Origin of the sequence: Alicyclobacillus acidocaldarius subsp. acidocaldarius Tc-4-1 (genome assembly GCF_000219875.1) — a bacterium.
GTDB classification, from domain to species: Bacteria; Bacillota; Bacilli; order Alicyclobacillales; family Alicyclobacillaceae; genus Alicyclobacillus; species Alicyclobacillus acidocaldarius_A.
On sequence record NC_017167.1, the window covers coordinates 632827 to 690497 of the forward strand.

The 57671-nt window shown below is 59.9% G+C and carries 54 protein-coding genes, 1 tRNA gene and 4 pseudogenes (2 of these 59 only partly in view); 41 read left to right on the top strand and 18 right to left on the bottom strand.

The genetic code is table 11. The features are described from left to right. On the top strand, positions 1-432 hold the 3' portion of the coding sequence (locus TC41_RS02900; protein WP_049784313.1) for a response regulator transcription factor. It extends 171 nt beyond the left edge of the window; only the last 432 of its 603 coding nucleotides appear in the window; its start codon lies beyond the left edge, outside the window; its stop codon occupies positions 430-432. A gap of 69 nt (positions 433-501) precedes the next feature. Continuing rightward, a complete protein-coding gene (locus tag TC41_RS02905; protein ID WP_041694954.1) occupies positions 502-1224 on the top strand; it encodes a metallophosphoesterase family protein in 723 nt (240 codons plus the stop codon). Here the strand turns inward: TC41_RS02905 and TC41_RS02910 are convergent. Next, a complete protein-coding gene (locus TC41_RS02910) occupies positions 1201-1899 on the bottom strand; it encodes a uracil-DNA glycosylase family protein (RefSeq protein WP_014463488.1) in 699 nt (232 codons plus the stop codon). The two genes, TC41_RS02905 and TC41_RS02910, sit on opposite strands and share 24 nt — an antisense overlap. Positions 1900-2317: 418 nt before the next feature. Here TC41_RS02910 and TC41_RS02915 point away from each other — a divergent pair, with 418 nt between their 5' ends. From TC41_RS02915 to TC41_RS02940, 6 genes are all read left to right on the top strand, one after another. Next, positions 2318-3157 carry a cytochrome c oxidase subunit II gene (locus TC41_RS02915; protein WP_081462230.1) on the top strand — a complete coding sequence of 280 codons (840 nt, stop codon included), beginning with the start codon at positions 2318-2320 and terminating at the stop codon, positions 3155-3157. Between the two features lie 44 nt (positions 3158-3201). Continuing rightward, positions 3202-5166, top strand: coding sequence for a cytochrome aa3 quinol oxidase subunit I (gene qoxB / locus TC41_RS02920; RefSeq protein WP_041694955.1), 1965 nt, complete (start codon positions 3202-3204; stop codon positions 5164-5166). Positions 5167-5169: 3 nt separating this feature from the next. Further along, positions 5170-5805, top strand: coding sequence for a cytochrome (ubi)quinol oxidase subunit III (locus tag TC41_RS02925; RefSeq protein ID WP_014463491.1), 636 nt, complete (start codon positions 5170-5172; stop codon positions 5803-5805). 1 nt (position 5806) lies between these two features. Beyond that, positions 5807-6127 (top strand): cytochrome aa3 quinol oxidase subunit IV, encoded by a 321-nt coding sequence (gene qoxD / locus TC41_RS02930; protein WP_008338599.1) that lies wholly within the window; start codon positions 5807-5809, stop codon positions 6125-6127. Positions 6128-6157: 30 nt separating this feature from the next. Next, entirely contained in the window at positions 6158-7165 is a 1008-nt protein-coding gene (locus TC41_RS02935; RefSeq protein ID WP_041694956.1) for a COX15/CtaA family protein, read from the top strand. 175 nt (positions 7166-7340) lie between these two features. After that, a complete protein-coding gene (locus TC41_RS02940; RefSeq protein WP_014463493.1) occupies positions 7341-8711 on the top strand; it encodes a D-alanyl-D-alanine carboxypeptidase family protein in 1371 nt (456 codons plus the stop codon). An 8-nt stretch (positions 8712-8719) separates the two neighbouring features. Here TC41_RS02940 and TC41_RS02945 read toward each other — a convergent pair whose 3' ends face one another. Beyond that, positions 8720-9355 (bottom strand): O-methyltransferase, encoded by a 636-nt coding sequence (locus tag TC41_RS02945; protein ID WP_041694957.1) that lies wholly within the window; start codon positions 9353-9355, stop codon positions 8720-8722. Between the two features lie 206 nt (positions 9356-9561). Here TC41_RS02945 and TC41_RS02950 point away from each other — a divergent pair, with 206 nt between their 5' ends. Together TC41_RS02950 and TC41_RS02955 are read left to right on the top strand one after the other, a co-directional pair. After that, positions 9562-10620 carry a phosphodiester glycosidase family protein gene (locus tag TC41_RS02950; protein WP_014463495.1) on the top strand — a complete coding sequence of 353 codons (1059 nt, stop codon included), beginning with the start codon at positions 9562-9564 and terminating at the stop codon, positions 10618-10620. Further along, positions 10613-11509, top strand: a complete 897-nt coding sequence (locus TC41_RS02955) for a hypothetical protein (protein WP_041694958.1) — start codon at positions 10613-10615, stop codon at positions 11507-11509. The genes TC41_RS02950 and TC41_RS02955 overlap by 8 nt, the downstream gene beginning before the upstream one ends. A 27-nt stretch (positions 11510-11536) precedes the next feature. On the opposite strand, the gene TC41_RS02960 is transcribed toward TC41_RS02955, so the two are convergent. From TC41_RS02960 to TC41_RS02975, 4 genes are all read right to left on the bottom strand, one after another. After that, entirely contained in the window at positions 11537-12445 is a 909-nt protein-coding gene (locus tag TC41_RS02960) for an aldo/keto reductase (protein ID WP_014463497.1), read from the bottom strand. 29 nt (positions 12446-12474) lie between these two features. Then, a complete protein-coding gene (locus tag TC41_RS02965; protein ID WP_014463498.1) occupies positions 12475-13653 on the bottom strand; it encodes an iron-containing alcohol dehydrogenase family protein in 1179 nt (392 codons plus the stop codon). Continuing rightward, entirely contained in the window at positions 13643-14410 is a 768-nt protein-coding gene (locus TC41_RS02970) for a glucose 1-dehydrogenase (RefSeq protein ID WP_041695660.1), read from the bottom strand. The genes TC41_RS02965 and TC41_RS02970 overlap by 11 nt, the downstream gene beginning before the upstream one ends. A gap of 162 nt (positions 14411-14572) precedes the next feature. Further along, a complete protein-coding gene (locus tag TC41_RS02975; RefSeq protein ID WP_041695661.1) occupies positions 14573-15034 on the bottom strand; it encodes a DUF420 domain-containing protein in 462 nt (153 codons plus the stop codon). A 217-nt stretch (positions 15035-15251) separates the two neighbouring features. Here TC41_RS02975 and TC41_RS16395 point away from each other — a divergent pair, with 217 nt between their 5' ends. The 5 genes from TC41_RS16395 to TC41_RS02995 are packed head-to-tail and all read left to right on the top strand — an operon-like array spanning position 15252 to position 18259. Beyond that, positions 15252-15419, top strand: coding sequence for a hypothetical protein (locus TC41_RS16395; RefSeq protein ID WP_158306712.1), 168 nt, complete (start codon positions 15252-15254; stop codon positions 15417-15419). Continuing rightward, the gene (locus tag TC41_RS15605) at positions 15383-15682 is read left to right on the top strand and encodes a GtrA family protein (protein WP_158306713.1); all 300 of its coding nucleotides are present in this window, start codon (positions 15383-15385) and stop codon (positions 15680-15682) included. Before TC41_RS16395 ends, TC41_RS15605 begins: the two co-directional genes overlap by 37 nt. After that, positions 15642-16349, top strand: coding sequence for a response regulator transcription factor (locus tag TC41_RS02985; RefSeq protein ID WP_049784402.1), 708 nt, complete (start codon positions 15642-15644; stop codon positions 16347-16349). Before TC41_RS15605 ends, TC41_RS02985 begins: the two co-directional genes overlap by 41 nt. Further along, positions 16346-17935 carry a sensor histidine kinase gene (locus tag TC41_RS02990; RefSeq protein WP_014463504.1) on the top strand — a complete coding sequence of 530 codons (1590 nt, stop codon included), beginning with the start codon at positions 16346-16348 and terminating at the stop codon, positions 17933-17935. The genes TC41_RS02985 and TC41_RS02990 overlap by 4 nt, the downstream gene beginning before the upstream one ends. Before the next feature lie 6 nt (positions 17936-17941). Beyond that, complete coding sequence (locus tag TC41_RS02995) at positions 17942-18259, top strand: iron-sulfur cluster biosynthesis family protein (RefSeq protein WP_014463505.1); 318 nt, start codon at positions 17942-17944, stop codon at positions 18257-18259. 34 nt (positions 18260-18293) lie between these two features. Here TC41_RS02995 and TC41_RS03000 read toward each other — a convergent pair. The 6 genes and pseudogenes from TC41_RS03000 to TC41_RS03020 all read right to left on the bottom strand — a co-directional run. Further along, positions 18294-18938: pseudogene (locus TC41_RS03000) on the bottom strand (SDR family oxidoreductase); the annotation flags it as partial. Positions 18939-18995: 57 nt separating this feature from the next. Then, positions 18996-20147, bottom strand: a complete 1152-nt coding sequence (locus tag TC41_RS03005) for an RNA-guided endonuclease InsQ/TnpB family protein (protein ID WP_014463507.1) — start codon at positions 20145-20147, stop codon at positions 18996-18998. Continuing rightward, positions 20119-20707: pseudogene (locus TC41_RS03010) on the bottom strand (IS607 family transposase). The gene TC41_RS03005 and the pseudogene TC41_RS03010 overlap by 29 nt, the downstream one beginning before the upstream one ends. A gap of 53 nt (positions 20708-20760) precedes the next feature. Further along, complete coding sequence (locus tag TC41_RS15610) at positions 20761-20886, bottom strand: SDR family NAD(P)-dependent oxidoreductase (protein ID WP_014463509.1); 126 nt, start codon at positions 20884-20886, stop codon at positions 20761-20763. A gap of 191 nt (positions 20887-21077) precedes the next feature. Further along, positions 21078-21153, bottom strand: a tRNA-Pro gene (locus TC41_RS03015). A gap of 99 nt (positions 21154-21252) precedes the next feature. After that, a complete protein-coding gene (locus tag TC41_RS03020; protein ID WP_081462231.1) occupies positions 21253-22053 on the bottom strand; it encodes a dioxygenase family protein in 801 nt (266 codons plus the stop codon). Positions 22054-22139: 86 nt separating this feature from the next. On the opposite strand from TC41_RS03020, the pseudogene TC41_RS03025 reads away from it, so the two are divergent. Beyond that, a pseudogene (locus TC41_RS03025) lies at positions 22140-22693 on the top strand (GNAT family N-acetyltransferase). Positions 22694-22703: 10 nt separating this feature from the next. On the opposite strand, the gene TC41_RS03030 reads toward TC41_RS03025, so the two are convergent. Then, on the bottom strand, positions 22704-23207 hold the full coding sequence (locus TC41_RS03030) for a GNAT family N-acetyltransferase (protein WP_049784314.1): 504 nt from the start codon (positions 23205-23207) through the stop codon (positions 22704-22706). Positions 23208-23316: 109 nt separating this feature from the next. Between TC41_RS03030 and pcrA the strand changes: the two genes are divergently transcribed. The 3 genes from pcrA (at position 23317) to TC41_RS03045 (ending at position 29653) form a co-directional block, all read left to right on the top strand. Beyond that, positions 23317-25587, top strand: coding sequence for a DNA helicase PcrA (gene pcrA / locus TC41_RS03035; RefSeq protein WP_014463513.1), 2271 nt, complete (start codon positions 23317-23319; stop codon positions 25585-25587). Positions 25588-25628: 41 nt separating this feature from the next. Then, a complete protein-coding gene (ligA, locus tag TC41_RS03040) occupies positions 25629-27683 on the top strand; it encodes an NAD-dependent DNA ligase LigA (RefSeq protein WP_014463514.1) in 2055 nt (684 codons plus the stop codon). 572 nt (positions 27684-28255) lie between these two features. Then, the gene (locus tag TC41_RS03045) at positions 28256-29653 is read left to right on the top strand and encodes a hypothetical protein (protein ID WP_237700014.1); all 1398 of its coding nucleotides are present in this window, start codon (positions 28256-28258) and stop codon (positions 29651-29653) included. A gap of 97 nt (positions 29654-29750) precedes the next feature. Here TC41_RS03045 and TC41_RS16475 read toward each other — a convergent pair whose 3' ends face one another. Then, positions 29751-29897: a hypothetical protein gene (locus tag TC41_RS16475; RefSeq protein ID WP_162470211.1), complete on the bottom strand. Its 147-nt coding sequence runs from the start codon at positions 29895-29897 to the stop codon at positions 29751-29753. Positions 29898-30102: 205 nt separating this feature from the next. Here TC41_RS16475 and gatC point away from each other — a divergent pair, with 205 nt between their 5' ends. From gatC to rlmD, 4 genes are read left to right on the top strand one after another with little or no spacing between them, the layout of a single operon-like run. Continuing rightward, the gene (gene gatC, locus TC41_RS03050) at positions 30103-30405 is read left to right on the top strand and encodes an Asp-tRNA(Asn)/Glu-tRNA(Gln) amidotransferase subunit GatC (RefSeq protein ID WP_014463517.1); all 303 of its coding nucleotides are present in this window, start codon (positions 30103-30105) and stop codon (positions 30403-30405) included. Then, positions 30402-31856: an Asp-tRNA(Asn)/Glu-tRNA(Gln) amidotransferase subunit GatA gene (gene gatA / locus TC41_RS03055; RefSeq protein WP_041694960.1), complete on the top strand. Its 1455-nt coding sequence runs from the start codon at positions 30402-30404 to the stop codon at positions 31854-31856. The genes gatC and gatA overlap by 4 nt, the downstream gene beginning before the upstream one ends. Further along, positions 31853-33286, top strand: a complete 1434-nt coding sequence (gene gatB / locus TC41_RS03060) for an Asp-tRNA(Asn)/Glu-tRNA(Gln) amidotransferase subunit GatB (RefSeq protein WP_014463519.1) — start codon at positions 31853-31855, stop codon at positions 33284-33286. The genes gatA and gatB overlap by 4 nt, the downstream gene beginning before the upstream one ends. A gap of 15 nt (positions 33287-33301) precedes the next feature. Then, positions 33302-34651, top strand: a complete 1350-nt coding sequence (rlmD, locus tag TC41_RS03065) for a 23S rRNA (uracil(1939)-C(5))-methyltransferase RlmD (protein ID WP_014463520.1) — start codon at positions 33302-33304, stop codon at positions 34649-34651. Positions 34652-34729: 78 nt separating this feature from the next. Here rlmD and TC41_RS03070 read toward each other — a convergent pair whose 3' ends face one another. Beyond that, positions 34730-35689, bottom strand: coding sequence for an alpha/beta hydrolase family protein (locus TC41_RS03070; RefSeq protein ID WP_041694961.1), 960 nt, complete (start codon positions 35687-35689; stop codon positions 34730-34732). A gap of 30 nt (positions 35690-35719) precedes the next feature. After that, positions 35720-36175 (bottom strand): hypothetical protein, encoded by a 456-nt coding sequence (locus TC41_RS03075; RefSeq protein WP_014463522.1) that lies wholly within the window; start codon positions 36173-36175, stop codon positions 35720-35722. Between the two features lie 238 nt (positions 36176-36413). Here TC41_RS03075 and TC41_RS03080 point away from each other — a divergent pair. The 3 genes and pseudogenes from TC41_RS03080 to TC41_RS03090 all read left to right on the top strand — a co-directional run bounded on the left by TC41_RS03080 (position 36414) and on the right by TC41_RS03090 (position 39088). Further along, a pseudogene (locus TC41_RS03080) lies at positions 36414-37001 on the top strand (IS607 family transposase). Continuing rightward, the gene (locus TC41_RS03085; RefSeq protein ID WP_014463525.1) at positions 36973-38124 is read left to right on the top strand and encodes an RNA-guided endonuclease InsQ/TnpB family protein; all 1152 of its coding nucleotides are present in this window, start codon (positions 36973-36975) and stop codon (positions 38122-38124) included. Before TC41_RS03080 ends, TC41_RS03085 begins: the two are co-directional and overlap by 29 nt. Before the next feature lie 211 nt (positions 38125-38335). Next, on the top strand, positions 38336-39088 hold the full coding sequence (locus TC41_RS03090; RefSeq protein WP_237700082.1) for a DUF6904 family protein: 753 nt from the start codon (positions 38336-38338) through the stop codon (positions 39086-39088). A 524-nt stretch (positions 39089-39612) separates the two neighbouring features. Here the strand turns inward: TC41_RS03090 and TC41_RS03095 are convergent. Both TC41_RS03095 and TC41_RS03100 read right to left on the bottom strand, forming a co-directional pair. Continuing rightward, positions 39613-40254 carry a winged helix-turn-helix domain-containing protein gene (locus TC41_RS03095; protein ID WP_237700015.1) on the bottom strand — a complete coding sequence of 214 codons (642 nt, stop codon included), beginning with the start codon at positions 40252-40254 and terminating at the stop codon, positions 39613-39615. 213 nt (positions 40255-40467) lie between these two features. After that, positions 40468-41472, bottom strand: a complete 1005-nt coding sequence (locus tag TC41_RS03100) for an AEC family transporter (protein ID WP_049784315.1) — start codon at positions 41470-41472, stop codon at positions 40468-40470. Between the two features lie 158 nt (positions 41473-41630). On the opposite strand from TC41_RS03100, the gene TC41_RS03105 reads away from it, so the two are divergent. The 15 genes from TC41_RS03105 to TC41_RS03155 all read left to right on the top strand — a co-directional run. Continuing rightward, a complete protein-coding gene (locus TC41_RS03105; protein WP_041694962.1) occupies positions 41631-42869 on the top strand; it encodes a cation:proton antiporter in 1239 nt (412 codons plus the stop codon). Positions 42870-42940: 71 nt separating this feature from the next. Next, the gene (gene dps, locus TC41_RS03110) at positions 42941-43435 is read left to right on the top strand and encodes a DNA starvation/stationary phase protection protein Dps (protein ID WP_014463532.1); all 495 of its coding nucleotides are present in this window, start codon (positions 42941-42943) and stop codon (positions 43433-43435) included. A gap of 234 nt (positions 43436-43669) precedes the next feature. Beyond that, complete coding sequence (locus TC41_RS03115) at positions 43670-45151, top strand: rhamnulokinase (protein WP_237700016.1); 1482 nt, start codon at positions 43670-43672, stop codon at positions 45149-45151. 17 nt (positions 45152-45168) lie between these two features. Beyond that, positions 45169-47211 (top strand): bifunctional rhamnulose-1-phosphate aldolase/short-chain dehydrogenase, encoded by a 2043-nt coding sequence (locus tag TC41_RS03120; RefSeq protein WP_041694963.1) that lies wholly within the window; start codon positions 45169-45171, stop codon positions 47209-47211. Positions 47212-47272: 61 nt separating this feature from the next. Next, positions 47273-47857, top strand: coding sequence for an aldo/keto reductase (locus TC41_RS17115; RefSeq protein WP_308727036.1), 585 nt, complete (start codon positions 47273-47275; stop codon positions 47855-47857). 26 nt (positions 47858-47883) lie between these two features. After that, positions 47884-48222: an aldo/keto reductase gene (locus TC41_RS17120; RefSeq protein WP_308727040.1), complete on the top strand. Its 339-nt coding sequence runs from the start codon at positions 47884-47886 to the stop codon at positions 48220-48222. After that, entirely contained in the window at positions 48215-49231 is a 1017-nt protein-coding gene (locus tag TC41_RS15620; RefSeq protein ID WP_041695669.1) for a zinc-binding alcohol dehydrogenase family protein, read from the top strand. The genes TC41_RS17120 and TC41_RS15620 overlap by 8 nt, the downstream gene beginning before the upstream one ends. A gap of 30 nt (positions 49232-49261) precedes the next feature. Then, the gene (locus TC41_RS15625; RefSeq protein ID WP_158306714.1) at positions 49262-50134 is read left to right on the top strand and encodes an amidohydrolase family protein; all 873 of its coding nucleotides are present in this window, start codon (positions 49262-49264) and stop codon (positions 50132-50134) included. Next, positions 50127-51812, top strand: coding sequence for a ribulokinase (araB, locus tag TC41_RS03130; RefSeq protein ID WP_193352816.1), 1686 nt, complete (start codon positions 50127-50129; stop codon positions 51810-51812). Before TC41_RS15625 ends, araB begins: the two co-directional genes overlap by 8 nt. A gap of 280 nt (positions 51813-52092) precedes the next feature. Then, positions 52093-52293: an ATP-binding cassette domain-containing protein gene (locus TC41_RS17200; RefSeq protein ID WP_049784317.1), complete on the top strand. Its 201-nt coding sequence runs from the start codon at positions 52093-52095 to the stop codon at positions 52291-52293. Positions 52294-52313: 20 nt separating this feature from the next. Then, positions 52314-53441, top strand: a complete 1128-nt coding sequence (locus tag TC41_RS15630; RefSeq protein ID WP_014463539.1) for a sugar ABC transporter ATP-binding protein — start codon at positions 52314-52316, stop codon at positions 53439-53441. Between the two features lie 129 nt (positions 53442-53570). Further along, positions 53571-54485, top strand: coding sequence for an ABC transporter permease (locus tag TC41_RS03140; RefSeq protein WP_049784319.1), 915 nt, complete (start codon positions 53571-53573; stop codon positions 54483-54485). 173 nt (positions 54486-54658) lie between these two features. Continuing rightward, positions 54659-55699 carry a sugar ABC transporter substrate-binding protein gene (locus TC41_RS03145; protein ID WP_148260108.1) on the top strand — a complete coding sequence of 347 codons (1041 nt, stop codon included), beginning with the start codon at positions 54659-54661 and terminating at the stop codon, positions 55697-55699. 53 nt (positions 55700-55752) lie between these two features. Continuing rightward, a complete protein-coding gene (locus tag TC41_RS03150) occupies positions 55753-57516 on the top strand; it encodes an L-fucose isomerase (RefSeq protein WP_041694964.1) in 1764 nt (587 codons plus the stop codon). A gap of 27 nt (positions 57517-57543) precedes the next feature. After that, positions 57544-57671 carry the beginning of a rhamnulokinase gene (locus TC41_RS03155; protein ID WP_014463543.1) on the top strand. Its footprint extends 1339 nt past the window's final position, so the window shows 128 of its 1467 coding nt (coding positions 1-128); its start codon is at positions 57544-57546; its stop codon lies beyond the right edge, outside the window.

Here is a 57671-nt window from a genome sequence, read left to right on the forward strand (position 1 = left end):
CCCAAACTGAGCGGGCTCGACGCCGCGGCGCGCATCCTGCGGGACGTGCCAGGCGTGCGCGTGGTTTTGCTCACCACCTTCGCGCGGCCTGGCTACCTCAGGCGCGCCTTGCAGGCCGGGGTGCATGGTTACCTGTTGAAAGACGGCAAAGTCGAGCAGCTCGCGGCTCACCTTCGTTCCATCATGGCAGGCCAGCGCGTGTTCGATCCCGCCCTGATGATGGCGGCCATCGAGACGGATAATCCGCTGTCTGCGCGCGAGATCGACGTGCTGCGGCTCGCCAAGCGCGGACTCACCACGCGGCAGATGGCCAAGGAACTGTTCCTCTCCGAGGGCACGGTCCGCAATTACTTGTCTGGCGCTTTGGCCAAGCTCGGCTGCGCCACACGCCAGGAGGCCATCCGCAAGGCGGACGACATGGGTTGGCTGTGATCGGCCGCCGTGATCGCCCGGATGGAAACGCGTACAATGGACATGACCACCATGGGGAGGGGAGTGTCGATGCGACTCGCGTTTTTCTCGGACGTGCACGGAAACGAGCTGGCCCTCGATGCGGTCATTGGCGATCTGCGGCAAGTGGGATGCGATGGCGTCTATGTACTCGGCGATCTCGCCTTTCGGGGCTATGCGCCGAAGGCGTGTGTGGAGAAGGTCGTCGAGGTGGCAGACAAGGTCATCCGCGGCAACGCCGACGAATGGGTGGTGCGCGGCGTGCGGCCCGGCGAGGTGCCGGAGGAGCGGCGCGCCGGCATGGACGAGGAGGCAGCCTTTGCACGGGGGTTGCTCAACCGAGCGGAACTCGAATACCTCGCCAACTTGCCGCTGCTGCTCCAGGAGGAGTCGCCGTTTGGGCGCTGGCTCGCCTTTCACGCCACGCCGCTCGATGCGTTTCCTGTGGTGGCGGCCGACGCGCCGGATGAGGACATCGAGTCGCGCATCTTCGCCGGCTGGGGCGCGCGTCTGTACCTATACGGCCACATTCATGTGCCGTATGTCCGCGATATCCGTGGGAGGACGGTCGTCAACCTCGGCAGCGTCGGCATGCCGTTCGACGGCGTGCCCCAGGCCTCGTACGTCATCCTGCACGTGGATGGGGACGCGTTCCGCGTGGAACATCGCAGGGTTCCCTACGACGTGGAGGCCGCGTGCAGGCGATACGACGAGATCGGCTATCCGGCGGCTGACGTGATGAAGCGGGTGTTACGCGCCGCGCGACCCGTCTGATTCGAGCTGGACGGCGAGCTCCGCGCCGGCCAGGCCCACGGCCTCGACCACGCGCTCCACGGCCTTGGCGTATTGCGCGCGATCCCAGCTGTTGTACGACGGGTGAGGCACGCCGTCGATCACGTCCCACTTCTCGTCTGCCACGTCGGCCAGCGCGAAGAACTTCTGCGCAAACCGCCCACAGGGAACGAGGGTGATGGCGCGGCCGCGGTAGGCCTCGAGCTTTTTGCGCAAGTCGTTTGCGAGATAGGACTGAATGTCCTGTTGGCGCGGGTCGGCGAATGACCACTTCTGGTTCTGCGTGCGGACGGCATTCATCGCCTCAAACCAGTCGGCGTACCGAACCTGAATGTCGCGCGGGTACGCGGCCGCCTGCAAGGGAATGTTGCACACGTTCATCAGACCAATCGCGGAGAGGCGCGGCCGTTTCGCGCCTGTCTCCGCATTTTTCTTCACCATGCGGCCGAGCGGCAGGTGGCCATATTCCGGGCCGAAGATGTGTCGCGACATGGTGGCCCCAGACGATCCCGCCACTGGCGCGCCGTGGCGAAGTTCCTGGATGTGCGGAGATTCCAGGATGAAAAGCACCGTGGACGTATCCAGCACGATGTCCGGCACTCGGTAATCCTTAGAAAGGGCATCCACGAGGTCTGCAAACGTCGTCACGAGCTCCATCGAACGTCCCGCCTTTGCAAGGGTTCAGGGATACGTGCGCGCCATGGAAGCGCAACCACGCGATACGTCCATTGTAACATGGTTTAAATTGCCTACCCACAAGCAATACTAGGTTGCGGGATTTGTGACGCCGCGGCAGGAGGCCCGGAGCGAAGAGGCCCGCGCCTTATCGTTTCAAGCATGCTTTGCTTATTGAACGTTTTTCAAAATCGTCATATTGTCAAGCGCGCCGCTCCGCGAAATATGTCGGGCCAAGTGGTATCATCAACTTGGCGATGGAGCGCGCCGCAATGGCCCGCAGACTGCGATGCGTGCAATCGTTCCGGTCGGATGGTTTCGTTGTCGATCGTCGTCTGCAAACGGGGGGGCGCCGCGGAAGTTTCGCAACAGATAGGACAGAAGGGAGACGAAAGCGACGATGAAGCCAAAAGGGCGTCGAGTGGGAGGACTGATTGGGCTCATTGGTTTTACGGTACTCGCACTCACGGGATGCGACAGCCCGAAGTATTGGCCGGTTCTGAGCCCGCAGGGGCCAGTGGCTCGGAGCGAGTATTATCTCATTATCTATTCGTTCATCTTGATGCTGCTTGTCGTCTTGGCCGTGTTCATCCTGTTTTTCTGGGTGATCATCAAGTACCGGGCGCGGCCTGACAACGCGGATTACGTGCCGCCGGAGATTGAGGGCAACGCCAAGCTCGAGACCCTGTGGACCGTGATTCCGATTCTGGTCGTGATTGCCCTTGCCATTCCGACGGTCGCCGTGACGTACAAGCTGGTCTACCCGCCGAAGGTCGAGGCGGCGACGGCCAAGGTCGTGGGCAAGTCCATCACAATCGACGTCATTTCGGAGCAGTGGAAATGGGTGTTCAAGTACCCGGCTCAGAACATCGAGACGGTCAACTATGTGGACATCCCGGCGGGCGTCCCTGTCAATTTCCAGCTCACCTCGAGCGGGCCGATGAACACGTTCTGGGTGCCTGCGCTCGGCGGCATGGAATTTACGATGCCGAATATGGATCTGAGGCTGTGGCTGGAAGCCGACCACCCAGGCAGCTATCTCGGGCGCGGCGCTCAGTACAATGGACGGGGATTTGCACACATGACGTTCACGGTCAACGCGCTCTCGCCGACGGACTTTGAAAGCTGGGTCAAGAGCGTTCAGCAGACCGCACCCAAATTGACGCAGCAGGCCGAAGCGCAGATCAACCAACCCGGTCTCGTCGGCAAGCTGACCTTCTCGTCGACGACGCCAGAGTAAGCTTGTTCGCAGACGCGAATTCAGGGATGAAAGGGGAAGCGAGCATGCACGGAGTGGTCAATTGGGCCGTACATTTCTTCATGCTCGACGAAGGTCCGCTCATTTGGCTGTCCGACTTCTTGATCATTTGTGCGTCGCTCGGCATCGTGGTGGTCCTCACCAAGTTCCGCTTGTGGAAGTGGCTCTGGGACGAGTGGCTGACGACGGTCGATCACAAGAAGATCGGCATCATGTACATGATCGCGGCCATCCTGATGCTGTTCCGCGGAGGTACCGACGGCCTCCTGATGCGCGCACAGCTCGCGTGGCCGAACATGCACTTCCTGAGTGCGGATCACTATGATCAGATTTTCACCACGCACGGCACCATCATGATCCTGTTCATGGCGATGCCGGCCATCATCGGTTTCTTCAACGTGGCGGTGCCGCTCCAGATTGGTTGCCGCGACGTCGCGTTCCCGTACCTAAACGCCATTTCGTTCTGGCTGTTCTTCTTCGCAGCGCTGTTGTTCAACCTGTCCTTCGTCGTCGGCGGTTCGCCGGATGGCGGTTGGACCAGCTATCCGCCTTACGTTGAGAACCAGTTCGATCCAGGTCCCGGCGAGAACTATTACCTCGTCGCGCTGTCCATCACCGGTATCGGTACCATCGCGACCGGTATCAACTTCCTTGTGACCATCCTGCGGATGCGCGCGCCGGGCATGACATTCATGCGCATGCCGATGTTCACCTGGTCCGTCTTCGTGACGTCTGTGATCATCCTGTTTGCGTTCCCGGTGCTCGCCGTGGCGCTGGCGCTGTTGCTGATCGATCGCGACTTCGGATCGCACTTCTTCACCGTGAATGGCGGCGGCGCGCCGATGCAGTACGTGAACCTGTTCTGGTTCTGGGGTCACCCGGAGGTGTACATCGTCATCTTGCCCATCTTCGGGCTCATGTCCGAGGTCATCAGCACCTTTTCGCACAAGCGGATTTTCGGGTATTCCGCCATGGTGGTGTCCATGGTGGCCATCGCCATCCTGAGCTTCGTGACCTGGGTGCACCACTTCTTCACGATGGGCGCCGGTCCGGGCGTCAACTCGTTCTTCGGCGTGTCGACGATGGCCATCGCTATTCCGACGGGCGTCAAGGTGTTCAACTGGATTTTCACCATGCACAAAGGGCGGCTGGAGTTTAAGACCGCGATGCTGTGGAGCCTGGGTGTCATTCCCAACTTCCTCATCGGCGGCCTGACGGGTGTCATGCTGGCCGTGCCGCCTGCAGACTATCAGTATCACAACTCGTACTTCCTGATTGCCCACTTCCACTACACGCTCATCGGCGGTACGGTGTTCGGCGTGTTCTCGGGCCTGTACTACTGGTGGCCGAAGATGTTTGGTGTGTTGCTCAACGAGAAGTTGGGACGTTGGCATTTCTGGACGTTCATGATTGGGTTCAACATCTGCTTCTTCCCGCAGTTCTTCCTCGGCTTCATGGGGATGACGCGGCGGATGTACACGTATCCGGCTGGCTATGGCTGGGGTGTCGTGAACCTGATCTCGACCATCGGCGCCTTCCTGATGGGCGTGGCGTTCATCATCTTCGTCTACAACATCCTGTGGAGCGCGCGCTATGGCGAGCGCGATACGACGGGCGATCCGTGGGATGGCCGCACGCTCGAGTGGGCGACCACTTCGCCTGCGCCGCACTATAACTTCGCCATCATTCCGACGGTCAAGGGCCGCGACGCTTGGTGGCTGATGAAGCAAAACGGCGAGTCCATCAACGGGCCGAAGGGCGTGCCGTTCCGGCCGATTCACATGCCGAACAACTCGGGCCGTCCGTTCATCATGAGCGCCCTGTTCTTCATCATGGGCGCGGGGTTTGTGTTCCAGTGGTGGATCTTGGCCATCGTTGGGTTTGTGGGCGTGCTCATCTGCATGGCGCAGCGCTCGTTCGAGTATGACGACTCGCACTACATCCCGGTCGAGGAGATCGAAAAGACCGAGGCCGCGGCGGGGAGGTTGTAAGGCATGTCGAATGCGAACACGGCGGTTCACGGGGATCACCACCCCGTGAACCCCAACGTTCCGCTCGAGTATCACGAGGAAGAAAACAGCCTGCGCATCACCGGCTTTTGGCTCTTCCTTGGCCAGGACATGATCCTGTTCTCGAGCCTGTTTGCGACGTACATCGTGATGCATGGCCGCGTCGCAGGCGGGCCCACTTCTCAGCAACTGTTTGACGTCACAGGATTCACGATTGAAACGATTGCCCTGTTGTTCTCGTCGTTCACCTGCGGTCTTGCCACCTATGAAATGCGGCGAGGTCATCGCAATGCCGTCATTGGCTGGATTCTCGTGACGATGGCGCTTGGCCTTGTGTTCCTCGGCTTCGAGGTGACCGAGTTCATTCACGACGTCGGGATTGGGGCCACCCTTCAGCGAAGCGGATTTCTGTCCGCGTTCTATATCCTGGTGGGTACGCACGGAAGTCACGTGACCGTCGGTCTGCTCTGGGTGACATTGCTCATCTTTCAACTGTTGCGCCGCGGCATCACGCCGGTCACCGCGCGCAAGGTGTTCTTGTGGAGCATTTACTGGCACTTCCTCGACGCCGTCTGGATTTTCATCTTTACGGTCGTATACCTCACCGGGAAGGTGATCTGACGTGGAAGCCAAGGAGCACAAGTTCCACCGCGAGGAGGGCTTCCCCTGGAAGCACATCCTCGGCCTGTTTTTGTCCCTGTTGTTAACGGCCATTGCGTTCTGGCTAGCGCTTGCGACGCATCAGCCGCCGGCGCTCGTCATCACCATCATCGTCATCCTCGGTGTGGGGCAGCTCTTGGTCCAGCTGTACATGTTCATGCACTTCACGGAGAGCGACGATCGCGCCTGGCAGGTTCCGGCCATCTACTTTGGGCTGTTCATCGTGTTCTGCGTCGTCGGAGGATCCATCTGGATTATGACCTTCAAATCGATCGTGGCGTGATGGTCGGAGGGCCCGCGAGGGGGTGAGAAGATGATCAGGAGCCGCGGCTTCGGGGTGTTTGTGTTCGTCATCGCCATCCTTTCGGCGGTGCAGAACTTCATCGTGAACGGCATCGGCTTCCTTGACGCGTACACGGGCTCGGCGTTCGGATGTGGGCACGAGTGGTTCCTGTGCAACGGTCAGGTTCTACCGAGCCTTCAGGCCCTCGAGAAGTCGCTCAGCATGTTCATTGAATTCATGCACCGCGTGGGCGTTCCCATCCTCACAATTCTGCTGCTCGTCTCCGCGGTGAGCGCCTTGTTGAGGTATCGGGGATGGCGTGAGATTCAACTGTTTGTCGCCCTGAGCATCTTCTTCGTCCTCCTTGAGGCGGTCCTCGGCGGGCTCGCGGTGGTGTACAACGAGCCCGCTTCGGTCATCGCGACGCATTTCGGCGTGTCGCTCTTGGCCTTTGCCTGTACCGTGCTCCTGGCCATCTATGTGCGCCGGGCCGAGCGCGTATACGGAGAGTACCTCGCGACGGGCGTCAAGCTTCCGCTGCGCGACGAGGCCCCGAGCGTCGGCTTTCGCTGGTTTGCGTGGCTTGGCGTTCCGATTCTCTACCTCGATATGTACATCGGGGCGTACATCTCGTCGAGCGGCGCGGGCGATGCGTTTCGGGGGCTTCCGTTTCCGACCGAGTCGGGGATTTACAATTTCCATGACGCGCTGCTCCTCGATTGGGTCCATCGCTCCTTCGCGCTGTTTTTGGTGCTCTGGATGTTGACGCTTGTGGCGTGGACGAACCGGTTGAAGGCTGAGCGCCCGGACTTGTTCCGCGGCGCGGTGTTTGCCCTGGTGTTTGTCGTGCTTCAGGCGTTGTCTGGCGTATATTTGATTGCTTCGCACGTGAGCATCCAGGCGTTCATGTTGCACGTGTCCATTGTGTCCGGTCTGTTTGTGTCGCTCCTTTATGTGGCGTTTCAGTCCGTCCCTCCGTTTGTTCCGGCCGCGAGCCGAAACGCGGTGGATGTGGGACGGGAGCGAACGGCGCATTGAGTTGTGTTTTCGAGAGCCTGCTGGTCGCCGCTTGGCGCCGGCAGGCTCTTTTTGACTTGTTGTTGGTCAAATGCGGCACTAGCCAAACGTGCAATCCAACCTCTAAACTAGGGGATTAGAGCGCGCATGACGCGCGGTGAGTGGATAGGAAAAGGTCTGGAGGTGGCTCGGTCGCATGGCATTTCGTCTTATCCGCCTCGGATGCGCCGCGCTTGCTGCGGCCGCGTCGTTGGCCGTGTACAGTCCCGCGGTGCGGGCAGAACGCTCGACGTCGCCTCCGGTTTCGACCGAGTCGCTCATTCCTCGCGAAGACGTGTTGAACGTTCAGCTCGGTCCCGTTCCCTACGTCGTCGGAGAAGACGCCTCCGCATGGCCTTCCATTGTGTCGCAGGCGGCTGTGGTGATGGACATGGACACGGGCGTTGTAGTCTACGCCAAGCACCCCACAGCACTTCACTACCCCGCCAGCATTACGAAGATCATGACGGCGCTCCTCGCCCTGCGGCTCGGGCACCTGACCGATGTGTTGACGGCCTCCACCGATGCGGTCCGCCAACCCCCGGACAAGCTGTACATGCGCGCCGGCGAGAAGGAGACACTGAAAGATTTGCTGTACGGCCTGCTGATCGATTCCGCCAACGATGCCGCGGTCGAGATCGCCGAGCGATACGGCGGCAGCGTGGCCCACTTCGCGGACATGATGAACGCGGAAGCGCGAGCTCTAGGCGCCACCCATACGCATTTCGTGAACCCCAGCGGGCTGCCGGACCCTCGCCACGTCACCACCGCGTACGACATGGCGTTAATCGCCCGCGCGGCGATGCAGATCCCAGAGTTTCGCACGATTGTCGATACGCGATCCTACCCGTGGAAGGGAACCGCGTGGCAGGCGACGCTCACCAACTTGAATCGCATGCTGTTCACGTATCCGGGCGCCATTGGCGTCAAAACGGGATTTACGAGCGTGGCGCATGAAACCCTTGTCGTGGCCGCCAAGCGAGGCGGTACGACATTTCTCGCAGTGCTGATGGACTGTCCCACGGACGCGCAAATCCGCCAGGATGCCACGGACTTGCTCAATTTCGCGTTTGCGCACTATCAGACGCAGCGCATTCTACCCGCCGGATACCGAGCGGGCTTTGTCTCGGCGCGCGATGGGAAGGATCCCGTCATCACGCCAGAGCCGGTCCTCGCGACGGTGCCCCTCGGTCACCCTCTCGATGTGGAGAACGTGTTGCACGAGCAGGCGCCGCTCCATGCAGCGCCGAAGGGAACGGTGGCGGGGGAACTCGATCTCGTCGATGTCTCGACGGGCAAAAAGCTCGGCACGGTGCCGCTGGTGCTCGCGGAGCCATACCAACCCGTACCAAAGCCCATTCCGTGGGTCAAGCTTGCTGCGCGCACTGGCACGGCGGTGGTGCTGATGGCGGCCCTTGTGTCTGGGTGGCGTCGGCGCAGACGGTCGCGCTTGTCCTCGCGCGCTCGCGTCGTGCGCGTCCAGCCGTGGCAGGAATCCTGGCAGAGCGCGCGGCGGGGCCGCAGGTAGGAGGCTCGTCACGCGAGGACGCGCGCGATGGCCACGCCGTCAAACATGGGCAAGAGGGTGCTCACGAGGCGCGGATCTTCGAACAATCGGCGATGGAGTTCCCTGAGCGCGACCGGCGTGGGGCTTTGGGCCGACGGATCGAACACCCGATCTCGACCAAACGCGTTGTCAAAGACGATGAGGCCGCCGGGGGACAAAAGATGGAGCACGAGGTCGAGATATCGCGGGTAGTTTGGCTTATCGGCGTCGACAAAGGCGAGGTCAAATCGATGCCCATCCGCGCGCAGGCGGGCCAGCGTCTCCGCGGCGTCCCCCAGGGCAATGTCGACGCGATCGCCAAGTCTCGCGGCGTCGATGTGGTGCCGGGCGAGATCGGCATGCTCGGCGCGAGACTCGAGCGTGATGAGCCGCGCGCCGGGGCGGAGGCCGCGCGCGATGCAGATGGCGCTGTAGCCGGCGTATGTGCCAATTTCGAGCGCGGCGCCCGCGCTCATGGCGAGTTGCGTGAGGAACCGGCCGAGCGCTGGCGAGACGCACATGTCGGGCCACCCGCGCTGCAAGAGCGCGTGCCGAATGGCGTCTCGGACGGGATCGGGCGGCAGGATGGCTTCGATGTACCGCTCGCGATGGCGAGGTTCGGACAAGGTGACTCCCTCCTTCGCATACGATGCGAGTGTATCCGCTTTGGATGCCGCTGTCACGCCTGTGCGAACGCGCACCGTCCCTCGCTCGTCTATCAGTTGGTGCGGATGCGCTTTCGGATTAGAATGTTGTTGATTGCGCGGTGGGCGCGGCCGAGGCCGCTGCCCAATCACAGGCCTGTCCAGGCCGAAATGGGTGAAAACGCAGAATGGACGAGCGTCGACCAACGCGCACACGTCGGGAGAAGCAGCCCAAGAGCCCAGGTCCGCGAAAGCCGCGCCGGGGCCTGCGCGCGCTCCTGTACGTGGCGTTTACCCTGGTGTTTGGTTACGTGTCCACAGTGCTGTGGATCTTCGAAGGGCCGTTTACGAATTTGAAGAAGTACATCATCGAGAGCGTGGATCAGACCCGCCATGCGTACTTGCTGCGGCCCATGTCGCTTTTCTTGGTTTCAGAGGCCACCATCAAAAAGTACGCGCTGCCGGACAACCTGAGCGGGCCGACCATTCCCATCCAAGACATCCAGCGGCGCGACTTCAGTCATATCAACGATCCGACCGTGCAGATGATCACGCTGCGCGAGCCGACGTTCAACGCCTTCATCCTCTTAGTTAAAGATCCGAAGCGCATCCGCGTGGTGGCGACGAAATACTTGCACGTGCGCGGCGAGACCGTCATGCAGATGGTGCAGGATTCTGGCGCCATCGCGGGGATCAACGCCGGCGGCTTTGTCGACACCAACTGGCAGGGTACCGGCGCGTATCCGCAGGGGATCACCATCACGGACGGGAAGCTCGTCTCCATGACGGGATCGCCCAATCAGCCGCAGCCGGTGATTGCCTTCACCAAGGAGGGCCAGATGATTGCGGGGACGTACTCGCTCAATCAGCTGCGCTCGCTCGACGTGTGGCAGTGCGTCGGGTTTGGGCCGGTGCTCGTGGAAAACGGCAAGCCGACGGTGTCCGCCGAGAACTACGCGGTGAATCCCCGCACGGCCATTGGGCAGACGAAGGACGGCACCGTCATCCTGCTCGTGACGGACGGGCGGTATGCCACGGGGCCGAACGACGTGGGCGCGAGCTTTGCGGACGTCGCGCGCATCATGCTGCAGTTCCACGCGGATATCGCGGCCAATCTCGACGGCGGATCGTCCGCCACGTTCGTCTACAAGGGGCGCATGTGGAACCGGCCCGTCGACATCCTCGGCGCCCGCGCGGTGGCCACGTCCATCGTGGTGATGCCGGAAGGCGGTGGCAAGCGTGGCTAACCGCGTGTGGCCGAAACTTGTGGGCATCGCAGCGGTCATCACGGCGCTGCAGTTGCCCCTCTTCTACCACTACAATCGCCTGCTCGGATCGAGCGCCAATGCGGTGGACAACATCACCGTGTCGCCGGCGCAGGAGCAGGCGGAACAGAAGGAGATTGCGGCGCTCAAAAAACAGTATCGCTTCGTCACCGTGTCGGCGGACGGCCAGTACGTGGCGTATCTGGACTCGAAAAACGTGTTGCACGTCATGGATCTCGCAAGCAAACAGGAACTGTGCGCGGCGAATAACCCTTACACCGTCCAGTACGTCGAATGGATCGAGGACGAGCGGCTGTTCGTCGGCGAAGAGGTTCAGCCGGGCGACCTCGAGCTGAAGACAGTCGATGTGCCGAGCGGCGTGCAGACCATCGTCACGCGCTTCGAAGGGCTGCCGGCGGACGCCTCGTTCACGAAGATCACGTTCAGCACGTACACGAACGACATCTACATTCTCATCAACGGCGGCACGTCGAGTTCGCTCTACCATATCGGCACGATGAGCAACGTCTCGCTCGTGCCGACGGGCGGGCGGTATATTAAAAACATCGCCATCACGCAGACCGGGAGCAAGCTATACTTCGAGGATTACGCGGACGGAAGCTTCAACGTCCTGTCGCTTGACGATCAGGGCACGATTCGCCTCATCAAGCGCGACGCGGCGCTCGTCGCGGTGGTGGGGAACACGCTGTACTACGGCGACATCAACAGCCAGGGCCTCGTGACGTCCGTGTACAGGTACAATGCCGCCACGGGCGCCTCCACGCTCGTCAAGACGCTGGCGGCGCCGACCTTAGCGGCGAATATCGAAGTGACGGACAGCGGCGCTGTGCAGGTGAATGCGCCCACCTGACGCCCGCCTGAGGCGCCGAGCGAAGCGTCAGGTGGGACGGTGGTCGGTGTACACTTTCGCAGGGTACGCGTCGCGCAGGCGCGCCATCTGCGCGTCCGTGAGCGGCGGAAGTTTGCCGGCCTCCGCGTTCTCGCGCACTTGCTCCATCCGCGATGCGCCGGGGATGGCGCAGCAGACGGCGCTAGGCGCCAGGGAGAACTGGATGGCCGTCTGGGCCGGTGTTCGATCCGGCGCGACCTCCCGCAAGATTTGCAGCGCGCGGGCGAGATCGGCCGCCCCATAGCCGAGATACAGGTCATCTGGTTTCGGGACCTTCTTGCCGGTGAGCCACCCGCTCGCCACGGGCCCTCGCGCAATGACGCCCACGCCCTTCGCTTCGATCTCTGGAAACCACTCCTCCGGTCTCCGATCCAGCAGGCTGTACTGCATCATGATGGTCGCGATGTTGGAGCCATTCAGATAGCGGCGAATGACGTTCGGCCGAATCGACGAGATGCCGTAGGCGCGAATGAGGCCCTTCTCGACGAACCGCTCCATCAGCGCGACGATCTCGTCGAACGGATCGTCCATGGTGCCGCCGTGCAACTGGTACAGGTCGATGTAGTCCGTGCGCAAGCGCCGCAGGCTGGCATGAATCGCCCGCTCGATGTAGGCGGGCGACGGATCCCAGGTCCACCCGGGCTTGCCGGGCTCGAACCGGTTGCCGACCTTGGTGGCGATGACGACGCGCTGGCGCACGGGCGCAAGCGCCTGGCCGACCACCTCTTCGTTCATGCCCTGCCCGTACAGATCCGCGGTGTCGAAAAAGGTGATGCCGAGATCGACGGCCTCGCGAATGATGCGCACGGCTTCGGCCCGATCGGCTGGAAGGGTCATGCAGCCGAGGCCCACTTCGCTGATTTGGATACCGCTCCGTCCAAGTACGGCGGTGCGCATGTCTCATCCCTCCTCGGAAGCTCATGGCGTCAGTCTGCATAGGCCATCTCGAGCACCGCGCGGTAGTCGCTCACTGTCATCGGGCGCGGGTTGCTCGGCGTCGAGGTGTTCTCGTACGCGAGTTCCGCCAGGCGGTCGAAGTCCGACGGGTTCACGCCTGGCAGATCTCGCAGTTTTGGAATCTCGAGGCTCTCGAGCCAAGTGCGAAGTCCCGCGAGGAGCGCTTCCGCCGCGCGCTCGGCGCCATCCTCCTCGCGCGCCAGGCCCATGGCCCGCGCGACCCAGGCGTACAGTTCCACCGAGCAGGGCAGGTTGTATCGAAGCGTCGGTAAAAGCATCACCGCGTTCGCCAAACCGTGCGGCGTGTCGTACAGACTGCCCAGGGCCTCGGCCAGGCAGTGCACGGAGGCCACATCTGTCGATCCAAACGCGAGACCCGCGAGCAGGCTGCCGAGCAGCATGTCGCGCCGCGAAGCCGGATCGCCGTGCTTGACGGCGCTTGGCAGCGCGCGATAGATAAGGCCAAGTGCCTTGTGGGCGTAGGCTCGCGCGATGGGGTGCGTCCCCTTGCACGTGGAGCCTTCAATGGCGTGCACCAGCGCATCGACGCCGGTGTGGGCCGTCACGTCGGGCGGGAGGCTCGCGGTGAGGGCCGGATCGCACACGGCAAGCGGCGGGCGCAGCGATTCGTGCTTCAGGGTGAGCTTTCGGTGCGTGCCCTGTTCCGTGATGACGGCCGATCTCGTCACCTCCGATCCCGTCCCGGCCGTGGTGGGCACGGCGCAGACTGGCGCCGGCGGGCCGTACGGACGGCGGTTGAGCGCATAGTCGCTCGGCGTGCCGCCCTGGCGCGCCAGCAGCGCAATAGCCTTACCCGCGTCTAGGCTGCTGCCGCCGCCCACGGCCACCACGCCGTCCGCGCGGTGCTCGAAGAAGGCGTCTCGGCCGGCGAAGCAGACGGATTCATCCGGGTTGGGCCGAACCTCGGCGAACACCCGGGGCACAAATCCGGCGCGAGCGAGAAGTCCCGCGATGCGATCCGCCACGCCGGCCCGCACCAGCCCGGGATCCGTCACGATGAGCAGGCGGCGCCCAAACCCTCGGGCCACGAGGTGCTCGGGGAGCTGCTCGACGGCGCCGTCGCCGAACTCGATGTGCGTCTGAATGGAGTAGGAAAACATCAGGCTCGTCCCTTCGTCATTCCACATAGATCATTTTGATGGTCATGCCGCCATCGACCACGAAGTTTTGCCCGGTGATGAACGAGGCGCCGTCCGATGCGAGGAACCGGCACACTTCCGCGATGTCCTCGGGGCGACCGACGCGTCCCACCGGGTGCTGGGCGTGATCGATGGGGCGCAGATCGGGCACCGTGCGAAGCGAGGACTTCTTCCACTCGGACACCTCGATCCACCCTGGAGAGATGGCGTTCACGCGCACCTCCGGGCCCAGGCTCACGGCCAGCGCGTGCGTGAGCGCGAGTATGCCGCCTTTGGAGGCAGAGTACGGCTCCGTGTTCGGTTCCGACATGAGCGCCCGTGTGGAGGCGATATTAACGATACATCCTCGGGTCTTGCGAAGGAGCGGCGCGGCGTGCTTGGCCATGAGAAACGGCCCGCGCAGGTTGACGGCGAGGATGCGATCCCACACTTCGGCTGGGAGTTCCTCCAGGGGAACGCCCGGGAAGCCGAGGCCCGCGTTGTTGACGACGAGATCGAGCCGGGAAAACGCGGTTTCGACCTCGCGAACGAGCGACTGCACCGACGATTCATCCGCTACGTCGGTGTGCACAAATCGTGCCTGCACCCGGCCTTCGCTTTGGGCCAGTTCCGCTTCCGCCTCGCGGCCCGCCTCCTCGTCCACCTCCGCGATGACGACCTGCCAGCCGTCCTCCCAGAAGGTTTTCGCGATGGCGCGGCCGATGCCCTGGCCGCCCCCTGTCACAATGGCCACACGCGTGTCCAAAACGTTCACCTTCTTATGCGAGCTCGGTTTCTCTTTCACGATAACGCAGAATGAGGCGCGTTCCAAGACATGGAGAATGCGGCTTGTGCGTGCGAGCAACAAAAATATCCTCCTGCGGCGAACCGCCAGGAGGATAGGGGAGGCAGCCGGACGACGCGCGTCTCAGCGCCCGAGATACGAATACAAGAGGCCCGCCGCTTGACCCGGCGTGTAGACGATGTAGAGTAAGATGAACACCACCAGCCCAGTGGCCGCCGTTACAAACCAGGTGACAAGCGTCCAAGGGGCAATCTTTCGATGACGTGAAAAGCGCGCGCGCGACGCATACACGAGCGTGATGACTCCGAGAATGGCCGCCACCGTCGCGAGCACGGAGTGGACCTGGAGAAACCCGTAGTAGAACGGGCGCATGGCTTTTGGCCCGCCGAACTCGTTGTCGCCCAGGAGCACCGTCTTCAGCGCGTAGATGATGAAAAAGAGTGCGGCAAACACGACGCCTCGGAGCATCCATCGCCGATGCACACGCACGCGGTGATGCCGGATGTGGTACCAGCCCACGATGAAACATGCCACGCTTATCAATATACAGGCCTCGTTGATGTACGAAAACACGATGGCCAGCACGCGCCTCACCTCGCCATTCTGCGCGTATTGTAGCATGCCCGACTAGGACGTGCATCTTCACCTCGGGCGCGGCTTGGCGCGCGCAGGCATGTGTCAGTGTTCGTTCGGAATTACCAGGGGGCCAAATCGCCAGTCTTCGTTCAGCGTCGGTTAAGACTTGGCTCAGGCGGCGTTCAGCGACAGGGTGTACGCTGCAATCGATGAGGAGCGTGACCTGATGGGGCGAATGCGTGAGAGCCCGCGCCTGAGCCGGCAAGTCCTGGTGTTCGCCGCAGTGGGCGTGCTCAACACGGCCGTCGACACCGGCGTCTTTTTGGGCTTGCGGCGCTGTGCCACGTCGCCTCGGCCGTGGCTCAGGTGGTATCCTATGCCTGTGGAATGGTGAACAGCTTCGCCTGGAACCGCGCCGTGACGTTTCAGGCCGGCGCGTTTCGCTGGGGGGAAGTCGCCCGCTTCGCGGCGGTGAACGGCGTGTCGCTCGCGGCCTCCGCCGTGAGCATCGGGCTCTTGTCGCGCGAGGGATGGTCCCTCGTCGCGGCGAAGGCGGTGGTCACCCTCGGAACTTGGAGTCTCAATTTTGTCGGATCGAAATGGTGGGTTTGGCGCCATGCCAGGGGACAATCGAGTGACTCTGTACGATCCGTCTAAGGTTCGCGTGTTGGTCGTCGATGACGAGCCGAGCATCGTCAAATTCTTGGAGTTTGGCCTGCGGCGAGAAGGGTATTGGGTGCAGACCGCTCGCGACGGCGTGGAGGCCATCGCCAAGGCGCGCGAGTCCATGCCGCACGTCTGCATTCTGGATGTGATGATGCCCGGCCCGGACGGCTTCGAGGTGTGCCGGATGCTGAAGGGCATGGGCAACGTCGCCGTCATCCTGCTCACTGCGCGCGATGCCATCGACGATCGCGTCAAAGGGCTTCTCGGCGGCGCCGATGACTACGTCGTCAAGCCATTCAGTTTTGAGGAGCTCCTCGCGCGCATTCACGCTCGCGTTCGCAACCAGTTTCCGAGCCTGCTCAAGCAGCAGGAGATCGGTCCGTTTGTGATCGACGACGCCCGCAAGGAGATCTCGTTCCGCGGCGAAACCCTGAAGTTGTCGTCGACCGAATACGAGCTTTTGCGCTATCTTCTGCAGAATCACGGGCTCGTGCTGAGCAAGGCGCAGATCCTCGATCACGTCTGGGGCTACGATTTCAACGGCCAGGACAACATCGTCGAGGTCTATATCAGTGCGCTGCGCGAGAAGCTGGGCGACCGGGATCGGACGCTCATTCGCACCCTTCGCGGCCAGGGCTACCGGGTGGATCTGCCATGAGCGCGGTTGTCCGGTTCGCGCATGTTGCCGCCGTCACCGCGAGGCGGGCCGCTGGAGGTGTGCGCGCTTTCGCCCGCCACCTGCTGGCGGCCGTTTCCCGGGCGTACGTACGGCTCCGCTCGGCGACGCTCGCGCTTCACCTTTCGCTCGTCACCTACGCCGTGATGATCGCCGCCATTGCGCTCGTCGGCGCCCTGCAGGCGCTCTTTCTTCGCCAGTTCCTCCTCGCGGAGACGGCGAGGTCGCTCCATCAGGAGCTCATGGACGTCCCGGCGCAGGCGTGGATCTGGCTGGCCAACGGATCCAGTGGCGCTGAGCCTTCCGGGCCGCCGTTTCGCCTCGGGCCCCTGCCGTTTCTCGCGGCGCGCGGCAGCCTCGCGTACGTGGATCCGTCCGGTCAGGTGCACCCCATCTACGCGCCGCATGGGCTGCCGGTCCTGTCGCGCGAGACGTACGAGGCCATGCTCAACTTCGGCGTGCCGGCGTCCGCGTATCAGCTCGCCTCGACGAGCCACGGGCGCGATCTCGTCGTGACGGCCCTCATCGGGCCGCCGGATCGCCCGCTCGGCCTGGCGCAGGTGAGCGTGCCGACGAACGAGATTGACGCGCTAGTCGCGCGGCAGATGCTGCTCTACGGCGTAGTGGCGTTCGCGGTGCTGGTGACCGCGCTCGCCGCGTACCGGGCGCTCATCCGCAGGGCGCTCGTCCCGCTTCACCGCGTGGTGGAGCACGCGCAGCGCATTGACGCCGGCAACCTCGACGAGCGTTTCGAGGTGCGCCCGGGCATGCAGGCGGAGGTGCGGTCGCTCGCCGCGTCGTTCAACGGCATGCTGGATCGTTTGGCGCGCGCGTTTTGGGCGGAGCGGGACGCGAAGGAGCGCATGCGGCAGTTTGTCGCGGACGCCTCGCACGAGCTGCGCACGCCGCTCACGGCACTGAGCGGCTACCTCGAGGTGCTGCAGAAGGGCGGGGACTTTACGGAAGAGGAGTGGCGGGAAGCGCTTCAGCAGATGCACGCGGAGGCCAGGCGGTTGACCGGGCTTGTGGAACAAATGCTCAGGCTTGCCCGCGCCGAGGACGTGCGCGCGTCGTGGGCAGGCGAGAAGCGCGAATGTGTGCGGCTCGGGACCCTCGTCATGTCGCTCGACGCGCTGTGGCGCGGGCTGTGTGGGTCTCGCGAGCTGACGTATCGCATCGAGGGCGATCCGGCCGTCTTCGCGGATCCGGACGCTTTGAAGCAGGTCTTGTTCAACCTCGTGCAGAATGCCGTGCAGCACACGCCTGAAGAGGGCGGCGAAATTGCCATCTCCGTGTGGACGGACGGGTGCGAGGCCAAGCTCGCGGTGGCGGACAACGGCGTCGGCATTCCCAAGGCGCATCAGCCATACGTGTTTGAGCGATTCTATCGCGTGGACGAGGCGCGATCGCGCGCGAAAGGCGGCGCAGGGCTCGGGCTCGCCATCTGCAAGGCAATTGTGGAGGCGCACGGCGGCGGGATCGAGTGCGAGAGCGAGCCAGGTGAGGGCGCCGTGTTCACCGTGACGCTGCCCGTGGCGAGGCCGTATGGCGCTCGCGACCGCGGATAGGGGGAGATGCGCGTGGAAGTGAAAGTGACAGATGCGGCAAAGGAGCGGCTGGTGGCCATGGGCGTGCCGGAAGGCAGCCGCCTTCGCCTGAAGGCCGACATCGAGGCGCACGTGAGCTGTGCGTGCCAGATCGACATCCACATGATCGCCGACGGCGCGCCGCCGCTCGCCGTGTCGCTCGGCTACGACGTGCGCGTGGACGAGGAAACCCAAAAGCTGTTGGGCGAAGAAGAGCCGCTCGTGCTCGACTACGTCCCCTTGAGCGGGCTGGTGTTGCGTTCGCCGTACGAGACGCTCGCGCATAACATCCAGGTGGAGGCGTGAACCGAGGGGCGCTGGTGAGGCGCCCCGACCGATGTCAGTACGCCGTCCAGCCCGCGTCGGCGATCACGACGGCCCCGTTCACGAAGCTCGCCTCATCCGACGCGAGAAACAGGGCCACGTTCGCGATCTCCTCGGGCTTGCCCGTGCGCGGGTTGATGCCCATTCCCGCCATGGCTGCCTGCACCCCAATGGACGACGGATCGACATTCGGGCTCGAGCCCATGATGTTCGTCTCCACGCCGCCGGGCGCGATGGCGTTGCAGCGAATGCCGAAGCGCGCGTACTGGTAGGCGACGTTCTTGGTCAGACCCACGACGGCGTGTTTGGAGGCCGTGTACGCCGCGCCCGCGCGGGAACCAAACAGGCCTCCCACCGATGCGATGTTGACAATCGCGCCGCGCCCTTTGTCCATCATGAGGGGCAGCGCCCTGCGAAGGGCGCGCATCGGCCCCGTGACATTGACCGCAAACACGCGCTCCCACAACTCGTCCGTGACCTCGTGAGCTGCTTTCATGCCGTCCATGATCCCCGCGTTGTTGACGAGGATGTCGATCCCGCCGAACACATCGACCGCGCGTTGAATCATGCCATCGACATCGTCCGCGGAAGCCACGTTGGCGACGCAGGTCTCGACGCGGCCGCCCGCGCTGCGGATTTCGTCGGCGACGGATGCCAGACCGTTCTGCGATTCATGGACAAATGTCCACTTCTCGCTTCCTGCTTCTACGACCCGTGACTAGCAGCCGAAGGCCGCCCCGTCAGAGGGATCTCCACAGGCGTCACTTCCCGCGGAACTCGCGGTACTGATTCTCAAAAGATTTTTCGCTGCGTTGATGTCGCGGTCATGCCGCGTGCTGCACGCCGGGCACGTCCACTCCCGTGCCGACAATGGCAGCTCGCTTATCACGTACCCGCACGCCGAGCACGTCTTGCTGCTCGCGTAAAACCGTGGTGCCACGATGAGTTCCGAGCCGTACCACGTACACTTGTACGTCAACATTCGCCGAAACTCGCCAAAACCCACGTCCGAAATGGCTCGCGCCAACGCTCGATTCTGCACCATGCCTCGCACATGCAGGTCTTCCATGGCGATTGCTCGCTTGGTTTTCGCGAGCTCCGTCGTCACTTTGTGCAAAAAGTCCTGACGTATGTTGCGGATCTTCCGGTGCAGCCGAGCAAGCGCCAGCGCCGACTTCCGCCGATTTCGCGAGCCTGGTTTCTTTCGGCTATGCCGCTTCGATAACCGCCTTAAGCGGCGAAGGTATCGGGCGAGCGGCTTTGGCGCCTCGATTTTCGTCCCGTCAGACAACGTCAAAAACCACGAGACCCCCAGATCCACATCCACCGGCTCGCCCGAAGGTGGAACAGGGTCCGGAATCTCCGTTTCTGCCGACAAACTCACATACCATCGGTCCGCCTCCCGCTTGACCGTCGCCGACAGGATTCGGCCTTCGACATGCGGTTTTTCTTTCAGCCGAATCCGCCCGAGCCGAGGCAGTTGTATGGCGTTGTCCAAGACGCGAATCGAACCCGTCAGGCGAAATGAATCGTCGCGCCCTTTTTTCTTGAAGCGAGGGAATCCGACCCTGCGTCCCTCCTTCAACCCGCGAAAAAAGTGTTGAAACGCGCGATCCAAGTCCCGCAGCGCTTCCTGCGGGGCGCATTTGGAGACCTCGTACATCCACGGGAAGTCGGTTTTCTTCAGGCGGTTGAGTTCCCGATGCTGTTCGATGGCGTTCGTGCTTTGCCCCGTCTCTTCATAGAGCGCGATGCGTCTGGCAAGCCCCCAATTGTACGCAAATCGGGCCGCACCTGCGTGCTTGGCAAGCAGGCTCCGTTGCATCCGATTCGGCGCCAACTCATACCGATACGCCCGATGAATCTTCACGTTTGAAAACCTCCAAAGCGCGCTTGGCGCGGTGACGAGCGGAACGTCGCCCGTACAACCGCGCGCAAAACGACGTGAGGACTTCGATCATGTCTTGCACCAAGTCGTCCTTGACCTCGCCTGGCTCCACGACGAGGATTCGTCGGCCTTGAGCCGCCAAAGCCGCCTCGACGTATTCAAACCCGAACCGCATGAGCCGATCCCGATGCTCCACCACAATCGTATGCGCATCTGGATTGGACAGTAGTTTCATGAGCTTCGGTCGATGTCCGTTGAGCCCCGAGCCGATTTCCGTGACCGCCTTGACCACGACAAGCCTCTGTTCCGTTGCAAATTCCATGAGTCGTGCGATTTGGCGATCCAAATCGGCTTTTTGATCGGCGCTTGACACGCGGGCATACAAGGCCACGGCATTCTCCGTGGAAGACTCGGGTTCGTGAACAAGGATGGTGCCCGAAGGAGTTTGCTCAAAAGGCACGGGCATCCGGCCTTCTTTTACCCCAACGCCAGGCGGTCTTGTACGTGATTCCATTCTTTCTTGCCCAATCACTGATTTTCATAGAAATGAAATACATCAAATGTACATGATTGTCCATCATTCAATGAGCAGTTCTCAGCCCTCGGCGGCGATGTCGACCGCGAGCACGCGTGCACCCTCCTGAGCAAAACGAATGGCCATCGCGCGGCCCATGCCGGATGCCGCACCTGTGATGACAGCGACGCGATCTTCCAGGCGCAAGAAGAAGACCTCCCTTATGCATGAAAAATGTTTATCATTGAAAACATTCGTGATGGCGCGAGGGAATCCTGCGGCTTTGGAGACGCGGATGAGGCAAGGGGGCGGTACGCGACAGCGCGGCCAAGCCAGGGGCCTATCGCACGCGAATACGAAAAAATCCGCGCAACAATGCGCGGATTTTCGATCTTGAGTGGTCGGAATGACAGGACTCGAACCTGCGACCTCACGGTCCCGAACCGTGCGCTCTACCACCTGAGCTACATTCCGTCGCCTTGACGCCTCAAAGCGGACAGCGATAAATATAGCAGAGGGCACCTTCCTCGTCAAGGCCTTTTTGTGGAAAAGGGATGCCTGAGATGCTTTCCATCAGACAAGCTCTCCAAATGCATATACGCTGTTGGCGAGTGAGCCGTATTGCCAATCGCGATGCAAAAGCCTCCCTTGTGGCCGCTCTTCACCAGCACCCATCGCGTAAAATAGCGGGATCAAGTGCTCCACGCCCCACGACGGCGCGGCCCACTCCGCATACGGCGCCTCTTCGCGGTAGGCAAACAGCGCATCGACGTCCCCTTCGGAGATGCGCGATTCGAGCCAGCGCTCGAACGCCTCCGCCCAGGCTTCCGGCTGGCCGTCCTCCCGGTTCCATTGAAGCATACGCAGGTTGTGCACCGTCGCACCGCTTCCAATGATCAAAACGCTCTCTTGTCGCAGGGGTGCGAGCGCCCGGCCAATTTGGAACTGATGTTCCGGGCGAAGCGCCGGATCGACGGACATCGAGACGACGGGGATGGACGCATCCGGGAAGATGCGAGACAGAATCGTCCAGACGCCGTGGTCGAAGCCGCGGGCTAGGTCCAGGCGCGCTTCGATCCCGGCGCTCACGAGAAGTTCTTGGATTCGAACGGCCAGCGCAGGGTCTCCTGGGGCTGGATATCGGATCTGGTACAGCGTCTCTGGGAAACCGTAGAAGTCGTGGATCGTGTCGGGTTGAGGCGATGCCGAGATGGTCTGAACTCCTTCGGTCCAGTGGGCGCTGAACACGACGATGGAGCGCGGGACAGGGAGATCGCGCGACAACTGATCCAGGTAACGTCCGTAGACACTGTCCTCGATCGCCACCATCGGGGAACCGTGGGCGATAAACAGGCTTGGCATTTCGCGAGTCATAAAGGTACTTCTCTCCTTGTGGGAGGAATTTTTCCTCTCCGTTCAGAATGGAATGCAGATACGCCTGATTGTCATGGGAGGGGACGATGTTTTACCAGACGATTGACGATGATTTGAGGCTTCGGCTGTTGGAACCCAGAGATGCCGACGCCTTGTTCCGACTGCTGGATGAGTCGCGCGCCTACCTGCGCGAGTGGCTGCCGTTTTGGACGACAATCAGAGTTCGGCGGACACGCGAGCGTTTATTCAGTCTGGTCTCCAACGATATGCGGCTCAGAACGGCGCCGAGATTGGCCTATGGTACCGAGGCGAGATCGCCGGTGTGCTGGGGTTGCACTACATCGATTGGGCCAATCGATCGACGAGCCTCGGCTATTGGCTGGGCGAGCGATATCAGGGCAAAGGAATCATGACCCGGGCTTGCAAGGCCGTGATCGACATCCTGTTTCGTGAATACGGCCTGAATCGCGTGGAGATCCGCGCCGCGACAGGCAACTACAAGAGCCGGGCCGTCGCGGAACGGCTTGGCTTCCAGTACGAAGGCTGCAAACGACAAGCCGAGTGGCTGTACGACCACTACGTCGATCACGCCGTGTACAGCATCCTCGCGGAAGAGTGGCGAAGCCTGCAAGCCCGGTGACGCCAGGCGCCTACCAAACTTTCCGCATCTCAATCTCGTCGTGCAGCGGAATGCCATCGAGGCCGAGGCGCGGAATCGACGGCTTTCGCTTCCGCGCCTCGTCGATGGCACCCACGTGCACGGCGTGAAACCGGTAGCCACGCCGCTGGTAGAATCGCATCGCTTTCAGATTGTCGTTCGATGTGATGAGCGTCACGCGCGGGACGCCGACCCATTTCGCCCTATCTTCCACCGCCTGCAACAAGCGCGTCCCCACGCCGATGCCTTCCACCAGGCTGTTCAGGCTCAGCAGTTCACATTCTTCGTCCAGGACCACGAACGTGGCGGCACCGACGTAGGCGCCGCCCTTCACCGCGATGACGGCTTCGACATCTTCCAGTCGGTACACCCTGCCGCGCGAGACCATCGTTTCGCCGCCCCATTCGCGGTTCCATAAGTCGAGGAGCCACTGTCGATCCGCCTCTCGCTGCGGGCGAATCACTTGAATGGTGTGGTGAGTCCGGGAAAGCTCCATGGGTTCATCACTCCTCGGCGCCGCTCTTCGATGCGAACACGTGATCGCGTTCGTTGGACAGACCTGCTATACTGATCAATAACACAACGGTGCGTGCAAAGGGTGATGGATGGTGGCCACGGCGGGAGCGAGCGACATTCTGAAGGGGCTCAACGAAAAGCAGCGCGAGGCGGTTACGGCGACCGACGGGCCGGTGCTCGTCATCGCCGGCGCGGGTAGCGGCAAGACGAGTGTGCTCACGCGGCGAATTGCGTACCTCATTGCCGAGCGCCGCGTGCCGCCGTGGGCCATTCTCGCCATCACGTTCACGAACAAGGCGGCGCGGGAGATGGAAGAGCGGATTGAGCGCCTAGTGGGGCCTGTCGCCTCCGACATCTGGACGTCGACCTTTCACGCCATGTGCGCGCGCATTCTGCGGCGCGACATCCATCACCTGGGGTACACCTCGGCGTTCACCGTGCTCGACGCCGCGGATCAGGTCTCTCTCGTCCGCCGCCTGATGCAGGAGATGAACATCGACGTGCGGAAGTTCGAGCCGCGAGCCGTGCTTTCCGTCATCAGCCAGCACAAGAATGAGCTGCGTTCGGCCGAGAAGGCGCTCGATCTCGCCGGATCGCCGTACGACAAGATGGTGGGCGACGTGTACCTGGCGTACGAGAGGCGGCTGCGCGAAAATCAGGCGCTCGATTTCGACGACCTCCTCGTAAAGACGGTCGAGCTCTTCCGCAAGGTGCCGGATGTCCTCGCGTATTATCAGCACCGGTTCAGCCATATCCATGTCGATGAGTACCAGGATACCAACCACGCCCAATACGTCCTGGTCAAGCTGCTCGCAGAGCGGCGCCGCAACCTGTGTGTCGTCGGCGATTCGGACCAGTCCATCTACGGCTGGCGGGGAGCCGACATCCGCAACATCCTCGAGTTCCAGAGGGATTACCCGGATGCGCGCGTCATCCGGCTCGAGCAAAACTACCGCTCCACCGGGCGCATCCTCCGCATCGCGAACCAGGTCATCCAGCACAATCAGCTGCGGCTTGAGAAGAACCTGTGGACGGATCGGGGCGAAGGTGAGCGGGCGAAGCTGTTCGTCGCGCCGGACGAGCGCGTGGAGGCCGATTGGGTGGCGGACGAAATTGCGCGCATGGTGGCCGATGGGCGGCGGTACCGGGACGTGGCTATCCTGTACCGTACCAACGCGCAGTCGCGCGTCCTCGAGGAAGCGTTTCTGCAGCGCGGGATTCCGTACCGCATCTACGGCGGTCTTCGCTTCTACGAGCGGCGCGAGGTGAAGGACGTGATCGCCTATCTGCGCCTCGTCGCCAATCCGAACGACGATGTGTCGTTCCTCCGCGTGGTCAACGTGCCGAAGCGCGGAATTGGCGATACGACGCTCGAGAAGCTGGCCGAGTACGCGCGGCAGCGCGGAACGTCTCTTTTTGAGGCGGCGCTCCACGCTCCCGAAGCGGGCATTTCGAAGAAGGCGGCGTCCGCGCTTCAGTCGTTCGTGGAGCTGATTCAGACGCTGCAACTCCAGCGCGCTTTCCTGCCACTGACGGATCTCACGGACGAGCTGTTGGAGCGGTCGGGATATCGCGAGGCCCTTCGCGCGGAGCGCAGCATGGAAGCCGAGAACCGCCTGGAAAACCTCGACGAGTTCCTGTCTCTGACGCGCGAATTTGACGAAGAGGGCGTGTCGGACGGCGAGATGGGCGCGCTGGAACAGTTCCTCACGCACGTCGCGCTCGTGTCGGACGCGGATCTCCCTGGTGGGCGGCCGGGACGCCGCGAGGACGTGGACGAGGTGTCCATGATGACGCTTCACGCCGCGAAGGGACTCGAATTTCCGGTGGTGTTCCTCGTCGGCCTCGAAGAGGGCGTGTTTCCGCACCGGCGAGCGCTCGACGGGGGCGAGGAGCTCGAGGAGGAGCGCAGGCTCTGTTACGTCGGCATTACGCGAGCGATGGAGCGCTTGTACCTGACCACGTGCCGATCCCGCATGCTGTTCGGCGAGCGGCGCTCGTTCACGCCTTCGCGTTTTCTGTCCGAGATGCCGGCGTCGGACATCGAGCGCGTGGGCGAGGAGGAAACGATGTTCGGGCGCGGTTGGCGCGATGCGCGCGCTGGGATGCGTGCGCCCGTGCACGTGGTGGCCGATGCGGCGTCCGGGCCGCGGATGAGCGTGCCGAGATCGTTTGGCGCGGATTTGTCCGTGCCGTACGAGCCTGGCGATCTCGTCGAGCACCGCAAGTGGGGGCGCGGCGTGATCGTCGCCAAATCGGGCGAGGGCGAGTCGCTGGAACTCGTGGTGCGTTTTGACGATCCCATCGGCGAGAAGCGGCTTTTCGCCAAGTTCGCGCCGATTCACAAGGTGGATCCCTAATCGGATGCAAGCATCCCATGCAGTCCGTGATGAGGAGTGTGATGCGTGTCGTGGACGCCAAATCGGCCTTGTCCTTGGAAGAAGCGCGTGCGCGCGCCAAGGTGCTCCGGGAACAGATTGAATACCACAACCGAAAATACTACCTGGAGGACAACCCGGAGATCTCCGACGCGGAGTGGGACGCGCTGATGCGCGATCTCATCGAGCTTGAGCGCAAATACCCGGAGCTCGTCGATCCGGCCTCGCCTACGCAGCGGGTGGGTGCCCCGGCCCTCGAGGGATTCGCCAAGGTCGTGCACGAGGTGCCCATGCTGTCGCTCGCAAACGCGTATTCGACGGAGGATCTGCTCGATTGGGATCGCCGCGTGCGACAGGCGGTGGGCGACGACGTCCGCTACGTGTGCGAGCTCAAGATTGACGGCCTGGCCGTGGCACTGCGCTACCAGGAGGGCCGGCTCGTGCTTGGGGCAACGCGCGGCGACGGCGAGGTGGGAGAGGACATCACGGCCAACATTCGCACCATTCGCAATGTGCCGCTGGAACTTTCGGAACCTGTGTCGCTCGAGGTGCGAGGCGAGGCGTACATGCCAAAGCGCGAGTTCATGCGGCTCAACGAACTCCGCGAGCAGCAGGGCGAGCCGCTTTTCGCCAACCCGCGCAACGCGGCCGCCGGATCGCTCCGCCAGCTCGATCCGGCCGTGGCCGCGAGCCGGAGGCTCGGCGTGATTGTGTACCAGTTGGTGCGCGCCGAGGCGCACGGGTGTGAGACGCACAGCCAGGCGCTGGATTACGTGGCCCGCCTCGGCCTGCCCGCGCACCGCGAGCGGCACGTGTGCGCGAACATCGAGGACGTGATCGCGTACATCGAGGCGTGGGCGGACAAGCGCCACGAGCTGCCGTACGCGACGGACGGCATGGTGGTGAAGGTGGATTCTCTCGCACTGCAGGCGCGCCTCGGCGCCACCGCCAAGAGCCCGCGCTGGGCCATTGCGTACAAATACGCGGCGGAGCAGGCGGAGACCACGCTTCGCGCCATCGAGTTAAACGTCGGCCGCACGGGCGTGGTGACGCCGACCGCTGTGTTCGATCCCGTCCAGCTCGCGGGCACCACGGTCTCGAGGGCGTCGCTGCACAACGAGGACTTGGTGCGCGAGAAGGACATCCGCGTGGGCGACGTCATTGTGGTGCAGAAGGCAGGGGACATCATTCCCGAGGTCATTCGGTCGCTGCCCGAGCGGCGCACCGAGCCGCTGCCCGAATTTCGCATGCCGGAGACGTGTCCGCAGTGCGGATCCAGGCTCGTGCGGCTCGACGGCGAGGTGGCGTGGCGCTGCATCAACCCCGACTGCCCGGCTCTCCTGCGCGAGGGGCTCATCCACTTCTGTTCGCGCGACGCGATGAACATCGAGGGCCTCGGTGAGCAGTGGATCACGGTGCTTTTGGAGCGCGGGCTGGTACGGACGCACGCAGATTTGTATCGCCTTCGAAAGTCGGATCTCATTCAGCTCGATCGGATGGGCGACAAGCTCGCCGATAAGCTGTTGCACAATATCCAGGAGAGCAAGCGAAACTCGCTCGAGCGCCTCTTGTTTGGACTCGGCATCCGGCACGTGGGCGAGAAAGCGGCCAAGACGTTGGCGGAGCACTTCGGGACCATGGATACGCTCATGTCCGCAACTGAGGAGGAGTTGATGGCGGTCCCCGACATCGGCCCCAAAGTCGCGCAGAGCATCCGCCAGTACTTCGATACGCCCCGCGTGCGCCAGTTGATTGGGGAATTGAAAGATCTGGGTGTGAACATGGTCTATCTCGGCCCGCAGAAGGTGTCGGACGGCCCGCTCGCCGGAAAGACCGTGGTATTGACCGGCGTGCTTCACGCGGCGGATCGAAAACAGGCGACGGAGTGGATTGAGCGGATGGGGGGCAAGGTCGCCTCGAGTGTCAGCGCAAAGACAGACGTGCTCATCGCGGGGGAGAAAGCCGGATCGAAGCTCGCCAAAGCCCAGGAGATCTTGCGGACTCATCCGGACGCAAAGCTCGAAATCTGGGACGAGGCGGCGTTTCTGCGCCTCGTGGACGAGGCGGGACTTCGCTGAGCCTCGTAGATCAGGCAGGACTTCACGCTCACTCGACGAGCAAAAAAGCGGGCTGGCGTGTTGCCAGCCCGAAATTGAGGATGGGTTGCGGTGTTCGTCCCCGACATGCTGCCCTTCGCCGCGCTTTGGCCACTCGTTCTCCCGCCGCTTCGGTGGCCACGCGATGGAGGCGCCTGCCTCGCCGTGGACAACCGCCCGCGTGCGAAGGCGATTCACCGATGGGGGCCGCCGCGGACATCGGTGAGCTCGCCCCGGTGTGCACGCCTGTGCCAAACGTGTTTTGCGATTGCCCCGGCACCATGATCATGCCTCGAGGTAGGCGATAAGGGAAATACATGTTTTGTATATGAATGATAAATCAATTCTTATCACTCCTGTCATCTTGCTGTAACCAAGTGGCGGTATACTCTACCTACACACGGCGGACATTCTCCCCTATCTGGCGTGTCTTGCAAAATTGCATATTGACGATTCAGCTTTTCCGTTGCCACAATCATAGGAGCGAAGGTAGATTTGGTTGTCAATCGCTTACATAGGTTGATACATCGTGAATTCGACAGGGTGATTCGGACATGCGGAGTCGGTGGATGGGCGGATTTTTGGCCGCAAGTCTCGTGGCACTCGGGACCATGGGCGCAATGGGGGATGGGGCAAGCGGAGCCCTGGACATGCATCGGCAGGCGGCTTCGGTTGCCGATGGCAGCAAAGCGGTGAAGGAGGCGACAGCGTCCGCGCCCTCCGACGTACCCGGCGTTCACTTCTCTCTTCCGTTTTTCTTCGGACCGCCGGTGAAAATCGTGACCTTTGGCTCCGGCATTCCTTCGTCCGAGGTCACGCACATTCAAAATCTTCTCAATCGTGTGAATTCCATTCAGCGCATTCGCGACTTTCTCGGCGTTCGCATGAACCACACGGCGACCATTGTCCTCGTGAAAAACGCGTCGGACTACCAAGCGGAACTCCGCCAGCTCGGCGTGTCGGCCGGGGACGCGTCCAGTCTTTCCGAGGACTCCAATGGTTTCACGCTCGGCAGCACGGTCGTCATTCCGTTGTTCCAAAATCCTACGGACGTGGACTTGGCTAACGTGTTGACCCATGAGCTCACGCACGTGGACATCAACCAGCACATTTCGAACATTCCCAGTTGGATGAATGAAGGCATGGCGGTCTACATGGGGATGAACGGTCAAAAAGCCATCGAGAATCCCGTCGATTTCGCGAGCGATGAGAAGCAGGACGCCGAGGACATTCTGCAGGTTGTCCAATCGAATCAACTGGTCCCTCTGACGGGCAGCGAGGCCGCCATCCTGTCCGGCCAGGAGACCTATGATTACGAGTTGCAGGACTGGCTAGCGGTATGCTATCTCATCGCGCACTACGGCAAGTCGTCCATTCAGACGCTGGTTCGCCATCTGGAATCAGAGAATCCCAACCAAGCGTTTTTCGACACCTATGGCGAGACGGTGTCAGCGTTCAACGCCCAATTCACCAAAGCCCTCAAGCAGTCCGCCAGCGTGGCCAGCGCGGGCGCGTCGCTCGAAATCAGCATTTCTCCGTCTTATCACGGCGAAATTTTCGTGCAACCGCCCAACCAGGCCGTCGGCCACGGATTCAAGGCTGAGCCGGGAACGCACCATGTGACCGTGACGCCTTCTGGACAAGTGCAGGCCGACCTGCCGTCGGTCGGGACGAAGAAGAGCAAGATTCCGGCCACACCCGGGACGATGTACGTTTCGCTGTTGCCACAGCGGTTCGGGAACGTGGACGGCCAGAAGTTGCTCGATGCCGAGATGGAAATTCAGATTCAAAACGGCCTGTACACCTTCGAAAATGCGTGGGAAGAACTCGAAAATAACCCGATGTACGATCCGTCCTATCTGCCGGAGGTGCTGGGCGTCTCCATCACGGCCATCCACGACGAGGCTCCGAATGATCCCATTCTCACCATGCTGAACGCCGAAAACGCATGAGACATCGTCCACATGAGGACACAGGAGGGAACAAAGGGCCACCTCGCGATGGCCTTCGCGAGGTGGCCCCTTCTGACGAATCGCGGCGATGCGCGCGTCAGTTGCGCGAGCGAAGGAATTCCTGTACTGAGAGCTTTTGCTCCGTGCGCGCGTGAAAGAATGCGATGCGGTTGGAATACCGGCCGGCGATGAAGGACGCCGGGATGACGACGGCGAGGGTGACGAGCAGGTCATGCATGGTCAAGGTCATAGGCCCCTCCCTGCAATGTGGTCCTTCATTCGCTCTATGTCTATGAGATCCCGAGGAGGGACATGACTGAACCGGGCGCATCTGCGCCTCTCAGGGGAAAATCGGCATCCATGGCCGGCCTGTGCTATAATCCCGAGAGGAACTTCGTCTGACAAACCTCATGACCATCCAATGGCACCCTGGAGAAGGAGGATGCTCATTGAAGATCACCGATGAGACGGTGAGTCACGTCGCCAAACTTGCGCGGCTGTGGCTTCATCCTCAGGAACTCTCGCAACTCGTTCCCCAGTTAAACGACATTCTCGAGTACGCCGCAAAACTGCAGAGCGTCTCGTTGGACGGCGTGGAGCCGACAAGTCACCCGTTCCATGAGGTGAATGTGGTGCGCCCGGACGTGCCCCGCGAAAGCCTGTCGAGAGTGGAAGCGCTCCGCAATGCGCCGGATCAGGATCAGGGCATGGTGCGCGTTCCGGCGGTTTTGGAAGGAGGGGGCGGCGCATGAGTACTCCGACGGTGAAGGAGATCCTCCGGTCCATCGCGGCAGGGGAGACCAAGGCGCGCGACTGGGTGGAGCAGTCGCTCCGCGCGATTCGCGAGATTGACGGCCGTCTGAAGGCGTTCCTCCTCGTGGATGAGGAGCAGGCGCTCGCGGCGGCGGACCGGATCGATCGCGCCAAGATGTATCAGCATGCACCGCTTCGCGGCGTTCCGTACGCGGCCAAGGACAACATCGTCACGCGGGGCGTGCGGACCACGGCCGCGTCCCGCATCCTCGAGAATTACATACCGCCTTACAACGCCACCGTGATTGACAAGCTGCAGCAGGCCGCGGCCGTGATGGTGGGCAAGACGAACATGGACGAGTTCGCGATGGGATCGTCCACGGAGACGTCCGCGTTCCAGAAGACCGCGAACCCGTACGGCGAGGACCGCGTGCCCGGCGGATCCAGCGGCGGGTCGGCGGCGGCGGTGGCGGCCGGACTGGTGCCGTTCGCACTGGGTTCGGACACGGGTGGATCCATTCGCCAACCGGCGGCGTTCACCGGCTGCTTCGGCATGAAGCCCACGTACGGACGGGTGTCCCGGTACGGGCTTATCGCGTTTGCGTCATCGCTCGATCAGATCGGCCCGTTCACGCGGACGGCGGAGGACGCGGCGCTCGTGCTGAACGCCATCTGCGGCCACGATCCGCTGGATTCCACCTCAAGCCGCCAGCCGGTGCCCAATTTCGCGGACGGGATCGACAGGGGCGTCAAGGGCGTGCGCGTGGGTATCGTGCGCCACCTGCCGGAAGAGGGGCTTGAGCCGGGCGTGAAGGCGGCGGTCCATCGCGCCATTCAACAGCTCGAGGCGGAGGGCGCTGAAGTGGTGGAGATTGAGCTGCCGCACATGGAGTACGCGGTGGCGACGTACTATCTCATCGCGCCGGCGGAGGCGTCGTCGAACCTCGCTCGCTACGACGGCGTGCGGTACGGGCGGCGCGCGGAAGCGTCGAGCCTCATTGAGATGTATGAGCGGTCGCGCAGCGAGGGCTTCGGCATGGAGGTCAAGCGCCGGATCATCATCGGCACCTATGCCCTGTCCTCCGGATATTACGACGCGTACTACAAGCGGGCGCAGCAGATGAGGACGCTCATCCGCCAGGACTACGAACGGGCGTTTGAGGCGTGCGACGTGATCGCCATGCCGACGGCGCCGACGACGGCGTTTAAGCTCGGCGAGAAGCTGGACAACCCGCTGCAGATGTACCTGAACGACATCTACACCATTCCGGCCAATCTCGCGGGCCTGCCGGGTGCGAGCGTGCCGTGCGGATTTGTGGACGGGCTGCCCGTGGGGCTGCAGCTCATTGGCCGGCCATTCGATGAGGCGACCATTTTGCGCGTGGCGCACGCGTACGAGCAGGTGCGCGACTTCGCGTGGCCGAAACCGGTGCTGGGGGTGGCAGAATGAACTACGAGACGATCATCGGCCTCGAGGTGCACGTCGAGCTGAAGACGGACACCAAGATCTTCTGCGGCTGCCGCAACGACAGCAAGTCGGAGCCCAACACGAACGTGTGCCCGGTCTGCCTCGGCCATCCCGGCACCCTGCCGGTGTTGAACGAGCGGGCGCTGGAGCTTGCGGTCAAGGCGGCGCTCGCGCTCCACTGCAAGATCAACCAGAAGTCGAAGTTCGACCGGAAAAACTACTTTTACCCGGATCTTCCAAAGGGGTATCAGATCTCGCAGTACGACAAGCCCATCGGCGAACACGGGTACATCGAGATCGAGGTGAACGGCGAGACGAAGCGCATTGGCATCACGCGCCTGCATCTTGAAGAGGACGCGGGCAAGTCGATGCACGCCTCGGATGGATCGCACACGCTCGTCGACTACAACCGCACGGGCGTGCCGCTCATCGAGATTGTGTCGGAGCCGGACATCCGCTCGCCGGAAGAGGCGCGGTTGTACCTCGAGGCGCTCAAGAGCATCATGGAGTACTGCGACGTGTCTGACTGCAAGATGGAGGAGGGGTCGCTGCGCTGCGACGCCAACATCTCCCTCCGTCCCGTGGGGCAGACGGCGTTTGGCAACAAGGTCGAGTTGAAAAACATGAACTCGTTCCGGTTCGTGCAGCGCGCGCTCGAGTACGAGGTCGAACGGCAGCGCGAGCGGTACGAGAGCGGCGAGCCCGTCATCCAGGAAACGCGCCGCTTTGACGAGGCGACTCAGACGACGGTGTCGATGCGCACCAAGGAGGAGGCGCACGACTACCGCTACTTCCCCGAGCCGGACTTGGTCGATCTCGACATCGACGACGCGTGGCTCGAGCGGATCCGGGCCTCACTGCCTGAGTTGCCGTCGGCCAAGCGCCGCCGGTATGTAGAGGAACTGGGCCTGCCCCGGTACGACGCGGGCGTGCTCACCTCCGATCCGAAGATGGCCGCGTACTACGAGGCCGTGATCGCGGCCGGCGCCGACGCGAAACAGGCTTCGAACTGGGTGATGAGCGACGTCTCCGGCGCGTTGAACGCCGAGGGCAAGACGTTTGCGGATTGCCCCATTCCGCCTGAGCATCTGGCGGGGCTCATCGGCGAGATCGCGAGCGGCAAGATCTCGTCGAAGCAGGCGCGCGAGGTGTTCAAGCTGATGTGGGAGACCGGCAAGAGCGCGGCGGAGATCATCAAGGAGAAGGGCTTCGAGCAGGTGAGCGATCCGGCCCAGTTGCAGCCCATCATTGACGAGGTCGTGGCGAACAATCCGAAATCGGTGGCGGACTACAAGGGCGGCAAGGAGCGCGCGCTGGCGGCGCTCGTCGGCCAGGTCATGAAGGCGACGCGCGGCAAGGCCAACCCGACGCTGGTGAACGAGATGCTGATTGAGAAGATCAAGAGCCTCTGACGGAGGGATGCTTCCATGGCGAACACCCAATCGCCGCCCGTCGCGGCGGGCGAGGAATACGAGGTCGAGGCCATCCGCCAAAACGACGACGGCGACGGGGTCGCCCAGATTCGCGGGATGACGGTGTTCATCCCGTTTTTGTTACCCGGCGAACGCGCGCGCGTGCGAATTGAGCAGGTAGAGAAGCGATTTGCGCGCGCTCGACTGTTGGATCGGATGAACGACGCGCCGGATCGCGTGGAGCCAAGGTGCCCGGTGTTTACGCGGTGCGGCGGCTGTCAGGTGCAACACATGGGGTATGCGGCGCAGGCGGGGTGGAAGGAGGCCCGGATTCGGCGGATGGCCGAGCGACTGGGGCTCGATACTGGTCTGGTTCGGCCCATCGAGACCTCGTGCACCCCTTACCGCTACCGGAATCAGGTCCAGATGCCCGTGCACTGGAACGAGGCCGCGCAGCGCGTGGAGATGGGCTTCTTCGAGCCCGGCTCCCACGACATGGCCGTGACGGAGACGTGCCTCCTCGTTCCCGAGGCGATGGACGACGTCCTCCGCCGCGCTCGCTGGTTTCTCACGTCGCTCGGGTCGACGGCGCAGTTTGTCCACCACGTCATTGTGCGGCAGTCGGACGCGACGGGCGACATGGCGGTGGTGTTCGCGCTGGCCACGGACGATCCGTCTGTCAAGCGATCCGTCGGCCGCTTCCACGCTCCGCAGGTCGCGCAGGTGGCGGTGACCGTCCAGCCCCGCGCGCATGGGCCCGTGTGGGGACCGACCGTTCACGTCATGAAGGGAGAGGACCACCTTGAGGAGAACCTCTGCGGGCTGCGCGTGCGGTGGTCGCCGCGGTCGTTCCTGCAGGTCCAGGCCGACATGGCGGAGCGCATGTACCAACACGTGGTGCGCGCTGCCGAGATCCGGGAGACCGACGTCGTGATTGACGCCTACTGCGGCATTGGCGCCATGACCCTGCTTCTGGCGAGCCACGCGGCCAGGGCGTTGGGCGTCGAAGAGGTGGAGGACGCCATCCAGGACGCGCGCGCCAACGCGAAGCTGAACCAGGTGCGGAACGCGGAGTTTGTCGTCGATCGCGTCGAGCGCTGGCTGCCGCGCTTCGTGGAAGCGGGCAACCGAGCCGATGTGCTGGTGTTCGATCCACCGCGAAAGGGCGTGGACAGGGCCGCGATTGAGGCGGCCGCCGAGGCGAACGTTGAGCGGCTGGTCTACGTCTCCTGCAATCCGGCCACACTGGAGCGCGATCTTCGCCTCCTTTCCGCGCGCGGGTTCTATGTGACGGACATGCAGCCGTTTGACATGTTCCCACAGACGTCGCACGTGGAGTGCGTGGTGACCATGCGGCGAGGGTAGCGATGCCACCGGCCCGCCCATGTGGCGGGCTCTTTTCCGCGCGTTCTCCATTGGCCCCGCCTTGCGGCGCGGCGGTCCTCATGGCCGATGGCTGGCGTCAGGTTCTGCGCAAATCGAGTGAATCCAATCGGCGATGTCTTCGATGACCTGGGGATGCACGTGTTGTGGTACCTGGTACTCCCGTTTCGCCTTTCGGATATCTCCGTGGACTGACGGCATGAAAAGGTGATTGAGGTTCGCGTAGAGCTTGAATGTGGCGTTTGGTCTTTGGCCAAGCAGCTTGCGATACCCGTTGAAATCGCTCTCCACCGACACGTGAAAGTCCTTGTCGCCCTGCAGAATGAGAATGGGCTTCGTCAAATCGCGCAGGTAGCGCTCGCTCGGGTGTTCTCCCATCTCCTTGAAGTAATAGGCTGAGACGCGGCGGTTCAAGAGTTTTGTCGCCTTGGCCTCTTCGTCGCTGAGTTCGTAGAGACGCGAAAATTCAGCCGTCAGCTTCGCAATCTGGCGCTCGGCGATTCGCTTCACAAACCGGTTGCGCAGCCCGTTGAGAACCGCAAGATTTTGGTCCATCATGATCTCCTCGAGTCTCCGGGGCGATCCCGCCATGATGATGATTCCCGCAAAATTCCCTCCCTCCGCGTCGATCCGCGGCGCCAGCATGCCACCCAGGCTGTGGCCGATGAGAAAGACCTGGTTCGGCGCTACGCGCGGGTGGTGGCGCAGGAGCGCCGTCGCGCGCAAGGCATCCTCGATGGTCTCCTCCCGGACGGTGATGTAGGGGAGGCGGCGCATCTGGTTGCGGTAGACATAGGTCCGCTTGTCGTAACGAAGCACGGCGATGCCGCGCGCCGTCAAACCCTCGGCAAGATCGCGAAACGGCGCGTTGTTCCCGACGCGTTCGTCCCGGTCATTCGGCCCAGAGCCGTGGACCAAGAGCGCGGCGGGCAAGTCGCACTTTTCGCCGTCCGGGAGAGACAAGCGCCCCGGCAGCGGATAGTCCGTGTCCGAACCGACGATCACGTCTTCCTCGAGCATGAGACCGTCCTCCTCGCCGCGGTTCACATGTCACACGGAACGAGCTCGACGAAGCCGGAGCAGTTCGGAGTCGTGTTCCAGCGCGTGCACCGCCAAGGTCTCGAGCATGCGATGGTGTTGCGCCTGCGTGCCTCGCACGTCGACCATATCCGAACGGAGCCCAGCGTACATCGTGTTGGTGGTGGTCACCATGGAAATCAATTGGGTGAGATGATGTTCATGGCGCGCCAAGGTGAGGGACTGCTCATCCAGCAGGCGCCCGTGTTCGCGGAGCAGATTCGTGTGCTCATCCAGCGTCTCGGTGTGGCGCCGCAACGTCTCAGCTTGCGTCACCAGTTGATGTTCAACCGCTGAGAGGCGGGTTTCGACGCGAGCGAGTCTCCCTTCGATGCCATCGAGCCGCCGCTCGATCTCCTGTCTCAGGTCTGAAATGAGGACCTGGAGTCCCTCAATCGCCGTCAGAATAGCCTGAGGCTGTTGTTCCATCGATCATTCGCTCCTTGCCCAGACGAGGATAGGGAAAACGACCGCCATGAATCGATAGAGCGATGATAATCCTGTTCAGAAAGAGGATCAAGAGGGTTAGGTTTATCATTTTGTAAACGAAATCTACGTGAGTAGACGACTCTCCGTTTTCGTCTGTTTGGATTCCATCTATGTACTATCGGGGTCAAGAACTGCTCACATGATGGACAATCATGTACATTTAGTGTATTTTATTTCTATGAAACTCAGTGATTGGGCAAGAAAGAACGGAATTACGTACAAGACCGCCTGGCGTTGGGTCAAAGAAGGCCGGATGCCCGTGCCTTTTGAGCAAACTCCTTCGGGCACCATTCTTGTTCACGAACCCGAGTCTTCCACGGCGAATGCCGTGGCCTTGTATGCCCGCGTGTCAAGCGCCGATCAAAAAGCCGATTTGGATCGCCAAATCGCACGGCTCATGGAATTTGCAACGGAACAGAAGCTTGTCGTGTTCAAGGCGGTTACGGAAATTGGTTCGGGACTCAACGGGCATCGACCGAAGCTCATGAAACTACTGTCCAATCCAGATGCGCATACGATTGTGGTGGAGCATCGGGATCGGCTCATGCGGTTCGGGTTTGAATACGTCGAGGCGGCTTTGGCGGCTCAAGGCCGACGAATCCTCGTCGTGGAGCCAGGCGAGGTCAAGGACGACTTGGTGTAAGACATGATCGAAGTCCTCACGTCGTTTTGCGCGCGGTTGTACGGGCGGCGTTCCGCTCGTCACCGCGCAAAGCGCGCTTTGGAGGTTCTCGAGCATGAAGATTCATCGGGCGTATCGGTATGAGTTGGCGCCGAATCGGATGCAACGGGTCCTGCTTGCCAAGCACGCAGGTGCGGCCCGATTTGCGTACAATTGGGGGCTTGCCAGACGCATCGCGCTCTATGAAGAGACGGGGCAAAGCACGAACGCCATCGAACAGCACCGGGAACTCAATCGCTTGAAGAAAACCGACTTCCCGTGGATGTACGAGGTCTCCAAATGCGCCCCGCAGGAAGCGCTGCGGGACTTGGATCGCGCGTTTCAACACTTTTTTCGCGGGTTGAAGGAGGGACGCAGGGTCGGATTCCCTCGCTTCAAGAAAAAAGGGCGCGACGATTCATTTCGCCTGACGGGTTCGATTCGCGTCTTGGACAACGCCATACAACTGCCTCGGCTCGGGCGGATTCGGCTGAAAAGAAAACCGCATGTCGAAGGCCGAATCCTGTCGGCGACGGTCAAGCGGGAGGCGGACCGATGGTATGTGAGTTTGTCGGCAGAAACGGAGATTCCGGACCCTGTTCCACCTTCGGGCGAGCCGGTGGGTGTGGATTTGGGTATTTCGTGCTTTCTCGCGTTGTCTGACGGGACGAAAATCGAGGCGCCAAAGCCGCTCGCCCGATACCTTCGCCGCTTAAAGCGGCTGTCGAAGCGGCATAGCCGAAAGAAACCAGGCTCGCGAAATCGGCGGAAGTCGGCGCTGGCGCTTGCTCGGCTGCACCGGAAGATCCGCAACATACGTCAGGACTTTTTGCACAAAGTGACGACGGAGCTCGCGAAAACCAAGCGAGCAATCGCCATGGAAGACCTGCATGTGCGAGGCATGGTGCAGAATCGAGCGTTGGCGCGAGCCATTTCGGACGTGGGTTTTGGCGAGTTTCGACGAATGTTGACGTACAAGTGTGCGTGGTATGGCTCGGAACTCATCGTGGCACCACGGTTTTACCCGAGCAGCAAGACGTGCTCGGCGTGCGGGTACGTGATAAGCGAGCTGCCATTGTCGGCGCGGGAGTGGACGTGCCCGGCGTGCAGCACGCGGCATGACCGCGACATCAACGCAGCGAAAAATCTTTTGAGAATCAGTACCGCGAGTTCCGCGGGAAGTGACGCCTGTGGAGATCCCTCTGGCGGGGCGGCCTTGGGCTGCTAGTCATGGGTCGTGGAAGCAGGAAGCGAGAAGTGGACATTTGTCCATGAATTGCAGAACGGTTTGCACTGGGGTAACTCACGCGCTGTCACAACGAGTGTGATACGTTACGATGAATCTATCACAGGGTCGGTATCGAGTCACCGGAGGCGTCCGGTATGACCCGCAGAGATTCGATGCTCACATGGTCAAAGATATCGCGCTTGACGGAGGTATGAACGTGCTAAAAGCAGTCAACACGCCTCACCACCTGGGCATTGAGGTGAGTGGGGATACCGAAGACTTTCAAACATTGTATGAAGCGCTTTGGAATTTAGCTGGGGACGAAGATCAATGGTCCGAGTTGGAGGAGGCACGCCTTCGCATTCTCGCGGTGTGCTACGATCTTCGCCATGCCCTACAAGGGCATCGCGAAGTCGAGGTATACGACAACGGATTGACGCCTGGGATGATGCGAACCTGGGGCCGAATTGGGCCGCGAGAGAACGTTCGTTTCGCCTTTAAGATCCTGTATCCTGAGGCATTGTTCGTCACGGCGGCTCTGAACGACTTCTTGTTCATCTACACGGGCCCCCATGGCGAAGCCATCACATCTCGAGCACACGCGGATCAGATGGATCTCAACATCGTGTACGGGCGGTATTTCCAGACGCTCGTGCTCCGCTGCGCGGAGGAGATCACCAGCAAAAGCGGCTTTAAGCGCCTGCGGAAAGCCTTGAATACCCAGTTCCCGTGGACCTACCAATACTTCAGTCAATACCTTGACTACCTCGATGACGAGTTCGTGCAGAAGCGCCCCGAGCGGCGTGGCGTCATCTTACCTACGCTGGTCGAACGAATGACGTCCAAGGGGCCAGAATACCAGGAAATAGTGAATTCCATCCTCCGATACGCGGACGAGCATGGGTGTACACCCGACGAGGTCAGGTTCATAGACGAGATCGACTGGGATAATCTGGTGTGGTGAGGGCCGGCTGGTCCTGTGAAGGATACCTCGGGCCAGAGGATTCCAGCCGATCACGACATTACTGCCTATGCTCGGCGCCTGGGCGAGGCATCCGGCTTCATCCTTGCGTGATTGGCACGAAATCCTTGGGCCCATCCTCACGATTGCCGGTATCGATGAACCCCTCGTCTATCTGGAGGACGAGCGCTTGGGCTCGTTGTGCGTTGCGTCTAAGGAGCGGGTGGCGTCCAGATGTTGGGGATCTTTGGATGGCTCGCTCTGTTCGGCCAATCGCGTGGACGTCACAAATCATGGTACAACACGCCAACCGTATGCATTTGCTGCATGCGACGAGAGGGTATCTCGCCCGCGAACAAGGGGCTGAGCCGCTGGTGCGCGCTATCAATGCGTGGCTCGCGGAGAACTGGTCGATCCAAGCTGAGAGGGGGCAAGAGATCTGAATGCGTTGGTTCCCGGATACAGGCGGTTGTCATCCAGAGTTAGTACACGGACGAGCATGGCGAGGACGGGCCAGGCCCTTGGCTTTACCGTGCCGACGTACGGCGATAGACATAGCCCCCTTGGCGCAGTCCCTGTACCAGTATCCCAGCGGGACCCAGTTTGCAGCGGAGGCGTGACACGAGTTTGGCGATACCCTTCGGATTGACGTGCCCTTGCCAAAGAGCTTGAGCAATTTCGTCGCGACTCACGACTTCATCCTCGCGACTTATGAGGAGATCCAGTAACTTTGCCTCCATCTCGGAAAGCGGAACCAAGCGGTGTTCAATGAGCAAACAGCGTTCGTTCTGTTTGTAGTGGACCCCGAGTCCGAGATTGACGGATACAGGAGGAAGCGAGGGCAGGCCGTCCGGCACGCGGAATCGCTTGAGAAAAGTCTGTGCATCACCGCCGATGAACGTGCGAATCGCCGAAAGCGGGTCGGTCAAAAATCCAGACAAGCCAAGAGCGCGGGCCCGTTGCCAGTCGCGCTCGGTGAGTGCCGATCGAACCAAAACGTAGTGCAGTCGGTGTCGCGGAGAAGACTCTAACATCTTCCAGAATGCATCATTCAACTTCAGCGCTCCATCAATGAAGACGTCTTCCGAACATGCTGCAGCGAGCGCGATGACGCGCTCGGCCGTCTTGCACGTCCGTAGCTCACATCCCTCCAGCACGATGGCAAGCATGCGCGCGAGACACAGTTCGTCTGTGCACAGGATGATACGCATGGGTTCACGCTCCTGACCATCCGCACAAGGTCCCTCTTCTCAAGAGTCTACACATTCTTGCTCAATATCCCATGTTCACAACTTCTATTGCTAGCAAAATGCTAGCGAACTTCCTTGCGTCGATCGCGTAGACTATCCTCATGATCTATCAAAACTTGGAACTGTTCAAAGTTAGGAGGCGGAAACAGCGAAGCCTACGCGGATGGTGAGTATGTTCTTCGTGGCAGGATTAGGGCTAGTCGCTGTGCCTAATTGTGGCTGCTGATGACAGTAGCGCTGTCGGACCCCCGCGTCGTAGCGGCCTGCCAGCGCCACGGTATTGACCGCGGCCGGCATGCTCGCTTCGACAAACAGGACGGGCGCAAGCAGTCCGCGAATGTCGAGCGCCCAAAGCAGCAGTTTCCCCATCACCGGTACCATGACGACGCGCAGCGCGACGCCAAGCCGTACGTCCCTCTGCAAGGCCGCAGACCAGCGCGTTCGCTCGAGCTGCACGCCCAGGATCAGCAACACGACGGCCGTGTACGCATCTCCCAGCAGCTTGGCCGCCGTGCCCAGGCTGCCCGGAAGGGCGTGGTGAACCAGCGACAACGCAAGACCCAGCGCGCTCGCGTAAAGAAGCGGTGACCGATACAGCGCCTTGAAGCCGCTGCCTTCGGCGCGCCCACTCGCCGCGATGGATAAGCCGAGCGTGTTCACGAGGAGAATTTGCAGGATAACGTAGAGTGTCCCGAGCGCGAAGCCCTGCGTGCCGAACGCCAAAAGCAGCACGGGCAGCCCGTAGTTGTTTGAGTTGCTGAAGATGGTCGTCAGCATCAGCGCGCGAGAGGTCGGATGATCCAGCCGAAACAGGCGGCCCGCCATCCACGCCGCCAACCAGCAAAACGCCGTCATCGCTGCGGTGAACGCCACAATTTGCACGACGTAATCGCTATCCAGATTGGCGGACGGCAGGGCCGAGAGGATGAGCGCCGGTGCCAAAAGGTACAAGGCGACGGTGGAGAGCGATCTCGTCTCGACATCCTGGTATCGCGCCACAAGCGCGCCTGCAGCGCAGACCACCACAATCGGCACCGTGATGCTCCGCAGAAGGTGCAAGAAGCTCATTTCACAGATCCCATATCTCGGTGATCTCGACCACGAAGCCTCGGCCACGTCACTCTTTCTCTTCGTCACCGGAATTCTCCTGCTCATCCGTTGACGAAACCGCCTCTTTCTTGTATAAAGGAAGTGCACAGTCGCCGATACGCGCGGCGAGTTCGAACTGAATCTCGCGAGAACACAGGTGGAGTCTGTCAAACGACAGGCTCCTTTTCGCGTTTTGGAGGTGCTCAATGGCGTCGAATCCCCTGCAAGTTGCGGAATCGTACCTCTTCGCGCTCTTTGTCATGCTCGCGTCCGGCGCTCTTGCCTCGCGGTTGGCCGAGCGGTTGCGCCTGCCCGACATCGTCCTGTACGTCCTTGTAGGCTTCTTGCTCGGGCCCTCGGCGCTCGACGTGCTGCGCATCCCCGAAGGCGGGGCGTTTCACGACGCCGTCCTCTCGCTTGGCGCAGCTTGGATTGTGTTTCAGGGCGGGCTCGAAATGCGGTTTCAGGTTCTGCGCCGCATCTGGCTGTCCGTCCTCCTTCTCGCCACGCTCGGCCTGGCGATCACGGCCGCAGTCGTCGGCGTCGCCGCGCATGTGGCCCTGGGGCTTCCCATGCTGTCGGCACTCCTCTTGGGCTCGCTGCTCGCCTCGACGGATCCCGCCTCGCTCGTGCCCATCTTTCAGCGCCTGTCCATCCGCGCGCGGGTGGCGCAGGCCGTGATCGCCGAGTCTGCCTTCACGGACGCCACGGGCGCCATGTTGACGGCGCTGGTGCTGAGCCGGGTGATGGCCGCCGGCGCCGATACGCACGTGAGTGCAGGCGATCTCGTCGAGCAAATCGCGCGACTCGCCCTGGGGGGAGCTGCGATTGGCGCCGCGTTTGGCCTTGCTGCCGCGTGGCTCATCAGCCGGTACGCGCCTCCCACACCGGGGGGCCGCTCGCTGTATCTCGTGCTCGCGGCGCTCGGCAGTTATGCCACCGCCGCACAACTCGGTGCCAGCGGCTTCATGGCGAGTTTTGTGGCCGGGATGGCTCTCGTTCATGCGCCCAAGCGATGGCCGAGGGTGGAAGAGCCGGCGCGCGCTCTGCTTGAGGGATTTGTGGACGGAATGTCGCTGCAGTTTCGCATGATGATCTTCGTGTCGCTCGGCAGCCAGATAAGCCTGCGGCTCTTGTCCCAACACGTTTGGCTCGCGCTCATCGTGGTTGCCGTGTTCATGCTTGTGGCGCGCCCGTTGACGGTGCTGGCGAGTCTTCTGCCGGATCGGCAGGCGAAGTGGAGTTGGCGCGAAATCGCCTTTTTCTTCTGGGTGCGCGAGACGGGGACCATCGCCATTGCGCTCGCTGGTCTGGTCCAGAGCTCGCAGATCCCGGGTGCGCAGGTCTTCACACAGGTGGCAGCCACAGCCGTGCTGATCACGTTGTTGGTCCAGGCGAGCACCACGCCCCTTGTGGCGCGATGGTTACGCCTCATCGAGGCATGAATCCGGAAACCTTGGGTTGTGGGACGCGTTGGGGTATACTGAACACAAGCCTATTCCAATGGAGGTGTCCTATGGCTACGAACGTCTCCCAGTTGAAGCGCACGCGCATCGATCTCGCTGACGACGTCAAAAGGCGGATGATTGAGCTCCTCAACACACATGTCGTGCATCTCACGGATCTTTGGAACCAGACGAAACTTGCGCATTGGAACGTCCGCGGTCCCCACTTTTTGTCGTATCACGAGATGCTCGACACACTCGCCGCTCACCTTGTCGAGGCCATCGACGACGTGGCGGAGCGGGCGACGGCGCTCGGCGGCGTGGCGGGGCTGCCAATCCAGGACCTCGCGGCTCAGACGAAGCTCCCGAAATGGGACCTGTCCGTCACGAAGGACGTGGAAGTGCTGAAGGCCCTCGCGGATCGCTGGGCCGTCGTCGCGAACGAGGCGCGCAAGTTCATCGAGGAGTCGGAAGAGCACGACCCGGACACCGCAGACTTGTTCACCGAGGTCTCGAGGCAGTTAGATCAGGACCTTTGGTTCTTGGAAGCGCACATCGAACATTGACAGTTCTCGCTTGCAGAGCCCCGCAATCATGGCGGGGCTTTTTCGCGCCGTTGGGCACGAATTCGCGCCCGTCCGCCGTGAGACGCCCCTATTCGACCATATTATCGAGAGCCACATCCGGTGTTCATCCCTGATGAGTCTACTTTTTCGGTCATAAACAAAAATAAAACAACACAAAACAGATTTGTTCGTGTATAATCACTCTTGTGAGAACCCTTTCATGAGTGTGCGGGGGTGAGTCGAGTGCTTCATGTCGCTGCGGTCGATCTCGGCGCATCCAGCGGCCGCGTCATGCACGGCATGTTCGACGGATCGCGACTTGCACTGGAGGAGCGCCACCGATTTTCGACTCGCCCCGTCAAGCGCGACGGCCACCTGGTCGTCGATGTCGACCATCTGTATCGCGGTATCCAAACAGGTCTCGGGTGCATTGTGTCTGCGCATCCAATCGCGTCGGTGGGGATTGACTCGTGGGCCGTGGACTTCGGCCTGATTGACGAAGCGGGACGGCTCGTTCAGCCACCGCGTCACTACCGGGACGGCGCCCACGAGGTCGGCGTCCGCCGCGCGCTGGAGCGCATCTCGCTCGAGGACCTGTTTCGCGAGACGGGCATTCAATTTCTTCCGTTCAACACCATCTATCAGTTGATGTCGTTGCAAGACGAGAACGAAACGCTTTTGTCGAGGAGCCGTTTGCTTCTGCTTTTGCCTGATCTCTTGAATTTCATGTTGACGGGCGTCGCGCACGCGGAGTGGACCAATGCCACCACGACCCAGCTTGTGTCGGTGCGCACGAAGGGATGGGCCACCGAGGTCTTGGAGCGGCTAGGATTGCCCGCGAGTCTCTTCCCGGAAATCCGGAGCCCCGGCACTTCACTCGGCCCGGCTCGCCACCTGGTGGAGATTGGACCGCCACAGGTGGTGCACGTCGCCTCCCACGACACGGCCTCCGCGGTCGTGGCCGTCCCGGCGATGGGCCAACCGTACCTCTACATCAGCTCAGGAACCTGGTCGCTCGTCGGAACCGTGGTGCCAGAGCCCATCGCGTCGGATGATGCGCTTCGGTGGAACTTTTCGAACGAGGGCGGCGTGGGCAATTACCGTTTACTTAAGAACGTCATGGGCCTGTGGCTTCTCCAGGAGCTCGAGCGCGAATGGGCGACAAGGGGCGAGCCGGTATCGCTGCCCCAGATGTTGCAGGAAGCCCAGCGTGCCCAACCGTTTGCTCATCTTTTCGATCCCGACCACCCTCGATTTCTCCGTCCGCCATCCATGACGGAGGCCATCCAACAGGCGGTGAAGGAATGGGGAGGCCATCCGCCGGAGGAGCGAGGCGAAATGGTTCGAGCGGTCCTCGAGTCGTTGGTGCTCAAGTACCGCGTCGTGGTGGAAGAAGTGAAAGCTCTCACAGGGTTTCACTACGACGCCTTGCACGTGGTCGGGGGTGGCTCGCAAAACGCGCTTCTCTCCCAGTGGACGGCGGATTGCTTGGGTCTTCCGGTGCTCGCTGGCCCCTCGGAGGCGAGCGCGTGGGGAAACGCGCTGATGCAGCTCGTCGCTCTCGGCGAGATATCGAATTTGGAAGAAGCGAGAGCGCTCCTGCGGTCATCCGTTACGCTTCGCACGTACGAGCCGGCAAATACGGCATTGTGGGAAGACGCATACGCGTGTTTTCGCGAGCGCCTGAGCCATCATCCGACACTGGCGAACTCGTGATCAAGGAGGAAACTGCTGTGATTGTCACACAGGAAACCACCGTTCTCCAGGAGCTTGTCGACCGATCTCGCCGCCTCGGCGCGGATCGCAGCGTATGCAATTGGGGTGGGGGAAACACGTCCGCCAAGACCACCATGCTCGATCACATGGGCCGCGAAATCCGCGTCATGTGGGTGAAAGGCAGCGGTTCCGACCTCGCCGAGGCGACGGAGAAGAGCTTCACCGCGCTTCGGCTCGACGAAGTGCTGCCGCTCATGGAGCGCGACGCGATGACGGACGAGGAGATGGTCGACTACCTCGCCCACTGCATGGTGGAGGCCAAGCATCCGCGATCGTCCATCGAGACTCTGCTTCACGCCTTCATCCCGCACGCGCATGTGGATCACACGCACCCGGATAGCATCATTGCCATCTGCACGAGCACCAACGGGCGCGAGGTGGCCAAGGAGATTTTCGGCGATCGCGCTGTGTGGGTCCCGTACCTGCGCCCGGGGTTCGCTTTGTCCAAGCTCGTCGCGGAGGCCGTGCGGGCGAATCCCCATTGCGAGTGCGTGCTGATGGAGAAGCATGGCCTCATCACCTGGGGCGAAACGTCCGAAGCCTGCTACGCCAACACCATGCGCATCATTGGTGAGGCTGCGGAGTATCTGAAGGCGAAACAGCGGGGGCGCCTGGCCTTCGGCGGTGTGAAACATCCCGCGCTGCCGCAGGAAGAACGGCGGCGCATCGCTGTGCAGATCCTGCCCTTTGTCCGAGGCATCGTGAGCGAACGGCAAGGCGCTATTCTCTCCTACGATGACAGCCCCGAATTTCTCGAATTCGCGGGCAGCCACGATGCGCCGTCGCTCTCGCAGGTCGGTGCGGCCTGTCCGGATCACCTCGTTCATACCAAGCGTCGGCCGTTGTTTGTGGATTGGTTCCCTTCCGAAGGCGTCGACGCGCTGAAAGAAAAACTGAGGGCGGCGCTTACGGCCTATCGGGACGACTATGCGGCCTATTACGAACGGAACGTAGATCTCGACGTGCCCATGCACGATCCGTTTCCGCGCATCATCCTGATTCCGGGGCTCGGCGCTATCGGCACGGGCAAGAACAAGAAAATGGCGAACATTGCGCTCGATCTGTACCGGAGAGCCATCGCAGTCATGCGCGGCGCGACGGCGCTCGGCGAGTTCGTATCGCTCAGCGAGAAGGAGTCGTTTGACGTCGAGTATTGGCCGCTCGAGCTCTACAAGCTGACGCTCGCGCCACCGGAGAAGGAGTTGTCGCGCAAGGTCGCGTACATCACCGGTGGGGCAGGCGGGATCGGCAGCGCCACCGCGCGGCGCCTTGCGGAAGAGGGTGCGCACGTCGTGATCGCGGATCTCGCCGTGGACGCGGCCCGGCAACTTGCCGACGATCTCTGCACCGAGCACGGCCCAGGCGCGGCCATCGGGGTTGCGCTCGACGTGACCCAAGAGGAGGCGGTCGTGCGATCCATCGAGGAGGCCATCCTGGCCTACGGCGGGATCGATCTCTTCGTCTCGAACGCGGGCCTCGCCAGCTCGGCGCCTATCACCGAGACCTCGCTCGAAGAGTGGAACAAGAACGTCGCGGTGCTCGGGACGGGTTACTTCCTGACGTCGCGGGAAGCGTTCCGCGTGATGGTGGAGCAGGGCTGCGGCGGCGCCATGGTCTTCGTCACGTCGAAGAATGCCGTGTACGCAGGCAAGGACGCGTCCGCGTACAGCTCCGCGAAAGCCATGGAGAATCACCTCGCGCGTTGCTTGGCCGTCGAAGGTGGGCCGCACGGCATTCGGGTGAACATCGTGCTTCCCGACGCGGTGCTGCAAGGATCGCACATCTGGAACTCGGCCTGGCGCGAGGAGCGCGCGCGCGCGTACGGCATTGCGCCTGAGGAGCTCGAGGACTACTACCGCAGTCGGACCATCCTCGGCGTGAACATCTTGCCCGAGGACATCGCGGAAGCCATCCTGTTCTTCTGCTCGCCGAGATCGGCCAAAACGACCGGATGCATGCTCACGGTGGACGGAGGCGTCGCCGCCGCGTTCCCGCGGTGAGGCGCCTTCTATTAAGGTCCATTTAAAAAAGCACCTTTCGAATGGAGGCTTGATGAGGTGGATGAAATATAGAAAGCTTTTGTCATTAGATGTCTCTATTTTAGGTCTCGGGGCATCGCCATTCGGTGGAGTGTTTGGAGGTGTTGAGGAAAGTTCGTGCATTAAGTGCGTTTACGCGGCGCTGGACGGGGGGATAAATTATATAGATGTTGCACCTTATTATGGTAATACTCGAGCGGAGACAATATTGGGTAAAGCGCTTCGAGGAGTACCCCGCGATCGGTATGTGCTCTCCACCAAGGCCGGGAGAATAAGCGAATCTCATTTTGATTTTTCCGCCGGGCATCTAAAGCGGAGTGTAGAACAGAGCCTACGTCGGCTTGGAACAGACTACGTTGATATTTTATACATACATGACATAGAGTTTGCACATCCACAACAGATTTTTGAAGAAGCTATTCCGTGTGCAATGAGGTTAAGGGATGAGGGAAAGGTGCGCTTTGTGGGGGTTTCCGGATATCCGCTTACTGTTCTTGAACGAACGTTAGATAATAGTGATATAGAAATTGTGCTTTCTTACTGTCATTATACCCTTATTGACAACAGTCTTCTGGGTTTAATTCCTAAGGTAAAACCAAGGGAGTAGGATTGGTTAATGCATCTCCGCTAGGAATGGGTCTCTTGACTGAAGTTGGTCCCCCCTCTTGGCATCCAGCTGAAAATAGATTGCGGACGGTTTGTAAGACTGCGTCAGACTACTGCATACGACACGGGACAAGTATTGCAAAGATAGCTCTCCAATTCTCTGTGAGTAATGAAGACATTCCAACGACGCTGATTGGGGCAGCAACTCCGGAAACGATTATGCAGAACATAAAGTGGATTGAGGAGCCACTGGACGGAGAGTTGTTAGGAGAGATGAAGAGCCTCCTCAGCGATGTTCAAGGTATTACTTGGAGTAGCGGAAATGAGGAAGAGTGGAGTAGTATGGGTGAATATACAAATGATTAAAGTGCAATGTGAGCGCCCATTTCAATTTCGTGTGTTGAACTGTGAGCCTATTTCGCGCGGCCAAGGGGAAGTGCTAGTCCGCGTAAAGCGTGTGGGTATTTGTGGGACAGATTTTCACGCATACCGTGGGGAGCAGCCGCTCGTTACGTACCCACGAGTCCTCGGGCATGAGGTTGCAGGTGTTGTTGAAGATGTAGATTCAGGCGCTTCTCCGTTTTCTACGGGAGAGGTCGTGTGCCTATTTCCGTACAGGTCGTGTGGCAACTGTAAGGCCTGCCTACGAGGTAAGCCTAATTGTTGCAGAGCTCTCGATGTGATCGGTGTAACGTCCGACGGAGGCATGAGTGAACTGATATCCGTTCCAGAATCTCAACTGGTAAGCTGTAACGGGCTTGACCTTGATCAAGCAGTCATTGTGGAGCCGCTCAGTATCGCAGCACATGCAGTGCGCAGAGCTTCCGTATCGAATGGCGACCACGTCCTCGTCATTGGGGCAGGTCCTATTGGAATTGCTGTTGCTCGGCTTGCAGCGCTTCGTGGAGCACACGTGTATATCACTGACCTCCGGCGTGACCGTCTAGAAGCAGCCGCGCAGTGGTGTGGGCCAGACCACGTAAATGTAATTCCAGGCGATATATCTTTGCAAGTGACGCGTGACTTGACAGCGGGCGACATGATGGAGATTGTGTTCGACGCGACGGGAAATAAACAGTCTATGGAGTTTGCTTTGCAGTATGTGGGCCATGGTGGGCGTTTGGCCTTGGTTGGAATTGTACAAGATTCTTTGTGTTATCCGCATCCTGAAATTCATAAGAGAGAACTCACCTTATTGTCGTGTCGAAACGCCTTACGCGAGGACTTCCAATATGTCATCGAGCTCATGCGGAACAAGAAAATCGCGGTGGATGGGTACATCACACATAGAGCTATGCTATGCGACGTCAAACACGTATGGACAGAGTGGGAGCTTTCGATGCGCAATATGGTAAAAGGTGTGTTTGAAGTATGAAAACTTATTTTTTGATTGGAGAGGAATAAAGTGCCAGAACTGAAGCGCATAGATGCACATCAGCATTATTGGCGTATTGCACGGGGGGACTACGATTGGATGACAGCCGATATGAGATCGATTCGAAGGGACTACCTCCCTGAAGATTTAATGCCATCCCTAATTAAGCATAACTTTTCCGGCAGTATAGCGGTGCAAGCAGCTGCTACGTATGAAGAGACTAACTTTCTTCTTGACCTTGCTGCGTCGGATTCCACTATTCTAGGTGTTGTTGGGTGGGTAGATCCGTATGATGAGCAGTGGATGACAAGGATCGAGGCATATCGAAGAATACCTAAATGGCGGGGCTATCGGCTGATGGTGGAGTACTTGGACAATCCATATAGTCTTTTAGAGGGAACGAGTAAAGAGTTACTTATATACTCCTCACTAGAAAACATTTCAATAGACATCTTGGTTCGCTGTGACCAATTGAGCTTCGTGTTAGACCTCATCGACCGATTTCCGAATCTTAGAGTCATTCTTGACCACATGGGAAAGCCCACAATGAAACCAGAAGACTTTTCGCGTTGGGCAGAGTGTATCAAACAAATATCTTCCAACAAGAGGGTATACGTAAAAATATCAGGGATGGTAACAGAAGCAAAAAGAAGCTATGGGTGTTATATGCCTGATTTTGATTTCCATCCATATATCGATCATGTCGTCGATGTATTCGGACCACGACGGGTTGTATTTGGTAGCGACTGGCCTGTATGCCTTCTGGCGACTGGCTACAGCGAGGTTGTAGAAATAGTTGAGAGATATCTTCAATCGAGGATGGATGCGTCCTTGTGGGAAGGTTTGTGGGGAACAAACGCTGCAGAATTTTATGGTCTTCAACGGGTGAGTGGAGATGTCTGAGTATTCGATCGGCGTGGACTACGGCACACAGTCTGGCCGCGCCGTTCTCGTGGAGATCGGGACCGGGCGCGAGATCACCAAGGCGGTCAAAAATTACACGCATGGCGTGATGGACGAGTACCTGCCGGATGGGGTGACGCGCCTCGGACCCGACTGGGCGCTCCAGCATCCGCGCGATTATGTGGAGGTCCTCGAGGAGACGATTCCTCGGCTTCTCCGCGAGTCGGGCGTGCGGCCGGAGGACGTGATCGGCATCGGCATCGACTTCACGTCGTGCACGATGCTGCCCATTCGCGCGGACGGCACGCCGCTCTGCTTGGAGCCGCGCTTTGAACGGCATCCGCACGCGTACGTGAAGCTCTGGAAGCACCATGCCGCGCAGGACGAAGCGAACAAGTTGAACGAGATTGCGCGCGAGCGCGGGGAGGCGTTTCTCGCGCGCTACGGCGGCAAGATCTCGTCGGAATGGATGATCCCGAAGATCTGGCAAATCCTCGACGAGGCGCCGGAGATCTACGATGCGGCGGACGCCATGGTGGAGGCGACCGACTGGATCGTCATGCAACTGACGGGCAAGCTCGTGCGCAGCTCGTGCCCGGCGGGGTACAAGTCCATCTGGCACAAGCGGACGGGGTATCCGAGCCGCGACTTCTTCAAGGCTCTTCATCCGCGCCTGGAGCACGTCGTGGAGGAGAAGCTCTGGGGGCCTATCCTGCCCATCGGATCGCGGGCAGGGGAGCTGACGGAGGCGATGGCGCGCCGCATAGGACTGGTGCCTGGGACGCCGGTGGCCGTGGGCAACGTGGATGCGCACGTGTCGATGCCGGCAGTCGGGATCACCGAGCCGGGCAAGATGCTGATGATCATCGGCACGTCGACCTGCCACGTCCTGTTGGGGACGGAGGAGCGCGCGGTGCCAGGCATGTGCGGCGTGGTGGAGGATGGCATCATTCCGGGGTACATGGGGTATGAGGCTGGGCAGTCCTGCGTCGGAGACCACTTCGAGTGGTGGATTGAAAACGGGGTGCCGCCGGCGTACTGGGACGAAGCGCGGCGCGAGGGCATCGGCATCCATGATCTCCTGACGCGCAAGGCGGCGAAGCTGAGACCGGGCGAGACGGGCCTTCTCGCACTCGACTGGTGGAACGGGAACCGATCCACGCTCGTCGACGCGGACCTCACGGGTCTTCTAATCGGCGCGACGCTCGCCACGAAGCCAGAGGATATCTACCGGGCGCTGATTGAGGCGACAGCGTACGGCACGCGGATGATTGTCGAGACCTTCCGGGCGAGCGGCGTGCCGGTCGACGAGATGTACGCGTGCGGCGGGATTGCGCAGAAGAACGCGCTGATGATGCAGATCTACGCGGACGTGCTCAACATGCCCATCTACATCGGCGCATCGACGCAGGCGCCGACGCTCGGAGCGGCGATGTTTGGCGCTGTGGCGGCGGGGAAGGCGCGCGGCGGATACGACTCCATTGAGGAGGCGGCGCGGGAGATGGGCAGCGTGCGCGAGAAGCCGTACGTTCCGAACCCGAGCGCCGTCAAGGTGTACGACGAGCTGTACCGCGAGTACACGCGCTTGTACGACTACTTCGGCCGCGGCGAAAACAATGTGATGAAGGTGCTGAAGCGCATCAAGAGCGCCGTGGCGCAGGAAGAGGTGAAGATATAGTGAGGGAACCGAACAAAAGAAAACAAACATTTAAGAGCTAAATAAAGATATAAACAGATAGAAAACCACAAAAACAGTTGATTTGAAGTGTTGTGTGTAGTACACTGAAAGTTAGAAAGCGATTTCAACTCGCTCTGAGGAGAGGGGTTTCACTTGCTAGAATTGCGCGGTATATCAAATCATTCGCTGGCACTAAGGTACTAGATGATGTCTCCTTTGTTGCTTATCCAGGCGAGGTACACGCTCTAGTTGGACAAAACGGAGCCGGAAAAGCACGCTCATGAAGATTCTGTCTGGAGCTTACACGGCCGATGAGGGTGTGATTCTGATTGATGGGCGCGAGGTGGCAATATCGAACCCGCGCGATTCGGAGGGGGTTGGTATAGGAATCGTATACCAAGAGTTGAGTCTATTCCCCCACCTAACGGTCGCCCAAAATATATTGTTCGGTGTTGAGCCGGGTTCTCGGTTGGGTTTTTAGACGACCGGAAGGCGGTGGAAATGGCTAAGCTGGAACTTGAGAGACTTGGAGTGACTATCAATCCTCGGGCACCGGTTGCTCGGCTTAGTGTCGGTCAGCAGCAAATTTGCGAAATTGCCAAAGTAATACACAAGCATCCGAGAATTGTTATTTTAGATGAGCCCACAGCTTCACTTACACTGTCGGAAACTCAAGCTCTCTTTCGAGTCATTAAGGCTATGAAAGAGGAAGGACTTACGATAATATTTATCAGTCATCATATGGAGGAAATTTTTGAAATAGCAGATCGTTGCACGGTTCTTCGGGATGGAAAGGTTGTATATACAGGTTTAGTAAAAGAATTAGATGAACGTCGTCTTGCTGAGCTAATGGTTGGTCATACAATTGGTGAGTTCTATCCTGAACGGTCAAATCGACCTAGGAAAGAAGTCGCGCTGAAGCTTGTGGACTTCGGGGGACGTGGTGTGGGTCCCATTTCGTTAGAAGTCTGTTATGGTGAGATTTTGGGTATTTCTGGTCTGGTTGGATCCGGAAGATCAGAATTGCTTCGCATGATATTTGGAGCTGATAAAAGTGAGTATGGAGAGATGTACATTGACGGAAAGCGCGTTCAGATCCATTCTCCTAGGGACGCAATACGCCATGGCTTGGCCTTCGTGACAGAGGACAGGCGTGTGGATGGTTTGAATCTTCAATTATCAGTAGAATTTAACTTGAATCTTCCGAGTCTCCTTCTTGGAAATAGAAGGTCATTCTTGGGGGTTGTAAACAATGATGAGGAACGGCGTATCTCTGAGCAAATGTGCGAAGCCACCAGGGTGAGGTGTGCCTCTATCAATCAGCGTGTATGGATGCTGAGTGGCGGAAATCAGCAAAAGGTAGCTATAGCAAAGTGGATACCTACGAATGCTCGGATATTTCTCCTTGACGAACCAACCAAGGGTATAGATGTAGTATCAAAATCTGAGATATACAAGACGATTAATAAACTTGCAGATGAAGGTAACGCAGTGATTGTTGTGTCGTCATATAATCCCGAGCTGATTGGTCTATGCGACAGAATTGTCACCATGGCACACGGACAAATAACAAAGGAATTCACGAAGGGTGTCTCTGAAGCGGAATTGTTACTGGCTCAGGGGTTATGACTACGTACGATACTTGTCAACAGGGGTGAAGTGCATATGGGACACATGGTAAGTGCGTCGGCTTCCGATAATAAGTTGGGGTCAAGTCGCCTTAAAGTATCGTTGAGGAACGCGCTGAATGCGTCACTGGTGTTTGCGGGATTGGTCGTATTGGTAATTGTTTTCTCGCTTCTATCGAAGTCATTCCTTACGTTTTCGAATATATTTCAAATCCTTCAGCAAGTAGCGGTTGTGGGCATACTGTCAATCGGCCAGGCCTTCGTTATCATCACAGCTGGTATTGACATGTCGCAAGGCTCGGTTATTGATTTGGTAGGTATTGCAACAGGGTTGCTTCTAGCACATCACTACCCAATCTGGATATCAGTTGTGGCAGGGCTGTTAATCGGAGTGGCGACTGGTCTTGTAAACGGATTGCTCATTACTCTGGCAAAAATACCTCCTTTTATCGCGACACTAGGCACAATGAGTATAGATGCTGGAATTGCCCTGATCATTCCAAACGGCCAACCCGTATTTGGTATACCTCAATCTGTATATAATTTTGGAAATGGAGGTGTTTTGAAGATAATCCCCAATATCGCTCTATTGATGATAGTGCTTGCGGTTGTGTTTCATTTTGTTCTCAGCAAGACAAAGTTTGGTAGATATACGTACGCTGTCGGTAGCAACCCTCTTGCTGCTAGACTCTCGGGTATGCGGGTAAATCGCCACATCATTTTCGTCTACATCTTAAGCGGTGTCTTGTCTGCAGTCGGTGGCATCGTCATGTTGGCTTGGGTGAACTCTGCAATGCCTGATATGGGGACTAATTACCAATTGAATTCGATTGCCGCGGTTGTGATTGGGGGAGCTAGCCTTTTTGGCGGTGAAGGCACAGTTTGGGGGAGCATGATTGGCGCCTTGCTGATGGCTGTGCTCGCAAATGGCTCCCAATTGGTGGGTATATCGTCGTATTGGCAGAGCGTCTTGTTAGGAATCGTCGTTGTGTTGGCCGTCTTTATTGATGGGTTCAGGCGGCGGGCGGCTGATTCAAACGCCTAATCCGCTTGATCATAAAATGAGCGTTTTGCAGAATTAACGTTCGCGACGTATTTGGCGCTATATGTAGCGTGGCAGTGGTAGTTTACACACTATATATAGGCGAAAAACGGTAACAAATCGAATTCTGCAAAACGCTCAAAATCACTTCAAAAAGAGTTCTGAGGGGCGATGAGATGATGAAAAAGACAAGCTCGACACTGCAGAAGAAAGGTTTCTTGGGTGCCGCTGTATGTGTAGCGGCGTCGCTGGCAGTGGGCTGTGGCACCGGTGTGTCCCACACAGAGACGAATGTACAAAACGGTACGTCTGCCGCAGCCTCCACTAAACACTACACTTTCGAATTAATTACGAAGTCCAATGACTCGCCGTACTGGCTAGCAGTCAAGGACGGAGCAGATGACGCGGCTAAGAAGTACGGGGTCACAGTGACCTTCGAGGCGCCCGCCACCGAGACCGATTTGACAACACAGTTGTCAATGTTCAACAACGCGGTTACAGCGCACGTGGATGGTATTATCTTAGCCGCTCAAAACCCGTCAGCCCTCGTGGGTCCTGTTGAACATGCCGAGAAACAAGGCATACCTGTCGTCACCGTAGACTCTGGTGTGAGTCCTAATGTCTCCGATTGCTTCTTGGCGACGAATAACATTGCTGCAGCTGAGGCAATTGCTCAGTACGCCGCTCAGAAGGTGCATGGAAAAGGCCAGTATGCGATTATCGACTTTAATCAAGAATCTAGTACTGGGATTCAGCGGCCTCAAGGTTGGCAATTGGGTATGAAGAAATATCCAGGGCTTAAGTTTGTTGGTATGCAACTTTGCAACAACAGCATTGCGACTGCTGAGGCTGAGGCAGAAACTTTTCTGCATGCTCATCCGAATATCAACTTAATGTTCGGGGCAAATGACAGGTGTGTGCTCGGCATAGCCAATGCAATACAAGCAATGGGGCTGAAGGGTAAGGTGTTCGTAGCCGGGTTCGACGCCGACATGGGCGAGGTTGGTGACATTAAATCAGGGCTAATCAATGCTGCGATTCTTCAGTATCCTTACCAAATGGGATACGAGGCAGTGGAGGAACTTGTCGCAATTAAGCATGGGCAGCACGTTCCTAAGCAGATTGATACCCCGTATATGCTTGTTACGACTCAAAACGTGAATAGCCCGGCAGCTGTTAAGGCTATCAGTCAGTACATCCAGGGGTATAAGGGTTGAGTATCTCGGTGGGCACAGGTCGAGCACCTGTGCCCACGCAAGGAGTGATCAGGATGCAGTTCAACTTGAAGATCGGCATTAGGCCAATAGTTGATGGTCGCTTCGGAGGTATTAGAGAAAGCCTGGAACCTATTACCATGCAAATGGCTCATCGTGTGGGTGAGCTGCTCCGCACGCATGTACGCAAGCCAGACGGAAGCCCCGTCGAGTGCCTTGTTCCTGATTTTTGCATTGGAGGGGTCGCTGAAGCTGTAAAGGCGGACAAGTGGTTTGCTTCTCAGGGCGTCGCGGCAGTGATTTCGGTAACTCCGTCTTGGTGCTATCCGCTTGAGACAATTTTTAGAGATAGAACAATTCCGCAAGCGATATGGGGCTTCAATGGTACAGAACGCCCAGGAGCGGTTTACTTGTCCGCAGCGGTTGCTGCACTGTCGACTTTAGGTATACCGGTTTTCGCAATATACGGTTCGGACGTACAAGATGTGAATGATGCGACTTTACCGGCCGACGTACAGCGAAAGCTAATACAATTTGCTAAGGCGGCTACGTCTGTGGCAGCAATGAAAGATAAGTCATACCTGTCGGTCGGATACGTGTCGATGGGGATCGCGGGTTGCCTGATCGACGAATCGTTCTTTAGTGATTATTTGGGCATGAGAGTCGAGTATGTGGATATGACGGAGTTTGTGCGCAGAATAGAACGGGGGATTTTTGATCCCGATGAGTTGGAGCGGGCGCTTAAGTGGGTACAGAAGTATTGCAAAGAGGGAGATGACCGAAATCCTCCCGCGGAGCGACGTAGCAAAGCTCAGAAGGATAGGGATTGGGAGTTCGTTGTGAAAATGACCCTCATCATGAAGGATTTGATAGAAGGGAATGATAGACTGAAAGGGCTCGGTTACCCAGAAGAGTCTTTCGGGCATGCGGCTATCGCGGCCGGGTTTCAGGGTCAAAGATCTTGGAGTGACCACTTTCCAATTAGCGATTTTATGGAGAGCATCCTATGTTCGTCCTTCGACTGGAACGGGCCCAGGCGTCCTTACATAGTGGCGACGGAGAATGATTCGTTAAATGCGGTATCCATGCTATTCGGATATCTACTCACAGGAACAGCTCAAATATTTGCAGATGTTCGAACCTACTGGAGTCCAGAAAGTATTCAAAGGGCAACAGGATGGAAGCCTACTGGCCAATCGGAAAATGGATTTCTACACCTCATCAATTCAGGGCCAGCTGCGTTGGATGGCACCGGCGCTGCAACTCGAGATGGCAAGCCGGTCATAAAGCCATTCTGGGAGATGACGGAACAGGACATCGAATCCTGTCTAGAATCGGTGACTTGGTGTCCTGCCTATGACTATTTCAAGAATGGGGGATTTTCTTGTAGATATGTAACAAAAGGTGGGATGCCAGTAACCATTATACGGTTGAATAGGATTCGTGGAGTAGGTCCTGTGCTTCAATTGGCAGAGGGTTACACGATCGATCTTCCACCTGAGGTAAGTCGAACTATCGACGAACGAACCAATCCGACGTGGCCAAGTACGTGGTTTGTGCCGAAATTAACCGGCAGTGGCGCCTTTGAGTCGGTTTATACGGTGATGGACAATTGGGGGAGCAATCATTGCGCGATATGTTATGGACATATCGGTTCGGAACTCATCACCCTAGCGTCGATGTTGAGAATCCCAGTGCCCATGCATAATGTAGAGAGCTCGAGAATCTTCAGGCCGAGAGTTTGGTCACAGTTTGGTCACGACGACGGCATCGGGGCTGATTTCCGAGCCTGTGCTGCATTTGGTCCGCTGTACGCGTGAGAAAGCTGCCTGAACGCTACAAGGGGTATGGAAGATATGGCCTATAACGTGGTCGCGGTCGACCTGGGATCCACGAGTGGTAGAGTTTATCGGGTTAGCTTTGACGGCAGGAAACTGTACCTGTCCGAAATTCATCGCTTTTCCAATGGCCCAGT

Coding starts and splice junctions, on each gene's coding strand:
- TC41_RS03085 (WP_014463525.1), top strand. CDS start 36,973: ATGAAGATTCATCGGGCGTATCGGTATGAGTTGGCGCCGAATCGGATG.
- TC41_RS03070 (WP_041694961.1), bottom strand. CDS start 35,689: ATGCTCGAGGAAGACGTGATCGTCGGTTCGGACACGGACTATCCGCTG.
- TC41_RS02985 (WP_049784402.1), top strand. CDS start 15,642: ATGCCAGGGGACAATCGAGTGACTCTGTACGATCCGTCTAAGGTTCGC.
- TC41_RS02940 (WP_014463493.1), top strand. CDS start 7,341: ATGGCATTTCGTCTTATCCGCCTCGGATGCGCCGCGCTTGCTGCGGCC.
- TC41_RS02960 (WP_014463497.1), bottom strand. CDS start 12,445: ATGCGCACCGCCGTACTTGGACGGAGCGGTATCCAAATCAGCGAAGTG.
- TC41_RS02935 (WP_041694956.1), top strand. CDS start 6,158: ATGATCAGGAGCCGCGGCTTCGGGGTGTTTGTGTTCGTCATCGCCATC.
- TC41_RS03150 (WP_041694964.1), top strand. CDS start 55,753: ATGCAGTTCAACTTGAAGATCGGCATTAGGCCAATAGTTGATGGTCGC.
- TC41_RS02905 (WP_041694954.1), top strand. CDS start 502: ATGCGACTCGCGTTTTTCTCGGACGTGCACGGAAACGAGCTGGCCCTC.
- TC41_RS15630 (WP_014463539.1), top strand. CDS start 52,314: ATGGCTAAGCTGGAACTTGAGAGACTTGGAGTGACTATCAATCCTCGG.
- TC41_RS02925 (WP_014463491.1), top strand. CDS start 5,170: ATGTCGAATGCGAACACGGCGGTTCACGGGGATCACCACCCCGTGAAC.
- TC41_RS17200 (WP_049784317.1), top strand. CDS start 52,093: ATGAAGATTCTGTCTGGAGCTTACACGGCCGATGAGGGTGTGATTCTG.
- TC41_RS03145 (WP_148260108.1), top strand. CDS start 54,659: ATGATGAAAAAGACAAGCTCGACACTGCAGAAGAAAGGTTTCTTGGGT.
- TC41_RS03075 (WP_014463522.1), bottom strand. CDS start 36,175: ATGGAACAACAGCCTCAGGCTATTCTGACGGCGATTGAGGGACTCCAG.
- TC41_RS02965 (WP_014463498.1), bottom strand. CDS start 13,653: ATGTGGAATGACGAAGGGACGAGCCTGATGTTTTCCTACTCCATTCAG.
- pcrA (WP_014463513.1), top strand. CDS start 23,317: ATGGTGGCCACGGCGGGAGCGAGCGACATTCTGAAGGGGCTCAACGAA.
- TC41_RS03030 (WP_049784314.1), bottom strand. CDS start 23,207: ATGGAGCTTTCCCGGACTCACCACACCATTCAAGTGATTCGCCCGCAG.
- dps (WP_014463532.1), top strand. CDS start 42,941: ATGGCTACGAACGTCTCCCAGTTGAAGCGCACGCGCATCGATCTCGCT.
- gatB (WP_014463519.1), top strand. CDS start 31,853: ATGAACTACGAGACGATCATCGGCCTCGAGGTGCACGTCGAGCTGAAG.
- TC41_RS03095 (WP_237700015.1), bottom strand. CDS start 40,254: ATGCTTGCCATCGTGCTGGAGGGATGTGAGCTACGGACGTGCAAGACG.
- TC41_RS03105 (WP_041694962.1), top strand. CDS start 41,631: ATGGCGTCGAATCCCCTGCAAGTTGCGGAATCGTACCTCTTCGCGCTC.
- TC41_RS03020 (WP_081462231.1), bottom strand. CDS start 22,053: ATGACTCGCGAAATGCCAAGCCTGTTTATCGCCCACGGTTCCCCGATG.
- TC41_RS02995 (WP_014463505.1), top strand. CDS start 17,942: ATGCGCGTGGAAGTGAAAGTGACAGATGCGGCAAAGGAGCGGCTGGTG.
- TC41_RS03090 (WP_237700082.1), top strand. CDS start 38,336: ATGAACGTGCTAAAAGCAGTCAACACGCCTCACCACCTGGGCATTGAG.
- TC41_RS17115 (WP_308727036.1), top strand. CDS start 47,273: ATGAAATATAGAAAGCTTTTGTCATTAGATGTCTCTATTTTAGGTCTC.
- TC41_RS02990 (WP_014463504.1), top strand. CDS start 16,346: ATGAGCGCGGTTGTCCGGTTCGCGCATGTTGCCGCCGTCACCGCGAGG.
- TC41_RS15620 (WP_041695669.1), top strand. CDS start 48,215: ATGATTAAAGTGCAATGTGAGCGCCCATTTCAATTTCGTGTGTTGAAC.
- TC41_RS03045 (WP_237700014.1), top strand. CDS start 28,256: ATGCGGAGTCGGTGGATGGGCGGATTTTTGGCCGCAAGTCTCGTGGCA.
- qoxB (WP_041694955.1), top strand. CDS start 3,202: ATGCACGGAGTGGTCAATTGGGCCGTACATTTCTTCATGCTCGACGAA.
- ligA (WP_014463514.1), top strand. CDS start 25,629: ATGCGTGTCGTGGACGCCAAATCGGCCTTGTCCTTGGAAGAAGCGCGT.
- TC41_RS02950 (WP_014463495.1), top strand. CDS start 9,562: ATGGACGAGCGTCGACCAACGCGCACACGTCGGGAGAAGCAGCCCAAG.
- TC41_RS16395 (WP_158306712.1), top strand. CDS start 15,252: ATGGGGCGAATGCGTGAGAGCCCGCGCCTGAGCCGGCAAGTCCTGGTG.
- gatA (WP_041694960.1), top strand. CDS start 30,402: ATGAGTACTCCGACGGTGAAGGAGATCCTCCGGTCCATCGCGGCAGGG.
- TC41_RS17120 (WP_308727040.1), top strand. CDS start 47,884: ATGGGTCTCTTGACTGAAGTTGGTCCCCCCTCTTGGCATCCAGCTGAA.
- araB (WP_193352816.1), top strand. CDS start 50,127: ATGTCTGAGTATTCGATCGGCGTGGACTACGGCACACAGTCTGGCCGC.
- TC41_RS02910 (WP_014463488.1), bottom strand. CDS start 1,899: ATGGAGCTCGTGACGACGTTTGCAGACCTCGTGGATGCCCTTTCTAAG.
- rlmD (WP_014463520.1), top strand. CDS start 33,302: ATGGCGAACACCCAATCGCCGCCCGTCGCGGCGGGCGAGGAATACGAG.
- TC41_RS02915 (WP_081462230.1), top strand. CDS start 2,318: ATGAAGCCAAAAGGGCGTCGAGTGGGAGGACTGATTGGGCTCATTGGT.